Origin of the sequence: Marinobacter sp. (genome assembly GCF_048259445.1) — a bacterium.
Taxonomy (GTDB): Bacteria; Pseudomonadota; Gammaproteobacteria; order Pseudomonadales; family Oleiphilaceae; genus Marinobacter.
Window position 1 is genome coordinate 1 of the sequence record NZ_JBLXHQ010000007.1, and the last position, 57,671, is coordinate 57,671.

The window sequence follows — 57,671 nt, forward strand, 5'->3', positions numbered from 1 at the left end:
AAAAACAGGTGGCACAGTTTACCAGAAATTCGCAAGAGCGCGGGATCCGACAGAAGGCGAAGCTTTTTGTCGTTTTCAGAGGTCGAATGCAACAATATGATTGGCCTGGCGCATTCTCTAAAGAGACTCTCGCTGCGCCACACGCATACCATCACTCAGGCCAGAGGCTGGAAACAGGATCACGCGATCACCAGACTCCAGCCCCTTAAGCACCTGAGCCTGAATGCCGTTGTTGTGTCCGATATCGACCCGGCGCAACTTTGCGATATCGTCCTCGACAAGAAAAACAGCCCAATCTTGCCCTTCGCGAAATAGCGCACTCGACGGCACAACCAGCGCGTCGTCTTGTTTCCAGACAATAATTCTTGCTTCCACGCGGAAGCCGTGGCCCAAGCCGGAATGAACCGGGCTGGCGTCATCAAAGCGGATAATCGTATTGACGCGCTGCTCCTCAACACCGAGTGCGGAGTACTTGGTGAAGCCCCAGGGATCTACTCGGGCCACAGTGGCGCTCAGAGCGCCGGGGCCACCCCACTTTTCGATGCGAACCTGATCACCCGGAGCCACTTGCACTGCGTCTGTGGACAGGAGTTCGACGAGCACTTCGAGATCACTATCAACATTGCCAACTTCCATGATGGCTGCCCCTACAGGAAGGGTCGTCTCGCTCTGCTGAATGATGCGCAACACTTGCCCGCTGATGGGCGCCCGGATAGGTATTTCACTAATAGGCACGTTATTGGGACCCGTGGTGCCTAGCCGTTGTTCATCATCAAACCCCATTAGTTGTGCCCGCGCATTTTCCAGCTCAGCCTGCCTTACCTCGATTACGGCTTTGGCTGTATCGAAGGCGGCTTGGGTGGCGCGTGTTTCATGAACCGCACGGTCCAACTCAGCCTGGCTGACAGTACCTTTCTCACGAAGCGTCCGAATTCGTTTCAGATTGGTATCAGCCAATTCCTGATCTGCAATAGCGCGGTTGAGTTCGGCGCGAGCAAGACGCAGCGCCGCGTTGGCGGCAGCCTCGGCAGACCGGGCTTGCTCACGGCTGCGTACATCCAGTACCGCCGGGTTGGTGGGCCGCATTTGCGCCACAATGGTTTCATTTTTTTCAACCGGATCTCCAGGGTCAACCTCCACGCGCAGGAGTCGACCGGCGACAGGGGTAGAGATTACATACGCGTCGCGCACACGCGTGCGCCCTTCTTCGTCGATCGTGACCATCATGGTATCCGTTGTGATACTCCCGATATCGACCTTCGTTGCCCGGGGCCAGAAAGCGAAAGACAGAGCCGCACCGAGGACGACGATCGTCACAACGGTTAAAAACAAGCGTGATCGTTTACGTGCCATGTGAATCTAGTCTCCGGTTTTCAGGGCAATGATCAGGTCTGCCCGGTCGATGTCCCGTTTCACCAACCAGCCAGACATGACGGTCGCCATGACGACGGCCAATACCGCCGTGCCATAGCTCTCGGGGGTAAAAACAGCTGGGATTTGATAAAGGTCCGTGCTGAAGCCCGCGGCAATGCCGAAGGACAGAAAGTAGCCAAGGATTGAACCAAGGGGCAGCGCGAGCAGCGTGACGGCTGCGAGCTCTCCCAGCAGGACGAAGGCCGTCTCGCCCTTGGTGAAGCCGATGACTCGCAGGCTGGCGAGATCACGCGCACGCTCTGCGTAGGCGATACGAGCGGCATTGTACACAACACCAAAGGTGATGATGGCTGCGATAGCGGCCATGATGTAGCGCATGGCGCCAGCACTGGTATCCATCAACTTCTGAAATGCAATACGTGCATCGGTTTTGAGGCTGACACCGGCCACGGTTGGCATGTCTTTAAGCTGACGATAGATTTGATCGCTTTGTGTTGCATCAATCCGCAGATAGGCACCCGACACACGATTCGGCTCACGAAGAACCCTGTTGAGAGCCTCAAGTTCCATAAAGGCGGGGGAACCCAGAAGCGTCTCCGCGATGCCGATTACCGGGATATCAAACACCGGCTGGCGCCCCTCTCGCACATCGACGGTGAGTGTTTCACCCGGTTTAATACCGAGAATGTCTGCAAGCGCACTGGCGAGGATGGCACCCTCCTGGCGCATGAAAATTGTGGTTACATCTTTATCTATCGCCCGATTGAGGCGGGGCTCCGCTACCAGCCCGTTGATTGCACCGCGATAGGTTTTACGCCCGTTGCGCAGCACGGCGGGCACAATGCGTATCGGCTCAACCTCGATGATGCCGGGCATACGCTTAAGCTCCAGAATGGCCTTGTCAGACATAACCTCTGTGAAGGTGACGGTTACGTCGCTGCGGTCCACGACGTTGAAGGTCAGATCGATGGTGCGGTCAAAGCCGGAAAGAATGGAGATCATAGCGACCGACAAAGCCATCCCGGACGCGATACCGATAACAGCCCCCGCCATGCGCGCTGGCTGTCGCGTCACTCGCCTCAATACCATGCGGCTGGGCTGATCAAGCAGCTTGTTAAGGAAGTGCCCGATCCGCCCGGAGCGGCTGTAATCCTGCGGGGCGGGTGGGCGCATGGCCGTGGCAGGCGTCAGCGCAAAGACGTTGCGCAGGACAACCAAACCGCCTGCCGATGCGGCTAGCACGCTGACCCCAAAGCCGATAACAAATGATTTTGGATCGAGTTGAAAGACTAAAAACGGAAACCTGAAATACTCAAGATAGACGTCGACCAGCACCCGCCCAGCTGCAATGCCGACCAAACATCCGGCCAGAGCGCCGCCAATGGCAATGGCCAGAATCAATTTGAAATAGTGCACACCCACCTCGGCGTTTGTGTAGCCGAATGCCTTCATCAACCCGATCTGCTCGCGCTCTGACTGAACCATGCGTGAGACCACCATATATAGCAGAAAGGCCGCCACCGCCAGAAAAATGGGCGGTACACCGGTGCTCATGACGCGCAGACCGTCAATTTCTTCACTTATAAAACGGTTCGACTCATGATCCTCTAGCCCATAGGCACCCAGCCCGCCATTGGCATCAAGGACGCGATCCACCGCATCAAGAACGGCCGCCTGTTCAGCATTGCGACCTATGGAAAGGAGCGCCTGATTGAAGGCACCTTCCATATCGTAGGCCGCAGAGAGCGCCATACGGCTCATCCAGATCACACCAAAGCGACTGTCGTCGGGGGCAAGCTCACCGGGCGGGGTGGTATAGAGAAACTCCGGCGACCGCGCGAGCCCTACGATCCGAAAGGTGCGTCGGGCACCGTGCATAGTGGCGGAGAGGGTATCGCCTGGCTCAAGACCGTGAGCTAGAGCGAATCCCTGAAGCAATAGAATTTCATTCGCACGATCGCTATCCAGTCGACGGCCGGCGCTCAAATAGACGTCATTGAGCCTCGGTTCTCCGAAATCAGGTAACGAAACGGCTCGAGCCTGCAAGGGCAAGTCCAACCCGGGCAGATCGATCAGCGCGCTGCCAACAACCCGTCCTTCAGCGGCAGACACGCCGGGAATAGCTGCCAGATCGGCGATCAGGCGGTCGGGTGCACGTGTCACCGGAGCAAAAATATCGGCCAGGCGATAGCGTTCGTAATAGGTGTTCCGTGTTTCATCCAGAGAAGTAACGAGGCCCGTCATCATGACCAGCATCAGCACGCCGACTCCGATAACCGCGCCAATAGCGACAGCCTGGCCCTTGATGCGCCACAGGTCGCGAAGCAGCTTGCGGTCAAGCGGACTCACCAGTGGATTTCCTCGGGTGTGAGTTTGGTCTTGTTGACGACTACCTCACGTATCGCCCCATCGGCGAAGTGGATTACCCGGTCGGCCATGGCGGCAGTGGCCGCCGCGTGGGTAACAATCAGCACCGTTGCGCCGAGCCGCTCGTTAACATCTTTGAGTACCTTAAGCACGGACCGGCCCGTTGCGCTGTCCAGGGCGCCGGTAGGCTCATCGCAGAACAATACCGTTGGCTGCTTCGCAATGGCACGTGCAATAGCGACCCGCTGCTGCTCACCGCCGGACATCTGTGCGGGGAAGTGGTCAGTTCGCGCATGCAGGCCAACGAGGGCGAGCGCGTCATCGGGGTTCATTGGATCGCGCGCGATCTCGGTAACCAGCTCGACGTTTTCATGGGCCGTCAGGCTTGGCATTAGGTTGTAGAACTGAAACACAAAGCCGACGTGATCCCGCCGATAGCGCGTGAGCTGCGCATCGGAAAAAGCCGTCAATTGCTGATCCTGAAAGAATACTTGCCCGTCAGTGGCTCGATCCAATCCACCGATAATATTGAGCAGCGTGGATTTGCCGCTTCCCGAGGGGCCGAGCAGCACCACGAGCTCGCCAGCGGGGATCTCCAGGTCAACACCACGAAGAGCATGAACGGCCGCAGGACCCTCACCATAGACCTTGGTCAAACCCTGAATGCGATAAGCGACAGCGCTCTCTTTATACGACATAGCTCCCATCTTACTTGTTTCTCCGCGGTGATGAACAAACCTTCTGCATCCAGTTATTGTTGAACGACACTTTTATTAACAAACGCCCCAAAAAAGGTATCATCCTAATCAAATGATAAAAAAGCACATCAGGAGACATCGTGACAGACTTTATTCAAACCGAAATCAACAACAGGATTCTGACCGTTCGCATTAACCGCCCGGAGCGCAAGAACGCGCTCACCCATGCCATGTACACCACGTTGGGAGATGCGATTGAACAGGCCGATTCAGATGCCGATATCCGCTGTGTAATGTTTACGGGCAGTGACGAGTGTTTTACCGCAGGCAACGACCTGAGTGATTTTGCCAGTGGTTTGAAAGGTGCCTTCACAGAAACTCCCGTAGGCCGCTTTCTGTTTCTTCTGGCTAACGCCGCCAAACCGGTAGTGGTAGCCGTGAACGGGCCAGCTGTGGGCATTGGCACCACCATGCTTTTGCACTGCGATATGGTGTTCGCCGGCACCAACGCCCGCTTCCAGATGCCGTTTGCCAGCCTCGGCCTTTGCCCTGAAGGCGGGTCCAGCCTGTTACTGCCTTCCTGGATTGGCCGGGTGCGTGCAGCAGAGCTCCTGATGCTGGGCGATGCCTTCAGTGCAGACGATGCCTACCGTCTTGGGCTGATTAACCGCGTGTGCGCCCCGCACGAAACCGAAACCACAGCTATCGGGGCCTGCCAGCGGCTTACCATGCAGCCACCAGCCGCCATCCGGGCCACAAAAAAGCTTCTGAGCCGCCCTACCCACGAAGAACTTACCGCGACCATGCTGACCGAAGGCGAACTGTTTGCTGACCGCCTTAAATCACCGGAAGCGGCCGAAGCCTTGGGCGCTTTCATGCAAAAGCGCAAGCCGGATTTCTCGCGCTTTAAATAATTCCTTGCCCGCCAGCACGCATGCGCTGGCGGGCAATTGATACATTTTGTAAAACCCCCTACATATCGTCAGCTTGGGCTCGACAAACATCTCCCGGCCATCTACTTTTCAATAAAGCCGAATTCCCCTTTGTGCGAGGAGGGATCAATTAGTAAGAATCACACTTTTGGCTGATCAACACTGGCAATAGTGGCGCTATAGTCATAAATACAGAAATTGGCTTGAAGCGCTGGCTACAATTTCAGACAACCGTTTAAGCAGAACAGGCCACTGACATCGGGTTTACCGCATCAGACCGGCCCCGTTAGTTGCCGAACATAACGATACAACAACAGGAAAAGGTTCCACCCATGTTCAAGAAAACTCTAATAAGTCTTGCCGTGGCGTCTTCCCTTGGGCTGACAGGCTGCCTTAGCAGCGGCGACGAAGGGGCGAATGCTAATCCGGATTATAAGATTAATGATACGACGATTGATCGATCAATCGTACGACCGATTTACAATCCGAACCCGATTGCGGCTGAGCCCAAGTTTCCGATTAACGCAGACCTGATTCTGTTGCTAGGCGCAACCCAGAGTGCCAACTATGATTTCACTGGTCTTTCCACTGGCAACTCACCAGCGGATGACGCGGTAAACGAGCTTTCCGGTTTCTCGGCCTCCGGGGCATTTACTCTGAAGTTCGATGGTTCACTCAACCCGTTATCCGTTCAGGCCGGGGCTACTGTTTTCTTGCTACCGCTTAACGTTAACGATCAGGTTGAGGGTGTTCCTGGAGCGCTCCCGAACACCAACCCGTCAAATATCGACGTGGATAATCCGTTTGACCTCGCATCAATCCCCAACTTCCGTGCGAACGTAGTCAGCATCGATGGTGGTAGCGACAACGCTATCCGAGTGGTTCCGTTAGAACCTCTCGCCGAAGGCCAAAAATACCTGGTGGTAGCTACCAACAGTATCGTTGGCGCTGACGGACAGCCCATTGAAAGATCTGTTGAAGACGTCAATCTGGCAGATGGTGTTTTGGGCAACCCGGCCCTCGCCAACGTAAAATCGATTCTCCAGGCTTCCGCTGCTCTGGCGAACGGCTTTCTCGCCCAGGCGGTTCCACAGGACACTCCCGAATCCGCACTGGCATATACCTTTACGACAAATTCCGATACGGACGTGCTGCGTGCCATGATGGCGCCTGCCGCATTTGGAACGGATCTTGGCCAGAAAATCGGTTTTACAGCGCAGCTGAAAGCTGTCAGAGACAACTACCCGGAACTGAACTTCTCTGAACTGACGACACAACTCGGTAAAATCGCCACCCTCGCAGCACAACTCGGCGCCGGCCAGCTTGACCCGGCAACTCTGACCGCTCAGGAGCTGGCATCCATCACTGCACTGTCGACGATAACACCCCTCACCGAGCCAGCTGACTTGCAAGCGGCTATCGGCGCAGAAATTGGTGACAAGCTTCACTTGCCTGTTCCCCGCCCTTCGTTTTTCTATGAGGCGGAGCAGGCAGCTGACCTTGCTACGATTCAAGGTCTTGCAGCTCTGGATCCAACCAATGCAATCGCCCAGGCTGCGCAACAGGTCGAAGTCTCCCAGGGCGCAATCACCCTGCCATATTTTCAGTCGCTTCCGGGTGAAACCGGCGCAGGTATCGTTACTGGCAGCTGGAGCGGTAGCACCAGTCTGGAAGCGGACCTGAATGAAAACCTGGCACCAGGCCAGACTATCTTCTCGTTCTTGCGGGACATAGACGGTTCCTTGAACGTGAATGGTTACTTCCCATTCCCGCAAAAGAACGCTGACACAACGGTGCCAGTGGTTGTTTTCAACCCATCAACCACTTCTCGCCCTGCAACATGTGTTGATAGCACTAAGCCGAATGGCGTGACCATCTTCCAGCACGGAATTACGGTGGACCGCAGTGTTTCAATGCTACCGGCCATTTTGCTGGCACAGAGCGCCTGTCAAACAATCGTTGCTATCGATCAGCCGCTTCATGGCTTGGCAGGAGCAAGCACTGGGACAGTTGCCGGCCTGGCAGAGCTTGATGAAGCAACCCTGACCGCAACCGTTCAGGCAACCATCCAAGGCCTCGAAGCACAGAACAATACTGCTTTGGCGCCTGTGATTGCCCAACTTAATGCGCTGATTTCTGCTGACTACATTGGTGAAAGACACTTTGGCTTCACTGCCAACGCGTCATTGCAGCCTGTCGCGGCGGATCTGGCATCGATATCATCCGGTAGCCTGTTTATCAACCCGCTGAACATGATGAACAGCCGTGACAACCTGCGCCAGGGTGTGGTTGATCTGCTGAACGTAGCGGCATCGATCCAGACCTTCGATATCAATAAGGATTTCATGCCGGGAGACCTTGCAGGGGTTCCTGTGAACTTTATTGGTCATTCGCTGGGCGGTATTTCAGGCACAGTATTCTCGGCTCTTGCAAACGATCCAACGCTTAACGGCACTCTGAACGGAATTTACGCTCAAGCCGGGGCTCCGCTTAGCAGCTTCAGCTTCCCTAAGCTGAGTAGCGTCGTCCTCCACAACACCAGCGGCCAGGTCACTCGTTTGATCGAGAACTCGCCAGCCTTCTCTGGCCGGGTTCTCGGCGGACTGGCTAACGCCGGCGTGACGCAGGGAACCTCTGATTTCGAGAGTTTCTTCTACGTGTTCCAGTCAGTCTCCGACGCGGGTGATCCGGTAAGCTTTGCCAAGGGACTTGGCGCGTCTACAAGCAACCTGCTGGTCACAGAAGTCGTTGGCGACAGCACGGTTCCCAACGAGGCGAACGTGAATCCTCTGAGCCCGGCATTCTCCGCTCCGCTAACCGGTACAGAGCCTCTGATGGCACTTTTGGACCTGGGCGCCGGTGGTACCAACCTTGCTGACGGAGTTGACCTGAATCTGCTTCAGGCGGGCGATACCTCTGGAGCGGGCACGCCAGTTGGTGTCTTCTTCGATGGTAGCAACCCATGCTCCACCGCCAATCACGGCACCTTTGTTGCACCTCAGGTACCGAATGCTGCTTGCCCGGGTGGGTTCGCAGTTACCACCGACGCCTTCACAGTAATGGTCACCCAAACCGGCCGTGCTTTGAGCGGCCTGTCTGTCCCGGCAACACCTAGCAACATTGACGCACTGGGAACCAGCCCAACGCTGGCCAATGCACTTGATCAGGACGAGCAGCTTCCTCGGTAAGGTCTAGCCCCCTAGCGACCAAGCCCCGGCGATGCCGGGGCTTTTTTTGGGGTACACAACCGTGGCGAGAAGCTAACATTAGAACCTGGCGCACCTCCCATAAGTCAGGACTCTTGTAACAAGGTAAAAATCCACATATCAGAGAGACGGTTTCAGAGGGTCTCTTGACGACCCTCGGATAGCTACTCAAGAAGAAAGGGAAAAGACGAGAACGGTAAATACTAATCTTACTCAAGGCCCACCAGGAGATGCCGGAGCTACCCCTTCTGGACATCCAGGCCATGGCTCAGACAAACAAAAAACGCCGCATCCGTTAGGGTGCGGCGTTTTCATTATGGCCCAACCTCTAGTCTGTAGAGATCACGGTTTCACCCTGGGGCAACAGATTCGCCTGAATATCCTCTTCAGTGAAAAACAGCTGGCGATAGTCTTTTCTGGAATATTGCTCGCTCTGATCGCTAAAGTACGTTGACATTGAGTCCGTCGACTGCGAATAACTCACAAGTCCGTATGCTTCCGGACCATTGTCGGTAAACTCCAAGCCGAAATGCCAGCTCGTGCCTCTGGCCATCAACCAGCCATCAATACCATCAGTACCGTCCGACAGCCCGGCCGTATTGTCGATCGTTGATGGTGCAATCCGCGGGAAGCGGGTGTCTTCCAGGAACGGATCGGTCACTACCCCGATTGCATTGAAGGCGCCATCAATGTTGCCATCGCCGCCATGCCATGGGATGGGCTGAGTAAGGAATGAAGGTGTACCACCTGAACCAGGGACCACACCGCCTGAGGCACGATAGTATTGGAGGTCACTCAAAGCATCGGTCGGTGCAATGGCCTGGGACTGAAGAGCTGCAACACCATCAGCAAGCGCGAGCAGCATTGTGTCGTTTGCCGTGCCCGCATTCTCCTGCGATGGCTCAGCAGGTGTACCCACGGGGTCAGCAGGGCTGAAAGGTTTGGTCAGGTCAGCATCCACATCGTCCAGGTAATTCGCCATGAAAACCCGAAATATATGAGCACCCACGCTATCCAGATTGTAGAGTCCATCCCAGTTGCTCAAGGACTGACACCAGGAAGACAGATCCACCCCATTGACCGCTGTGCTACCAATGTCGTCGCAACGCTGAAGAAGCTCCGGCAAGAACTGCTCTGCATACCAGGCCCGGTTGTTCCAGATCACTCCGATCAGCTCTTCCGCGCTGAATTTCCCGTCCTGCCCAGCAGGGAGCGGCGCACCGGGAAAGCCCGGGTCCATCAGATTCTGAAGCATCTTGATGCCTAACCGGGTTCGAGCATTGATCGGCGCTTTTTCATCCCCGAAAAGAGGCGAGAAGCCGGTCAGGAATTCATCCGGATTCGTCGACCAGTGACTGCTGTTCGAGTTCTGAACCCAGTCTGAACGCAATAGCTTGGGTTTCTGATCGTATGTAGTCAGCGAACCACAGGCCGTTTCAACCCAATCCTCCTGCGACAGACGGCCGTCGAGCAAGGTTACACCCTGATCAAAGAGGCCTGCGTATGCTGCACTGCCTGCCCGTCTGAAATTGACAAGTGCAATAGCCTTCTCGGAGAGATTTGGCACCGAGCTGCTGTCGATATAGAACGCGTTACCCTGGTCATCCGCATAGGTTGTGTTCGTCCAGAGAGTAGAGCCACAGTTCTGGAAGACACTCTGGAACTCCCCCAGGTTGCTGGCCCGACTCATCCCCAACCAGGTATCGAGAAGCCCCCCGGTGTTTGCATTGGCATCGCGATAAGTGTGAGCGACCATTGAGGACGTGTTCAGGGCTCCATTGCCACCCCATGCAGGTAATTGATTGCTGACAGCGTTGGCAGCGATCATCGGGCCGTACTCGGAGAAATAGAAGGTCCTCTCAAGAACCAGAGGTTCTGGCATACCGTCTATTTTGACTTCAATCTGGTATGTCTCGGTGGTGATTGGCTTTTCAACACCATCCTTTACATAGGTCAGGTTGTCCCCATCCTTCAACACCAATTCATACCAGGTGAAACGACGACTGGTCGTTACCGTGTGCGACCAGGCGAGATTCTCGTTGAAGTTAATCAGCGGAATGGCCGTTCCAAGCAGGCCGGCTCCGTGAACGTTCAGGTAACCCGGCACGGTCATCTGAACCTCATAGAGCCGCCGGTGTCCTGTATAGGGAAAGTGTGGGTTTGCCAGAAGAGCACCACGCCCCTGCTCAGTCAGGGTACTACCGATGCCCCAAGCATTACTGGCGAGCCCCATATCTGCAAAGTTGGTCTGTGAGTTCGCGCCAGCTTCTGCGGTCGCTACCACGCTCTTGAGGAGCTTGTTAACTTCCTCAACGTTGGTAATTGAGCTTACCGGAGCAGGAGCCGGGCTTTCACCTGGAGGAACTGCTAAGAATACGGCGCCCGTTGCGAACAGAGCACCGCTGGCGTATTGACCGACAATGCGATAATGAGCCAAGAGATCCACCGGTGCTATCGGTTTGACCCAATCCTGACCAGCGCATTCTACAGGGAGTTGAGAGGTATCGGTTTCATTGACATAGCGATTATACCCTTCTGTAAAGCCTTCAATAAGTGCACGGCTCTCCGCACTCAGAGTCGGAAACTCCGCCTCAGCGCCGGAATAGATTTTTTGGGCCTTGTAGCTGAAGTCGTTGATAATATTGAGACCAACGCTTACTCCAGGAGCAAACTGGACATCCGGCCCGGGCCCAAAGTACTTGGAACGCTCACTCCTTGCCTTAACAATCGCCTCAGCCAACAGACAAACATTATCCTGCGCCTGCGCATAACCATGCCCAAAGGCCGCCGACTTCAGGTTGTCCGCCTTGATATGGGGCACACCCCCTTCTGTTCTCCTTATAGTCGCCTCCAGCTTGCCATCAGCAGGGAACAGATTTGTGTCGAGTGGAGGTTCAGAGGAGCCAGACGATGAGCTACTGCCATCGAAACAGCCACTGAGTATGGTACTACCCAACAGCACCAGTGCTGCGCCACGCGCTGTGCGCGCGGCCCGTTTATTCCAGGTTTGCATAGTGTCACCCTTGTAATTGTTGCATACGGGATTCGCCGTCACCGGCGACACTATTAAAGCTAGCAGAAGGTGGAGAAAACTGAATTTATATTCAGGCTATTTCGCAACAAATCAGGCTTTTTAGCTACTTCCCTCCCATGGGCTGCCCAATCTTTGTTGTTGCTGCAGGTGTTTTCTCAAACTTGATCGGAAACCCAATCTGCCTTTGCAGCGTGCCATCACCTCGATCGACGCCAATCACCATATCCCGAGCTTTCAACTGCGGATGCTCAGCCGCTTCATCAATGGTCAGCACCGGTTCTACACAAGCATCCGCGTCAGCAAAAATAGCCTGCCATTGCGCCAGGGTTTTCTGCTGTATCTTTTCACTGAGTGCGGCTTTGAAGGATTTCTGGTGCTCCGGGTTCTGGCTCAGGGCAAAGCTCTTCATATCGGCCAACTCCAGAATGTCGCACAGCCTTGCGGAGAACTGAGGCTCCAGGCTGCCCACAGAGAGCCAGCGGCTGTCCTCGGTCTGGTAGTAATCGTAGAAGGATCCACCGTTCAGCAAACTGGTTTCAGGCTTCTGTTCCTGACCACCGGCCAGGCAGGCGGCACCGGCCATGCCGTTAAGCGCAAAGGCAGCGTCGGTCATGCTGATATCGACAAACTGCCCTTCTCCCGTTTGTTGACGGTGGATCACGGCTGCGAGTACGCCCATTACCGCATGGTGAGATCCGCCCGCTACGTCAGCAATCTGGATACCCATAGGTGGAGGGCCACTTTTTTCGCGGCCACAATGGCTGCTAACGCCCGAAAGGGAGAGATAGTTAATGTCATGCCCTGCCCGATCTTTATAGGGGCCGGTCTGCCCGTAGCCGGTAATAGCGCAATAGATAAGCCCGGGGTTGATCGCTTTGAGGGTGTCGTAACCAATACCCAGTCGATCCATCACACCGGGGCGGAACTGCTCAATCACAATGTCGTAATCCTTCACCAGCTCCAGAATCTTTTCCTTGCTGCCTTCTTTTTTAAGGTTAAGCGCAAGAGACTGCTTGCCCCGGTTCAGAAACCCATGGGCGGTGCTCACTCCCGCATCGTGGGGTGGCATTACGCGGGTAAGGTCTACCCGGTCTGGCGCCTCAACCCTAAGAACTTCCGCACCCATATCTGCCAGCAGCATGGTGGCGTATGGCCCGGGTAACAGGGTGCTGAAGTCCAGAATCTTCATTGAGGTCAAAGGACCCGCCATGGTGTTCTCCTTTTATGTAATGTGTTGTTCTGATTGTGTTCGGGATTTGCTCCATGCTGCACGGTTTTCCCATTGAGGCCAACTGCCTGTTGCACCATTACAATTAGCCGATTCTTACAGCCGCTTCGGTTGCATTGTGGGTCGGGGGTTTTATGATAGGTCTCGTTTATATGAAATGGCGAGTTAGATGTCTGATCTGACAGTTTCACGGCACTTTGTGCAGGCCGCCCTGGCTGGCGCTAACCATCTGGGATTTGATACCGGGGAGATGCTCCGGGAAGCGGGTATATCTCCCGATCTCCTGCGCATTGAGATGGCGAGAATCAGCAGCGACCAATTCAGCTTGTTGTTACAGATTGCCTGGAACCGCATGGATGATGAGTTCATGGGCATGGGGCCCCGGCGAGCCCGGGTGGGCACATTTGCCACTATGTGCGCTCTCGTTATTGACTGCCCTACGCTGGAAGCGGTTTATCGCCGGGCGTATCAGTTCTCCCGGCTGTTTGACCCCATGGTTGCCATGAAACTGGAAACCGGCAGCCAGAAGGTTCGGCTGGTTGCTCACATGGAAGGCGAGATCCACGACCCCCATTACTTTTTGCGAGAGAGCATACTGGTTATCTGGCACCGTTTGGGGAGTTGGCTTATCGGCCAGCCGGTGGAGCTGGAAAAAGCCGAATTCGACTACCCAAGGCCAACCCATGGCGATGAGTATCGCCACATATTTCATTGTCCTCTGGAATTCGAGTCCGATTGCACGGCCCTGACGTTCGATAAACGCTTTCTGACGGCACCGGTCATTCGCGACAGGCCGGAAATGCTTCAGTTTCTGAAAACATCACCCGCCGATCTTCTATCTCGCCCGGACGAGAGCAATACTTTCACCGGGCGAATCAGAGGCCTCATTGGACGGGATTTTTCAAAACCTCTGCCTGACTTCGAATGGATTGCGACTGAACTGCATACCAGCCCACAAACACTGCGAAGGCGACTAAAGCAGGAAAACACGTCGTTTCAGGAGATAAAAGATTTACTGCGCAGGGATATGGCGATTTACTACCTGAGCCGACAAGAACTCTCGATTAATGACATCGCAGCGAAAGTCGGATTCACGGAGCCCTCAACCTTTCACCGGGCTTTCAAGAAGTGGACAGGCGTTACCCCGGGCGCCTATCGGGAAGGCGAGCGGGGCAATCTGAAGATTGATCGTTAGGCGCTCTAGGGGGCCTGCAGTTCCCTGATCAGTCTACCCAGCGTTTGAGCTATCTCCTCCGCCTGGCTTCGGTTTGACGAAAGCTGAAACAGGCGAGATCCGTCTCTTGGGTCATATACCCAGCAGGTCGCCACTGCTTGCTCACAGCCCCACTCGACTTGCGGATTCACACCAAAAACCGGAATCTGCCCGGTTTTTCGCGTAACACCACCTGAGCTGTTTCGCCGGATTTCCTGAATGGAGATAGCGTTACCACTGCTGCTCAGACGGTATTCAATATCCGCCGGCCTATCGAGACGCACTACCGCCTGATCCTGTCGCCACCCGGCCACACCCAGCAGGCTATTAAGGTGCAGAACAAGCGCTTCGCGATCGGAATCTGCCAGATACAGTTTACGCAAAGACGCGGTTCGTTTGTCGCCGGCAGGCTCAATCACGGCAACTCGGGCCTCATCGCCAACCTGTGTTACCAGCGCCTTCTCTTTTCTTGCACGCTCAATTCCGGTGATAAGCTTCAGAGCACTCTGGTAATGACTGCCTTCAACGCCAGCGCTGGTTACGTAGGTCTCAAGCGCCGCCTGAGCTTCATTGAAATGAGAAGACTGCAGCATCACTCTGCCACGATAATAGTGATAATCGGCCGGTTTTTCCGCGTCCAGAAGCTGCAGACGGTTCAGATATTCACTGGCCTCGCCCCAGCTTTCGGCGGCTACCGATTCTTCGATCGCCAGCATCAAACGGCGGGTTTCATGCTCTGGTGCCAGTGCAGCAGCCTGCCCTGCCAAAAGCGCGGAGCTGATGACCACAACTCTGGCCAGCTGCCTGCCTTTTATTCTCAAGGCCGATAAACGGCTATTCCCGAACTCTACTGCCATGGTACTTACTCCTGCTCGTTATCTGCACCAATTGCCTGTTCTTCCGCATCCACCTCTGCCTGATCCGTAATGGCTTTTGGCAGCTCCTTCTTAACCCGCACTCCAAGCTCAACAAACCGGTTAGCCTGGGAAATCAGATTGCCCCGCCCCCTGGTCAGCGTGCTCATGGCTGAATCATACGTAACCTGAGCAGTGTGGAGTTGTCCGCCAAGACGCTCCATGGCTCCCACAAACACCCTGAGTTTGTCATAAACCGCGCCCGCGCGCTCAGCTATCAAACGGGCGTTCTGGCTCTGGCGCTCGTATCGCCATATATTTTCAATCGTGCGTAGCGTCGCCAGCAATGTTGTTGGTGTTACTACAATAATCTTTCGTTCAAAGGCTTCTGCGAAAAGGTTCTCGTCCTGCTGAAAAGCTGCCACAAATGCCGGTTCTATGGGCATGAACAGAAAGACAAAGTCAGGCGAATGCAAACCTTCGAGCTGGCTGTAGTCTTTCTCACTGAGCGTTCGGATATGGGAGCGAACCGCCTCCACATGGCTTTTCAAAGCCTCTTGCCGGGCTTTGTCATCTTCCTCAATCACCCACTTCTGATAGGCCAAAAGGGATACTTTGGAATCGATAACCAGATTTCGGTTATCCGGAAGGTGCACCACCACGTCGGGCCTCAGGAGCTGGTTTTCGCCATCTCTGTAACTGCCCTGGGTTTCGTACTCAATACCTTTACGCAGCCCGGATTTCTCCAGAACCCGCTCGAGGATCAGTTCGCCCCAGTTCCCCTGAATCTTCTTGTCGCCTTTGAGGGCCCGGGTAAGGTTAGCGGCTTCTTCGGTAATTTGCCGGTTGAGATCCTGAAGAGATTTAATCTCGCTGCGAAGTGCCTGCCGGTCCCGGGTTTCTGAGGTATATACATCTTCCACCCGCTTGCGAAAATCCTGCAACTGATCACGAAAGGGGTTGAGCAAGCTATCCAGGCTCGTGCGTGTCTGTTGGGTGAAACGTTCACTTTTTTGCTCAAAAATCCGGTTGGCAAGGTTTTCAAATTCCTGCTTCAGAGCATCCCGGTTATGCTCCAACAAGGTGAGCTTCTCAGAAGCGGATCGCCGTTCTTCTTTCAGCATAACCTGCTGCTCTCTCAGCGCTGCACGGGCTTCCCCCAGCTCTGTGGCGAGCACATCAATCTTCACCTGCTGGCTTTGGCGCTCTTCTATCAGCTCTTCAATCCGCCGGCTGTGTGCTGCCACATCGGCTTGCAGGCCCGCAGCCCGGTTGTCCGCCCTGGCCTTTGCCAGAACCACGGCAACAATGATCAACGTTGCCAACAGCAGAGTCACAAATGCCGCCACCGATCCCGGCTGGGAGTTTATAAATTCGCTGATGGCCTCAGGCACAAACAAGACTCCTTTGAGTTTTTCGTATCTATCCGGATTAACGTGAACTTACGCACGCATTACATTCTATCGGAACACTCCGGGCTTTTCTTTGATGCTATTAGGGCATCGCGCAAGTGCAGCCTGTGTCGCGACCATTTGGCAATTTGTTAATGCGCCTGAATCCACCTCTGGACGCACGACGTAATATCCATTACAAGGATAGAAGTGGCCTGCGGTTGATAGCATTACGCTTTATTAACCGCATTCAGGCTTAATCAGAGCCAAAACCAGAGCTGAAACGGACAAACGATCATGCTCAAAGAACTCTGGCGAAAGCTGGGCGAGGATTTTCTGCGGACTGGTTGCTCCGGCAATGAGTACAGAGAGCGCACGCCCGATTTATACGGCTCTCGCGGGTTTCGCATTCTCCCCCACATAACCCACACGGGTGAGTACCACCTTGACCGGCTGACGTCCCTGCTCAAAAGCCGATATGGTAAGAGCCCTGCAGGCGCAGAAGCCGGCAGTGACGATGCCGTGCGTGATCTGATCACCTTTGCTGCGCGAGTGCAGGATCAAGACATACAGCGGGAGCTGCTCCTGTTCTACCTGAACTGCTCTCCGGTTATCCAGGAATACCTGCGCTCCGACGAGGTACTCGGGAGCAGTCATTTTCTATCCCCTTAACCAACTGTAAAGCAAATACACAGATCGATTGTTGTATACTTCTGCTCCGGATATTCTCCGCTATACACTTTCAAACCGTCACGCTTACTTTATTCCGGGTGTGACCGGTAACCGGCTCAGGGGTTTTTCATGTGTTCTAAACGATTGCGAGCTGGTCTGTCGACGCTCTCCGTTCTGGTTGTTGCAGGCACTGTTCTGCTGACGGGATGCTCTGCAGACAGGTACTTTATGGTTCCCAAATCCGACCTGAGTGATATGAACGCCTCGGTTCAAAGCCAGCGCGCCACTCTGGTGACCATGGAGAAAAACGCAACCGTTCGTCATGACAAGCTTTTAGAGCATAGCGAAGCCGCCACACAGAAGGTTCTGGAGGCAATCTCAACTCAGGTTGCGAAACCTTCCTGCCCTCCCGTCCAGGCGCAGAAAGCCTGCCCCGCCGCTGATAATACAAAAGGCCGGGCCGACCGACTCAAAGGAAAAGTAGTGGTTGGCGAGGTTGAGAACTTTTATCTGGCAGGCCCGGGGCTGATTTACAAAGCACGCATTGACAGCGGAGCCGAGACCTCTTCAATCGACGCGCGCAACATTACCCGCTTCGAGCGCGACGGCAGTAACTGGGTTCGCTTTGATGTTCCTGTACCCGGCACCAAAGACTTCGTAACCCTGGAAAAAGAAATCTCCCGCCGCGTAAAAGTAATTCAGGCAAGTGCCGACGAAGCTGAGCGACGCGTCGTCGTTGAGCTTCAATTCTCGATAGGCGATCACCAACAAGTTGCAGAATTCACGCTCGCAGATCGAAGCAATCTTACGTATCAAGCGCTTATCGGCCGCAACGTGCTCCGTGATGTGATGCTGATTGACGTAGGCAAGGAGTATGCGACAGAGCTACCGGAATCAATCCGTACCGACAACGGGAAACAATAGTGACTAGCCCCCGCCGCTTACCGTTTTACATCGCCGTCTTCCTGCTGATTTCTGCAGGTATTTCACTCGCCGTATGGCGGCACATAGAACTTGGAATCCCCTGGCTCACAGGAGAGCAGCGCCCGGTCTGGATGATAGAAGCCAGGGTTGATTTCGATGGGGCAAACGATTCCGTTGTGGCAAGCCTGAACGTTCCGGAGCAGCCTCCCGGGTTCCGGATTCTCACAGAACAGGCTGCCTCACCTGGTTATGGTTTCTCGATTATTGATAAATCCGGCAGCCGGCGCGCAGAATGGACAAAGCGGGATGTATCAGGTCCGCAAACCCTGTATTTCAAAGCGCAGTTCATACCCGACCCGGGTGCGGAACCTACGCCACCTTCCCAACGGCCAAGAACCCAAAGGCTTTTCTGGGAAGAGCCTCAGGCCACAGCCGTCAGAGAGGTTCTGGCTCAGGCAGAGGCACGTTCAAGTACACCTGAAAGCATGACGCGGGAACTGATTCGGCTTATGCAGCCCGATACTCGCGTTCAGAATACAACTCTGCTCGTCGCAGAGGAGAACTACCTTCAGTTGTTGGTCGACATGCTCAATCACTCCGGCATCCCGGCCCGAACAGCGGATGGCCTGAAGCTCGAGGATGCCCGCAGACGGCAGCAATTAATACCGTTCCTGCAGATCTACAACGGCGAGCGCTGGCTCACGCTTAACCCGAAAACGGCCGCTCAGGGCGTTCCGGAAGATATTCTGCTCTGGCGCCAGGGTTCCGAGTCGCTTCTGGATGTGGTCGGAGGGGACAACTCCGAAATCAGCTTTTCCATGCTCAGGCAAACCGTGCCAGCCCTGCAGTTGGCCGCCATGCAATCCGATGGAAATGGCCTGGGCTTTCTGAGCTTCTATGAACTGCCGATTGAAGAGCAAAGTATGTTCCGCATGCTCCTTCTGCTGCCACTCGGGGCGCTGGTGGTTGCGTTCATGCGCATTGTGGTAGGCATCCGCACGTCCGGCACCTTCATGCCGGTACTGATTGCCGTTGCATTCGTTCAAACTACATTGATACCCGGCCTTGTTGCTTTCCTTTCAGTAGTATCCATTGGCCTGGCGATGCGCGGATACCTTTCAAGCCTGAACCTTCTGCTGGTATCCCGCATCTCTGCGCTGATCATTCTGGTCATTTTTATTACCGCAGGCCTGAGTATTTTTGGTTATCAGATGGGCTTCAATACAGGCATGACAGTAACCTTCTTCCCGATGGTCATCATCGCCTGGACGATTGAGCGTATGTCCATCCTCTGGGAGGAAGAAGGCGGCCAGGAAGTCCTGGTGCAGGGGTCCGGCAGCCTGTTTGTCGCCATTTGCGCCTATTTGCTTATGAGCGCCCCCTTGGCGGGCCACCTGACGTTCAATTTCCCGGAGCTGCACTTTGCAATTCTGGGGCTGATTCTTCTGATGGGTCAGTACACAGGCTATAAACTCAGCGAGCTCAGACGTTTCACGCCAATGAAGGTCTACGACTGATATGGACTGGATCTCTCCGCGCGCACTGAACCGGCTGGGCATGTTGAATATGAACCGGCGCAATGTAGACTACATCGCCCGCTATAATGAGCGCTCGTCCTATCCGTTGGTCGACAATAAGCTCAAAACGAAACTGGTCGTTGCCGAGTATGGTGTGAAAACGCCAAAGCTTCTGCAGGTGGTGAAGCAACAACATGAAATTTCCCATTTCAGGGAAATGGCCGAAGGGCTTGCGGGATTTGCCATCAAGCCTGCAAAGGGTTCTGGCGGCAAAGGCATTACCGTAGTCACCGGCCGGGATGACGATTACTTTGTAAAAGCTTCAGGGGCCCGTATTGGCGCACCTGTGCTGGAGCGGCACCTGACCAATATTCTTGCAGGGCTTTATTCTCTGGCGGGAACACCAGACGTCGCCATCGTAGAAGACCTGGTAGAGTCCGCACCATCATTAGCTCGCTATTCGCATCAAGGTGTTCCTGATATTCGGATAGTCGTGTTTCAGGGCTACCCGGTTATGGCTATGCTGCGGCTTGCAACCACTGCATCGGATGGTAAAGCGAACCTGCATCAGGGTGCTGTGGGTGTAGGCCTTGATATTGGCACGGGTAAAAGTCTCAACGCGGTGCAGTTCAACCGGCCAATCAAGCTTCACCCGGATACTGGCCTGGCCCTGGAAAACATCGATATTGATGACTGGGAAGAAATGCTTGAAATGGCATCTCGCTGCTACGAGGCAACTGGCCTGGGTTATATGGGCGTAGATCTTGTTGTAGATGCCCATCAGGGCCCGCTGCTACTCGAGCTCAACGCACGGCCGGGGCTTGCCATCCAGATGGCCAACGGACGTGGACTCTTACCGAGGTTAAGAGCTGTGGAAAGTCTGAAGCGCCCTCACTTTACCCCCAGAGAACGAGCAAACTACGCGATGGAAACCTTCGCTAGCCTCTGAGCTAAAACCACTGGATGCAGACTAAGTATTCTGATGTCTTAAATGATAAGCATAAAAAACCGGGGCATCGGCCCCGGTTTTTTATGCTTCATTGCTTACGTCATTTCGCCTCTGGCGATCAGCAACTTACGCTCATGAGTCAGCCCTTTTAACAGACCCCAGGTCATGATCAGCAGAATCGCCGTGAACGGCAAGCCCGCACTGACTGCCGTGGCCTGGATAGCACCCAGGGCATCAGCACCACCGCCAAAGATCAACGCGGCGGCAATCGCGCCTTCCATAACCACCCAGAACACCCGTTGTGCTGTAGGCGCGTCCGTTTTACCACCGGCGGTTATGCTGTCGATAACCAGAGAGCCGGAATCCGAAGAGGTTATAAAGAACACGAGCACCAATACAATGCCGATGAATGACAGAATGCCGGTAAAGGGCAGGTTTGCGAACATCTGGAACGTGGCCAGAGAAACCTCAGTGATACCGTTTTCGGCAAGCGCACCAATGCCCTGGTCAATCTGCTCAAGCGCCGCACCACCAAATGAACTCATCCAGATGGATGTAATCACAGTCGGAATAATCAGTACCGCCGTTACGAACTCGCGAACAGTCCGGCCTTTGGACACCCGTGCGATAAACATACCTACGAACGGCGACCAGGAAATCCACCAGGCCCAGTAGAATACGGTCCAACCACGCATCCAGGCTTCGTCATCCCGACCAAACGGATTGCTGAAAGAAACAACGTTGGCTACATAGCTGGATGTCGTCACCCACAGCGTTTCCAGAATACTCATGGTCGGACCGGCAAAAATTATGAAAAACAACAAGATGCCTGCCAATGACATGTTGAGATTACTCAGTATCTTCACCCCGCCGTCAAGGCCCCGGAGCACAGACATAAGCGCAACGGCCGTAACACCAACAATGATAGCCATCTGTACGTTAATACCAGAACCGGTATCGAACAGGTAATTCAAGCCAGAAGCCGCTTGTTGCGCGCCAAAACCAAGAGAGGTTGCGAGACCAAAAATTGTGGCAACAACCGCCAGAATATCAATAACGTGACCAGGCCAGCCCCACACTTTGTCCTTCAGCAAAGGGAAAAAGGCAGAACGAATGGTCAGCGGCATGCCTTTATTGAACGAAAAGAATGCCAGTGACAGAGCGACAATAGAGTAAACCGCCCAGGGGTGCAGGCCCCAATGATACATGGTGGCGCCCATGGCAAGATCACGGGCTTCAGGTGAATTGGGGGCTACGGCAAACGGAGTCTCGAACCAACCCGTGTAATAGGCCACCGGCTCGGCAACGGCCCAGAACATCAGGCCTATACCCATGCCGGCCGCAAAAAGCATCGCAAACCAGGAAATGGTTGTGAACTCAGGTTTGGCATCCATTCCACCCAGGCGAATCTTGCCCACTGGCATGAAAATCAATGCAATACACACGATAACAAAGATGTTGGCGCTTAGAAGAAAGAACCAGTCAAAAGTCGCAATGATATCCAGCTTGGTGCCGTCCAGCAGCTCCTTTGCGGCTTCCGGGAACATCAGCGTTCCCATAACAAAAATAACCACCAGTATCGCGGTGATTGGAAATACCGGAGCATGCAGATCCAGCCCGAACGGATTGATATTGTCCTGGCCGGCTACGTAATCCGTTTGATATTCGTCTTTAACTACGTCGCCCACGTTTTGGCGCCTCCTGGTTCTGAATTGAGTACCAGATACGTTTAAAAATCTGGATTCGAACAGTACAGGCGCGCCATATTAATATTTTGAACTCAAAACATCAAAACAGTCACTTTCGGGCATGCCCTCATTCAGCATAGACCAGAGCCGGCAAGCCATCAGCGAAAAGCCTCGTGAATCGAATACACGTCGAGCGCCGTATGGCTATACTAGGCTGCAATAAAATGAAGCAACCCATCCAAAGAATCCACGGAGCCAGGCGACATATTCATGGAAAAAACAACCACTTTCCCGATGCGCTACTCAGCTTATGCCATCAGCATTGCAGGCTTTCTTGTATCGCTGGCCCTGACCCCCTATTTCGAGGCGAGCTATCTGTTCGCGGCCATATTCGGCGCGCTGGTCGTTCTTGGCACCTACGACGTGCTGCAAAAAAAGCACACGGTTAGCAGAAACTATCCAATCATGGTGCACTTCCGTTACCTGTTTGAATCCGTGGGGCCTGAGATCCGACAGTATTTCATTCAGTCTGATACAGAAGAGCGACCCTTCTCCAGGGAACAACGCACCATCATTTACCAGCGTGCGAAAAACATTCTGGACAAACGTCCCTTTGGCTCCCAGCTGGGAATGTATGAAGAAGGGTTCGAGTGGATAAACCACTCCCTCAAGCCAACAACAATCCCGGACAGCAACTTTCGTGTTCAGATCGGCTCGCGCTGCGAAAAGCCCTACAGCGCAAGCGTTTTCAACATTTCTGCCATGAGCTTTGGCTCACTTTCCGCCAACGCCATCCTTAGCCTGAACACTGGCGCAAAAACAGGTAACTTCTATCACGATACGGGCGAAGGCTCTATCTCCCGCTACCACAAAAAACCCGGTGGCGACCTTGTGTGGGAAATCGGCTCAGGCTACTTTGGCTGCAGAAATAAAGACGGGACATTCAGCCCGGAGCAGTTTGCGAAAAACGCCACGCTTGACCAGGTAAAAATGATAGAGGTCAAACTATCTCAGGGGGCAAAACCCGGCCATGGTGGCATTCTCCCCGGCGCAAAAGTAACACCGGAAATTGCCGAAGCCCGTGGCGTATCCGTAGGCGAAGACTGCGTATCTCCCGCCCAGCATTCCGCCTTTTCAACGCCGATTGAAATGCTTGAGTTTATGGACCAGCTTCGCGAGCTGTCTGGAGGCAAACCGGTGGGCTTTAAGCTGGCTATCGGCCACCCCTGGGAGTGGTTTGCCATAGTGAAAGCAATGCTTGAAACCGGCCGCAAACCTGACTTTATCGTTGTTGACGGCGGCGAAGGCGGCACAGGTGCAGCGCCACTGGAGTTCATCAACCGTATCGGCACACCGATGACAGAAGCGTTGTTACTGGTCCACAACACGCTGGTGGGCACCAATCTCAGGGAAGACATCGCCATCGGTGCGGCCGGGAAAATAACCTCAGCCTTCAACATTGCGCGCACGCTGGCTCTGGGGGCCGACTGGTGCAATTCAGCGCGAGGATACATGTTCTCGCTGGGCTGCATTCAGGCACTGAATTGTCACACTGGCCGCTGCCCCAGCGGAATTGCGACTCAGGATCCCAGAAGAAGCAGTAAACTGGACGTAGAAGATAAAAGCCAAAGGGTATACAACTTCCACAAAAATACCCTGGATGCTCTGCAAAACCTTCTGGAAGCCTCCGGCCTGCGCCACCCCTCGGAACTCGGCCCTGAACACATCGTGCGCCGCGTTTCGAAGACCGAGGTGCACGCCTACCTGGATCTGTTCCCCTTTCTGGCACCCGGCTCCCTGCTTGAGGGCAAAACCGGCCTCGCGGTCTTCGATAAATACTGGGCGGAATCCAAGCCGGACAGCTTTGATCCACCAGAGTTCGTCCAGCAGTTGAGAGAAACCAAACTTCGTTAGGAATATGAGAGCGAAACCTGCAAAGCCTGTTTATTTTTGATTTCGGCTGGTGTAGACTTCGCTCCCGCTAAGCCACTGAGATTCCTCTTTAAGTCTCTATGGCACCCACCATCAGAGCAACGCTTTGAAATGGTAGTAATTAGCGAATCGGGGCGTAGCGCAGCTTGGTAGCGCACTTGCATGGGGTGCAAGGGGTCGTAGGTTCAAATCCTACCGTCCCGACCATATTCAACGATTCAGGGCACATCTTCGGGTGTGCCCTTTTTCTTTTCTGGCCCGAATCTTCCCGTTAAACATCTCTTTTTTAGTCCGCAACCTGGAACACCAGATTAACTGTCACCGGGACGGCGACGGCAATAGACGACAGCCCAGCAATTTCGCGCAGAGCATCAACACCTTCAGCCATGCCAAAGGTCTTTGCTTCAACCAGTAACGGTTGTTCTGTGCTAACGGCAACGCCGCCATTCGCCAGTTTGATGATTTTCATTGCAGTGTCGAAACCCTGCTCCTGACCATGCAGAGACAGCGTCAAGCGGATATCTTTGCTTCCAACCGAACCTTCCGACATTTGCAGGACAGACGCGACATCAATCTGGGCCGTTACTGTTGCCGTTGGCATTTTTTCAGTTTCAAACAGCATCTCACGCATGCGCTCGTCGCGGATCGCAATATTGGTATCAACACTGTCCAGATGAACATCCAAACTCACCTTTCCATCGTCACCAACCGTTCCTTTCAGCTCCGCAAAGCTATGTACCTCGGCCGTTGTGCCATTCTTGATTGATACGAAGTGCAATGAGGATCTCTCCGAGTCGAGCGTCCAGCCAGCATGGGCACTCAGAGACATCAGGCCAAGCCCTGCCACCAAAAAACTGAGTAAAATACATTTTTTTATCATGACGTCATCTCCGGTTTGCATTGCTAATCTGAACATCGGCGAAAGCCGCACGAAGATTTAATTGAGAAACAAACTTAACCGTGATGTTTAATACAGTAGCCCAGTTTCCCTGTACCTGCATTACAGCTCATCAATGAGCCGCCCCAAACAACGCGAGGGTTGCATATGATTTTCGGAATCGCCTGGTTCGCCATGATGTGGTTTGGACTGATAATGGTCTCGCTGGTGGCTTTGGTGGTGTTTTTCCTGCGCCGGAAACACGGGGCAGAACACAAAGAAGAAGCGACCAGCCTCCAACAACAAACCGAAGCCCGCCAGCACGTGCTGGAGAAGATTAAAGGCATGCATACTGCAACTGACGGCGTTCGTGGCCGGGCTCGAATCAGGGCCCTGCGGCACTATATGGATACCATGAATGACGACCTGACATTCGTGTCGAAAATCCGCCCCTCGGATAGCGGTGCCCCAAAGGGGGAGTGGGTAATTGCACCAGAATCGCACCCCAACCGCCGGATTCTCTACATTCACGGTGGCTCCTGGATCGCCGGCAGCCCCAAAAGCCACCGCGCAATCACTGACCGTTTATCGAGATTGGCGAAGGCCTGTGTATTCGCCATTGATTACCGGCTAATGCCAGAAAACCGCTATCTGGACGGCATTATTGACTGTCAGGAGGCCTACCGCTGGATACTCGAGAACGGCCCGGACGGTATGGACGCCGCTGATTTTGTGGTGGTCGCCGGAGACTCCGCCGGCGGCAGTCACACTCTGGGGCTTATTGCCTGGGTAAGAGACCAGGGGCTGAAACCACCCAATGCCGCTATTGCCCTGTCGCCTTCTACCGAGCTCATGCTCACATCACTGGGTAAACGCTCCAACCTGAAAACAGATGCCATGCTGGGGCCAACCATTGAGAAACTGGCGCGAATACCTTTGCCACTGTTGTGGTGGGGAACGGTTATGGGCTTTCGGGTATTGCCCACGAGTCCAATAGCGTCCCCCTTGCGAGGAAACTTGCACAATCTCCCGCCCACGCTGATTCACGTCAGCGAGTCAGAGCTGTTACTGGAAAACGCTCAAAGATATGCAACAAAGGCAAAGGCAGCCGGCTCACCAGTAGAAATAGAGACCTGGCCCGACATGGTTCACGTGTGGCACCTGTTCACGCCACTGTTACCGGAGGCGGAAGAAGCGTTTGATCGCATAGGGAAATTTCTGGAACGGGTGGAAACCGGTTCTCAGGCTCTTTAACTCAACAGTCGCTCTTTGGCTTCATTTACCCGGGCGGCCAGATAATTGCTCCCGCCACGATCCGGGTGTATTTTCTGCATCACCCTCCGATGGGCCTGGATGATCTCATCCCGGCTGGCACCGGCTTCCAGCCCAAGAATATCCAAGGCTTCGCTTTCGCTCAGGGAACCACCGCCACCCGAATTTTCACGCTCACCTCCACTCTCACTGTGGCCGTCAGCCGGATCGTCAGCACGCCAGGAATCACCAAAACGACGGTCCAGATAGGTTTCCAGCAGCCGCGCAGAATCCTCATCGTGGTCCCGGCAATACTGCAATAAACCAATAAATTCAGTTTCACCGAGATCTGCCAGAGCTCGCCCGGCCATAGGCCCCTTCAACACTTCCCCACTCATGTTTCCGGAGTCGTGATCCAGAGTCATATCGAGGATGTCACTGGAGACATGAGATTGGTTCCCGGGATTGGCCTTTGCTCCATCCCCCCCCAAGCCTGGCATCCGTCCCATCAGCAGCGACGGCAACACGCGACGTAACAGGGGGAACAGGAAAACCAGCAAGGCAAACAAGATATTCAAGCGACCGGTAACGGCCAGAAGAAGCAGTATCAGAACGCTGGCAATCAACGCCAACTTGAGAATGGCGGGTTTTCGTTGGCTGGGCGGCTGATTACGCAGCCAGACCCACGCAACAACCGCTACTACGATAACCAGAAGCGTAAGTGGCACTCGGATACTCCGGGCCAATTGGCCCACCGGTTGATTGAATCAAGCGCTATCTGATCTGTTGAGTCAAACGCTTTACCTCCGGGGAACTGCGGCTGGAATAGTCCTGCAAGGCCTTGGCTCCCCCGGAAGCATAGACCGCAACAGCGGCCATAAGATCCTTAAGTACTTGCGGGCTGTTACGATCGAAGGGGGCATAGGCGCCTCCCGACAGTTTGCTCACCTGCTGAAACACCGCCCTGGCATGGGCATCGACACCTTCGTGAAACATAAACACCGGAGTTCGCAGCATGCCCAGCTCTCCGGCAATATGGCAAAGCTCATCCACAGGTTCTTCACAAGAATCCCCGATAAACACAACGGCCTTAACGGCTTTTGCACGGGTCTCTTCCCTTGCATGCGCCAACACTCTGCTAATCTGGGTATGTCCGCCCAGGCAGGAAACACCGTTCATCAGGTTAAGCAGCTGGCCGGTCTCGTTAACAAATCCGGTGGCTTTGAATTCCCTGAAACCACGGTAGTAGCAGAGCTGAATTGCCAGGCCGCCCAAATCTTTGGTCGCCAGGAAAAGCTCGCTCTGCAAGTGACAAGCCTGATCCCAGGTAGCACCGCGACTAGCCGTAGCATCCAGGGCGAAAATCAGCCGGCCCTGCCCACCACCTTGCGGGGGCAGCTTGCGAACCTGCTGGATAAACTGGTCGATAGACTGCTTATCGGATTTGGTACGGAGTTCTTTGTCAGACATACGCTTTTGTAAACCGTCTCGCCCTGCCAATGAATTAACTCAAGCTTAGGGTAAAGGCCACTCAATTCACAGGCCCGGCGGCGCGTTACCGCCAGGCCTTGTGGACATTACAGTTTGGCCAGTGCCTCAGTGATGGGCGTGTCTCCCGACACCACCTCAAAAACCTGGTTTGTGGTCGTGCTCGCATCCAGCGTCGCCAGCAAAACACGGGCAACATCCTGCCGTGAGATTTTACCGACACTTTCATGCTTCGCACTGACTGCAACCTTGCCCGTACCCTCATCATTCGTCAGCTGTCCCAGACGAACAATGGTGTAATTCAGGCCACTGTTTTTCAGATGCTCATCGGCGTTGTGCTTGGCTGCCAGGTAATGGCGGAGTTTTTCAGGCCCGTTTTCGGGCTGTCCGGCGCCCATACTGCTCACGATAATAAAGCGCTTTATCCCCATGGCACTCGCGCTGTCAATGAGGCGGATGGCACCATCCTGATCCACATCTATGGTTTTATCCGGCCCGGTATGGGGGCCTGAGCCAGCGGCGAAAATGACTGCGTCGCAGCCTCTCATAGCCTCACTACAGTCTTTTTCCAGATCACCGAGCACGGTTTCGGTGGCGCCCAGTTGCTGCAATTCCGGCCCTTGATCCGGATGCCGGATCATAGCCCGAGCCTCGTGATCGCTGTCTGCGATTTCCCGCAGCAGGTGTTGCCCTATCTGTCCGTTGGCTCCCGCAATGAAAACATGCATGCGATTCTCCTGATTGGCTGTTTCTGATAACTGCAAACTATAGATCAGTGCGACACTCGCTCAATTCAACCCGCGGTCTCACTCAAACCCGCTTATTCCTAATATGTCGAAATTAATGATTTTATATTCTTTCCAGTTTTATATTGGCTTTGATAGATTACTCGCCAACACAACATCTGTTTCAGGGGAATGTCATGCCAAGTATATTTAAAGGCCTGGTTACCGGTCTTGCGCTCAGCGCGTCACTCTTCGCACAACCGGCGATATCGGCCGATCGCGAACTGCTCAACACATCTTATGACATCGCCCGGGAACTGTTCGCTGCTTACAACGTACACTTTAATAAATACTGGGAAGAGAAAACCGGTGAAACGGTTGCGGTCAGCCAGTCTCACGCCGGCTCTTCAAAGCAGGCACAGGCCATCATCCAGGGCTTGAAGGCCGATGTAGCGACGTTTAACCAGGTCACCGACCTCGATATTCTGCACGCCCGTGGCAACCTGATCCCTGAGAACTGGGCCGAGCGCCTGCCGAACAACAGTTCCCCATATTACTCCACGATGGCCTTTCTGGTCCGAAAAGGTAATCCGAAAAACATCGAAAACTGGGACGATCTGGTTAAAGAAGATGTCGCACTGGTTATGCCCAACCCGAAAACCTCAGGCAACGGCCGCTACTCCTACCTGGCCGCGCTGGGCTATGCCCAGGACAGCTTTGGCGATGATCAGCAGAAAATCGACAACTTCATGCGGGATTTTCTGGCCCATGTGAAGGTATTCGACAGCGGTGGGCGCGGTGCAACCACCACGTTTATCGAGCGTGAAATCGGTGATGTACTGCTGACGTTTGAATCGGAAGTTTTGAACCTGGCCGACCGTTATGACAACGGCGAGTATGAAGTGGTAACACCCAAAGTAAGCTTTTTGGCTGAATTCCCGGTTACCTGGATTGACGAGTACGTGAAACAGAACAAAACCGAAGATCTGGCAAAAGCCTATCTGGAGCATCTTTACAGCGAAGACGCTCAGCGCCTGCTGGCCGGATTCAACTACAGGGTCCACAACGAGACGGTAAAACAGGAAACTGCAGATCGCTTTCCAGAGGTCAAGCTCCTGCCCATCGATGCCATTGCCGGTAGCTGGGAGAACGCCACCAAAGAACACTTTGCCAGTGGCGGTAAACTCGACCAATTGCAGCGTCGGAAGTAATTCATGTCCACTGGAAACCAGGCCAGCGCTGTAATTCCTCAGCGCTGGCCGCGAAGCGGAAGCCGCAGCAAGCGGGTACTACCGGGGTTCGGTTTGAGCCTCGGTATTTCGCTTCTTTTTATCAGCCTGATTTTGATGTTGCCATTGACCGGGCTGGTGATGGAAGTATCGGCCATGAGCTTTGACCAGTTCTGGTTTGTGATCACCGACCCGAGGGTGGTCGCCTCCTACAAGGTTACCGCCCTTGCGGCATTGGCTGCGTCTGTGTTCAACGGCGCCTTTGGTTTGCTTCTGGCATGGGTGCTGGTGCGTTATGAGTTTCCCGGTAAGAGACTGATTGATGCAGTTGTTGATTTGCCCTTCGCACTGCCCACAGCAGTTGCAGGCATCACTCTGGCGACATTGTTTGCAGCTAACGGCTGGTACGGTCAGTGGCTGAGTAAACTGGGGGTTGAAATCGCCTTTACCCCCGTGGGCATCGTCGTGGCCATGGCATTCACCAGCCTGCCCTTCGTGGTGCGCACGGTTCAGCCGGTGCTGGAAGAGCTCGCCCCCGAAGACGAAGAAGCGGCTGTCAGTCTGGGCGCCAGTGACGGCCACGTGTTCCGCCGGGTGATTTTTCCGGCTTTGTGGCCGGCACTGCTGACCGGTGTGGCTCTGTCTTTTACCCGCAGCCTTGGCGAGTTCGGTGCAGTTATTTTTATCGCCGGCAACATGCCTTACGTCAGCGAAGTAACCAGCCTTATGATTTTTGTTCGCCTGCAGGAATACGATTACGCCGCCGCCAGCGCCATTGCCTCGGTGATTCTGGTGGTGTCACTGGTGATGCTTTTCGCAATTACCCTGTGGCAGGCCCGCTATCTCAAACGCATAGAAGGACGCTAGCTGCATGCGCACCTCCCATTCAGCCCAGCACCGTCGTGTCGGCGATAGCCCGGTTATAAAATGGCTGCTGATAGGCGCCGCCATAGCCATCACTGCGGCCTTGTTGATAATGCCGTTGCTGGTCATTTTTGTCGAAGCCCTGGGTGCTGGCTGGAGCACTCTGGCCGACAACCTGCTGAACCAATACACTTTGCATGCGATTGGGCTAACTCTGTTTGTCGCCGCTCTCACGGTGCCGCTTAACCTGGTCTTTGGTACTGCTCTGGCCTGGCTGGTCACGCGTTTCCGTTTTCCTGGTCGCAAGTTGCTGATCACGCTGATCGATATTCCGTTTGCGGTGTCCCCTGTTGTCGCTGGTTTACTGTATCTGCTTCTATACGGCCGCAATGGCTGGGTAGGTAGCTGGCTTGCAGACTACGACGTACAGCTGATGTTTTCATGGCCCGGCATTGTCATGGTCACAGTCTTTGTAACCTGCCCGTTCGTCGCCCGCGAACTGATCCCCCTCATGCAACAGCAAGGCAGTGAGGAAGAAGAAGCCGGTGTGGTGCTGGGCGCTTCGGGCTGGAGGATATTCCGTACGATCACTTTACCTAACATCAAGTGGGCACTGATTTATGGCGTTGTGCTCACCAACGCCCGTGCCGTGGGTGAATTCGGCGCGGTGTCGGTAGTGTCCGGGAATATCCGTGGGCAAACCAACACGCTTCCCCTGCACGTAGAACTGCTGTACCAGGATTATAATATTGCTGGCGCTTTTGCCAGCGCTTCACTGCTGGCTTGCATTGCAGTGTTTACGTTGGCAGCCAAAGGGTTTGTGGAATGGCGGCAGGCCCGGGTTCTGAACCGCCTTCAAACACAGGAGACCATATAATGAGTATCACCGTTGATAGCATCAACAAGCGCTTCGGAACCTATCAGGCGCTGAATAACGTCTCCCTCGATATTCCTGAAGGCAAGCTGACAGCACTGCTAGGGCCTTCGGGCTCAGGTAAAACCACTCTTTTGCGTATTATTGCCGGGCTGGAATCTGCCGATAGTGGGCGGATCAGTTTTTCAGGTAACGATGTGACCGGTCTGCACGTGCGTGACCGTAATATCGGTTTTGTGTTCCAGCATTACGCCCTGTTCCGCCACATGACGGTTGCACAGAACATCGCGTTTGGCCTGGATTCGCTGCCTCGTAAACAGCGCCCGCCCAAGGCGGAGATTCAGAAGCGCGTCAGTGAGTTGCTGGAAATGATCCAGTTGCCACACCTCGCACAGCGTTTTCCTGCGCAACTGTCCGGTGGTCAAAAACAGCGCGTGGCCCTTGCCCGCTCCATTGCAACACAGCCAAAAATCCTTCTGCTGGACGAACCTTTCGGTGCGCTGGACGCCAAGGTACGTAAAGACCTGCGGCGCTGGCTGCGTAATCTGCACGATGAATTCCATTTCACCAGTATTTTCGTGACCCATGATCAGGAAGAAGCACTGGAACTGTCCGACCAGGTGGTGGTCATGAGCCAGGGCAATGTGGAACAGGTGAACGAGCCTACCGAGCTCTATGCACGCCCCGATAGCCGCTTCGTATTCGATTTCCTCGGGCAGGTGAACGTGCTGGCCGGTGAGGTTAAACACAGCCGTTTGAGCCAGGGCAACGCCTGGGTGACGGTTCCCGGTATTCAGCAGCAGGGCAATGCGCAGCTTTATCTGCGCCCACACGAAGTACGTTTGGCCACAACACCTGCCGCCCATGCAAATCTGCCGTTACGCATCGAAGCCGTCAGCCTGATCGGCTCAGAAGTGCGTATTGAGCTTCGCCCGGAAGGCTGGCACAGCGAAGGCTCGGATAACATCTGGGAGGTCGGCATCAGCCACGCGGAGTTCAACCAGCAACGCCCCACTCGTGGAGATCTGCGTTACGCAGTGCCAGAAGTCGGACATCTGTTTACTGGCAAGGATACGCAGCCAGAAACCGTAAACTGGGCCGAGGCAGAATCAGCGCCACGGGTTCGCCTGATCAACTAAAGGCCAGCGCCTCAGGCTGAAGAAACCGCTCAATCTGTTACCATGGCTCAAACTCCCAACAAAGAGCTGAGATACGATGGATGCAACCAAGTTTTACATCAACGGGAAATGGGTCACCCCTGAAAGCACCCGGAACCTGGACGTTATAAACCCTTCGGACGAAAAAGGGTTTTCCACAATTACTCTGGGCTCACAGGCTGATACGGACAACGCTGTCAGCGCTGCAAAAAAAGCCTTTCCTGCCTGGTCGGCGTCTTCCAAAGAACAACGTGTTGAGCTGCTGGAACGTCTGTTCGAAACCTACAAGGCGCGAGCAGAAGAGATGGCGCAAGCCATCAGCCAGGAAATGGGTGCGCCCATTGATCTTGCGCGAAGTGCACAGGTGGGCGCCGGTGCGGTACACCTTAAAAACACTATACGCGCGTTGAAGTCTTTCAATTTTGAACACCCCCTCGGTGACCACGCACCGGACAACATCATCATTCACGAAGCTGTGGGTGTATGCGCGCTGATCACTCCCTGGAACTGGCCGATGAACCAGGTAATGCTCAAGGTTGCTCCGGCGCTTGCCGCAGGCTGCACTGTGGTGCTCAAGCCCTCTGAGATCTCTCCCCTGTCGGCCATGCTTCTCGCTGAGATGATTGATGGCGCAGGCTTCCCGGAAGGCGTTTTCAACCTGGTTAATGGCGATGGCGCAGGCGTTGGTTCGCAATTATCCGAGCACCCGGACGTTGATCTGGTCAGCTTTACCGGCTCCACTCGCGCAGGCAAAGCCATCACCATTGCTGCCGCAGACACGATGAAGCGAATCGGCCTCGAGCTGGGCGGCAAAGGCGCCAATATCATTTTTGCTGACGCCGATGAAAAAGCCGTGACCCGCGGTGTACGCCACTGCTTCGCTAACTCCGGCCAATCATGTAACGCGCCTACAAGAATGCTGGTGGAGAAGTCTGTTTACAAACAGGCTGTTGAAACTGCAGCGATGATTGCGGGTAAAACTGACGTAGGCCTCGCGGGAAATGAAGGTCGGCACATCGGGCCAGTGGTCTCGGAGCAGCAGTTCCAGAAGGTTCAGGCACTGATCAAAAAAGGTATCGAGGAAGGTGCTACCTTGGTGGCCGGCGGTGAGGGCCGCCCAGAAGGTTTTGAAGAAGGCTATTTTGTTAAGCCAACGGTGTTTGCGGATGTAACACCCGGCATGACCATCTGGAGCGAAGAAATCTTCGGACCGGTTCTGGCCATCACGCCTTTTGAAACAGAAGAAGAAGCGATAGAGCTGGCTAACGATACGCTCTACGGCCTTACCAACTACATCCAGACGTCTGACAAGGAAAAAGCCCGCAGAGTGGCAAGGCAGGTCAGATCCGGCATGGTGGAAATCAACGGAAAATCCGGAGCGGCAGGCTTTCCATTTGGCGGCATGAAACAGTCCGGCAACGGCAGCCGCGAAGGTGGCGTCTGGGGTCTGGAAGAGTTCCTGGAGGTTAAATCCGTCACTGACTGGTAACCGACTCCCTGCTCTGCTCATGGTAACCGGGGCCGAAGGCGCTAATCGTCGGCCTAAGCCCCGGTATCGCAGGCGTTACACTCTGCATCTCCCTGTCAGTAAACGTCCTCCAGATAGCGTCCTTCGGCTCTCAGCCCATCGACATCCATACACAGCGGCTTGAGGATTGAGTCAAACACCTGCTTTACACCTGCGGCCATCTCTCGGCCTCCGCAAACCAGAACCTGCGCGCCTTTTTCAATTAACTGACGCAACGCGGTTTCATCCGCGATGATGGCATCCTGAACATAAGATTTTTCGGCTGATCTGGAAAACGCAGTATTCAACCCGGTAAGCCTATGATCCGTCAAATAACGCCCAAGTTCCGGTTGGTAGAGAAAATCCGATTGGGGATTGCGCCCGCCCCAGTACAGGTACATAGGGTTGCGTTCCGTATTTTTCCGGATGAAACCGGCAAGCGGTCCGATCCCTGCACCCGCGCCCACGAGGATAATGGGCCTGGCGCCTCCCGCCGGACGAAAACCCGGATTCTTCTGAATATACCCGGTAACCCGATCTCCTGGTTTGAGGCTGTGCAGGTACCCTGAACAAAGCCCATGGGTCTGTTTGCGAACACAAATTTCCAGTTGCCCGTCGGAGGCGGAAGATGCCAGTGAATACAATCGCGCAGCCTCTCCTCCGGGGGGCGAAACTCCAAACAAGTCGCCTGCCTCGAAACTCGGCAGGGTCGACCGGTTTCTTAAAAATAATACCTGCCAAAAGTTCCTGCGGCTCTCTACCGGCTTGAAACGCAATATGCTCGTAGGTGCCTGCACCGCAACGCCGTAATCAACGCGTTCAACCAGCTCAAACTGTGAAGTAACCGTGGGCGCGGGGTTATGGGTCAGGACCAACGGAATGCCCATGCGCTCGCTGACAGCCTCTCCCCATTCCCGAAACTGTAGCGCGGAACCGCGATCAATTCGGGTAGCGGGATGCATTCGCTGCAGGCCCTTGTTACTGAGGGCGGCATCCACGTCCAGTGCATACTGGCAGAATTTCGGGAACTGCTGATCACCAAATCCCAGAACCGCGAACTCCAACCCCTCACCGGCCTGAAAATGTTCCAGTCGAGTCATAAACTGACTCGCAGACGACGGGGCGGCACCGTCACCATAGGTTGATGTCAGAATGAAAAGCGCATGTGCTTGTGGATAGTGCTTCGCCATGTCATTCATTGGCGCGCAGTGAACCTTCATGCCAGCCTTGTTGAGCTCGCTCTGGAGATCCCTCACAAAACCCCACGTGCTATTGCCTTCAGAACCCACCAGAATAACTGCCTCAGCAGCTTCGATGCTGGCACTTTCACCCAGGCGCAGAGATGCTGAACGTCGCCGCCACCAGATCTGAAAACCGGAAACCGACAGCACCGGCACTGTCAGGGCGGCCACGCCAAGAAGCAGGCCTAACCACCACAGGCCCTCCCCTGTATGCAGGCGAATCATCCAATGCTGAAACTGGCTGCCCGCCGAACGCGGTTGGAACTGCAGCAGCTCTCCGGTAGATTGATCAATGAAGCCGGAACCCTGAGTGGTGCTCAGGGAGTAGACGTCACCGGGATCATCCGGATAGGGGAACACCAGCTCACGTAGCTCATTCGCATCAAAGCCCTTCAGCGCATTCAAAGCGCTTACCGGTACCGGCGTGCCGCCTGACACCTGCGCAGGAAACGATGGCTCTGCGCTGGCAGCCTCCGGCAAAACACCAAAACGTATGGCAGACATGTAGCTGCCGGTCAGTGCCGACAGCAGCAAACCAATAACGGCAAAGCGCGCCAGCTCAGTATGAATCCGTGGGCTGCCGGACCCTGCAACCGGTCGTAAAATCGCCTTCCAGCCGCCCATACGTCGAGCCAGCATATAGAGTCCGGAGACGCAGATCAGTGCCATTAGCGCCGCCAAAACGCCGGCAACCATTCTGCCCGCATCATCCAAAAGAAGCGACCGATGCAGATTCTTTACCCAGCGCAAAACGGCAGAAGGTTGATAAGGCCTAATACTTTTACCCGTCAGTGGATTTACCAGATCAGCGCCGGGCTGGCCGTCATGATTATAGTAAACGATGACTTCGCCGGAGAGACTACGCTCAATCTGTTCAGTGCCCGGATAGTTCACGACTACGCGTCCAGCCAGGTCGGCGATGCTGATTTCACCGGCAGCCGGGATAATCGCCGCCGACCGCTCGATGGCAGGCACTGCCGACAAAACAACTCCCGAGATCGCCAGCACCATCAATAATAAAGCGGCGACCAATCCGGGAATACCATGAAGCTTACGCAACATAAATATCGCTCCCGTCCACTACTTGAGTTCATAAACGAAAGAGTGGACATAGCCATGGCCAGAAACCGTCTTCCCAGAACCTTCCGTGGTCAGCGGTGCGACCACATCCGAACGGTTGTCACGCATATCTTCAACGGCAGTATCTACACGAACCTGGTAACCGGAATCGATCAAGGCGTCCTCAAGTTCCAGGGTTATTTTCAGGGTGCGTCCACTGCTTACACTGGCACCTGTAAGCCCATCGTATTCGGCCTGGTTAAGCCCACTGCCACGCGCCCAGTCGCGCAGATGTTTGTAGTATTTGCTCTTCTCACCAGCAATCCAGAGAGTCCCATGGTAGTTCCCATCAGTATCGGTGAGGTAGAGCGCCAGGTAAGCCCCGTCACCGCCATAATCGCTCAGCTGGGTGGTAAAGGTGACTTCCCGGGCCTGCACGCAGGCCGGCAAAACCATTGCATTCGCAAGGCCCAGAGCAAACAGAATCTTTTTCATGATGTGATCTCCATTAATTACTCAACCGTCACGCGGGGACGGCCTTTGACGATGCTTTTGCGCGAAACCCGCTCTTCGTTGACCTGTTCGCTGTAGCTCTGTGATGTCTCTCGACGGTCATCATCATGATCGTCGTCATCCTCCCGCTCCATTTCCATCAACTCAAAGGTTGCCGGCGAGTACTCAGCTTCCACACGGTTCCCATCCGGATCCCTTCCTTTAACTTCGTAGCAACCGTCGTCCACCTTGATGCGGAATACCGTCCACCCTTTGGCTTCCAACTGTTTCCGAAGGTTCTCCCGGGGCTGCCACCCGGAAACCGGATCGTCGCAATCATCGTCAGCCAGGGCGCTGTTACTCATAAGCAGCAGCGACAATGTGATAACAATGGGCTTGATATTCATCGCACGTCTCCCGTTGAATCCGTTAAGTGAATATTAAGGTTCTTACCTGACACTGGCCTGAACAATGGGCCAATCAAACGCTTAAGAGAGATAAAACTGGCAACGCTGCCGCCCGCAAGGAGTGTGGCCATCACAAAACCAATTGGTTGCTGCCACCATTGCAGCGGGGCCATCCATACGGCATGAAACACCAGCAGAAGATACAGAACCGGCATGGTCCGATGCAGATTACGCCACAGCTTGAAGGGGAAAAACTTTCGTAAAAGGCTGATGAGCAACATTGCAAGCAGTAGATAAATTGTGAATTCACCGACCTCCTCGGCGGCATCACGCATCAATTCAATAAAGCCGGAATAATTCCGCTGACCCAGAGCTTCGGCCTGGCCAAAAATCCACTCGAAAACATCGTCACCCATTTCAATCAACCAGTGGATGGCAGCAAATATCCCGGTGAGAATGCCGGCCCATTTATGGGAGCGATACATCTCACTGCGCCCGCCCAGTGCACGAACCATCCAGGCAGGACGCAATGCCAGGATGACGGCAAGCGACATCAACGAAATGGCTAAAAGGCCGGTAAGATAAAGACTTTGTTCGTAAACCAACCAGGCCAGGGAACCACCGGAGTCTCTTGCCAGAGCCCAGGCCCACAACCCGGTGACGATAACGATAAAAGGGAAAAGCAACTTGATCATGGCATCCTCACTGATCGGCATTCAGAATCAATGGAGCCAAGAATAACGGGGTTTCCTGACAGCAAACTGAAGAGCGTCAGAACAGCCTGAGCGAGCATGGCTGTTTCAGGCTGCTGTCAGGTAGCGGCTGTAGTATCTTCTGATCATAATCAGGCGAAGGGTAAAGCATGCGGGTACTTTTGGTTGAAGATACAACCGGGCTAGGAGAGGCTGTGCGGGACCAGATCAGCGAAGATGGCCATGCTGTGGACTGGGTACAAAGCCTGGGTTTTGCAGAAAACAGCGTGAAAGCTACTGCCTATAACCTGATTTTGCTCGATCTGATGCTACCGGATGGCCACGGTTTTGATTTTTTGAAGAAACTGCGGGCGACCGGCGATTCGACCCCGGTGATTATTCTGACCGCCAGGGACCAGGTTTCAGACCGGATTGCGGGGCTGAATGCCGGCGCTGATGACTATCTGATAAAACCATTTGATTTATCAGAGCTGTCTGCCCGGATAGCAGCCGTGGCGCGTCGCTATCGTGGTAACCCGAACCCTCTGGTACGTATCGGCGACCTTGAAGTGGACCTCGGTGATCATAGAATCAACCGCAACGGTCTGCCGGTGGAGCTTACGGCACGGGAATGGGCGCTGTTTGAGGGATTCCTCCAGCGCCCGGGAATACTGCTATCGCGGGCACAGCTTGAAGATCGCCTTTACGAGTTCGGGGCAGAAATTGAAAGCAACACCATAGAAGTCTATATCAGCCGTTTACGCAAGAAACTGGGGCACAACGCCATAGTGACGGTCCGAGGTATGGGGTACAGACTGGAGGCTTATGACCACTAAAACCAGTTTGCACAAAACCCTGGGCATGTGGCTGACAATCGGAGTGACTCTGCTCTGGCTGTTGGGCGTATCGGCATCAGCTTTGGTAGCCCGGCACGAGATGAACGAAGTCTTCGATAGCGCACTCGCGGAAACAGCCCAACGCATCCTGCCATTGGCTGTTACCGACATCCTGAACCGGGAAACGGATGCTGGCCATCAACGGGCACCGGCCCTGAAGGATCATGATGAGTACCTTACTTATCTGGTTCGCAGTGCGTCTGGCGAGCTCCTGCTGCAATCCCATGATGTCGACCCGGATATTTTCGGCTCCCTGCCCAGCGAAGGCTTTTCAGAAACGTCGACACATCGATTTTACGGCGCATCAGCTGTAAGCGACACCATCTACATAGAAGTCGCCGAACCCCTGGCGCACCGGCGCGAAGCAGTTCTTGAGACAAGCCTGGCATTGCTCATACCACTATTGCTCCTGATCCCTGTCAGCCTGCTTGGCGTCTGGTGGGTAATAAAGCTGTCACTGCGAAGGGTTGTGCTGCTGCAGCAATCGATTGAGGCCCGTGGCGGCGGCGACCTTTCCCCGGTGGGGGTTGAGCGTTTGCCAAAAGAGTTTGAACCCATCGCGATCGCCGTCAACCGTTTACTTGAGCGCCTGCGCCGCGCACTTGAAGCGGAGCGCAGCTTTACAACAAACAGCGCACATGAGTTAAGAACACCACTGGCTACCGCGCTGGCCAAGCTCCAGCGTTTAAAGGCGGAAGTGGAAAGTAGCAGCGCCGGGCTACAGGCCCGCGAGATCGAAGAATCTCTTCGCACCCTCTCCAGACTCTCGGAGAAACTACTGGAGCTGGCGAAAGCTGAGGGTGGCAGTGCCTTATCAGAAAACCACAGCGATCTTGTGCCCATAGCAAAAATGATCGTCAACGATTTTGAGCGTATAGCGCCCGGCCGCCTGGGGCTGCACCTGCCTGAAGACAGCGTAGAATCGTTACTGGACCCCGACGCCTTTGCCATCCTGCTAAGGAACCTGATAGAGAACGCGCTCAGGCACGGCGCCGCCGATCAGCCAATAGACATCAGCCTTACAGGTGAAGGCACCCTTCGCGTCATCAACAGGGGAGAGATTGTGCCACCAGAAAAACTTGTCTTGTTGCGGAACCGCTTTATGCGCTCCAATTCAACAATTCCGGGCTCCGGTATTGGGCTCGCGATTGCAGAAGCCATTGCAAGCGGTGCAGGTATTACTCTGAACCTCCGGTCGCCGGCCGCAAGTCAGACCGACGGTTTCGAAGCAGAGCTCAATGTTGCGGTTATCCGCGCTGGAAATTAAAGGCTTGCCAGATCAATTCTGCCGCGTGACAACTTCACCCTGCCCTTGCGCTCAAGCTCTTTCAGCAACCGGCTGACAACCTCTCTGGCAGTTCCCAGTTCAACGGCCAGTTCTTGATGAGTGATGTGAATAGGACTGCGCCGGGCGTCCAACCATTCTTCAAGGCGTTCATCCATGCGGCGAAAAGCCACCTCTTCCACGAGCAACATGAGGTCATCGAGTCTGCGCCCATAAGACTCCATAATCCCCAGGCGAAAAGTAGCAGACTGGTCCATGAGCCGGTCAAACAGTCCCCTGGGTACCATAGCAGCTTCGGATTCCTCCTCTACAAAAGCCTCTGCACGATAGCCATAGCCTGTCATCAGGCAGCCAATCGACAAAGTGCAAATGTCATCGGCACCCATACGATACAACACGATACTGTTACCGGAAACACCGGTCATCTGCACTTTCACCGCACCACTGAGCATCAATGGCAGGCCCTGGCAATGCTCGCCGGCCCGGAACAGAATTTTGCCTGCCGGGAAACGCATAACCTGTATACTTTCAAGAGCTTCCTTGTGAAGCTCACGCGGCAGGGTTTCCAGAATGCTGTGGTGTAACATATATCTTCCTTGGGCTTTTAAAACTGGTAGCACCAGTGTGACTTTATCACTGAACTGGTTTGCAGTGAGCGCTAAAGTAATAACCCTAGCCTCATACCAACACAGGAGAATGGATCATGAGCGTTAATATGGGTTCTGCAGACCGGATCATTCGTGCCATTGTAGGCATTGTACTTCTGGCGCTGGTGTTTGTCGGCCCTCAAACACCTTGGGGCTGGATTGGCATTGTGCCGCTGGCTACTGCGCTGATGGGCAACTGCCCTGCGTATTCACTGCTGGGTATAAAAACCTGTAAAAAGCAGTAAAGCTCAGCCAGACACAAAAAAGCCGAAGTGACGGGGAATCGCTTCGGCTTTATTTGTTTGGGAGGCTGGTTATTTTACTGGTGCGTTGAGCGCGTCCAGAACCTCTTCAAGTTCAGATATCATTTGACGGATAAGCTGCTTGTAATGAGTGGTGTCATCCTTCACTTCATGGCTACTAAGCTTCTGTTTGGCACCACCGATGGTGTATCCCTGCTCATACAGCAAGCTTCGTATCTGCCGGATGGTAATGACATCCGCACGCTGATAATACCGGCGGTTACCCCTGCGTTTAACAGGCGATAACTGTGGGAACTCTTGCTCCCAATAGCGCAGGACATGGGCCTTTACCGCACACAGATCTGCCACTTCACCGATCGTAAAGTACCGCTTCCCGGGAATAGCAGGGAGTTCGTTGTTATGACTGGGTTCCAACATACGCTTCTACTTTCTGTTTCAGTTTCTGTCCCGGGCGAAACGTAACAACACGTCGTGCGCTTATCGGAATCTCTTCACCGGTTTTCGGGTTCCGCCCCGGGCGCTGTTTTTTATCGCGCAGGTCAAAATTACCGAAACCCGACAGTTTTACCTGTTCGTTGTGGCTGAGCGCGCCCCTGATTTCATCGAAAAAAGCTTCCACCATTTCCTTGGCTTCACGTTTGTTCAGGCCCAATTCCTCATACAAGCGCTCTGCCATTTCCGCTTTCGTCAAAGCCGCCATCTCTCAACTCCTCAGTGTTGCACCCAACTCTTCCTTCAGTGCGTCGATGACACCGTTGAAGAGCGAATGCACCTCATCTTCATTCAGCGTGCGTTCAGGATGCTGCCAGAACAGACTCAGAGCCAGGCTCCGGTTGCCCTCGCCAAGACTCTCTCCTTCATAAACATCAAACGCACGCAACGCCGTCAGGCGCTCGCCGGCATGTTTTCGGGCTACACGCTCAACGTCGGCAAACGCGACTTCACCACCGATAATAATAGCCAAATCCCGGCGAACTTCCGGGAATTTCGAAATTTCTTTGAAATTAGGCACATATCCGGTAATGATCGAATTCAAGGATAGCTCAAACATCAGAATCGTGCCATTAAGTTCAAGATTTTTCTGAACTTGCGGGTGCAACGTACCCAGCCATCCAACATGTTCACCGTCCCGCAGAAGTTCAGCTGTCTGGCCCGGGTGCAAAGCCGGGTGCCGGCTACCCACAAATCCGATTTCAATACCCAGCAAACTGAACAGACCTTCCAATTCACCTTTTACATCAAAAAAGTCCGCAGTTCTGCGACCATTCACCCAGTTTTCAGGGTACTGTGAACCAACAACTACGCCCGCCAGCATAGGGCGCTGATCAATTCGCTGATCGTCCTTTAGAAAACGTAACCCTGTCTCGAACAGGCGGATCCGCGACTGCTGTCGGTTCTGATTGTGGGCAACCGTTTTCAGCAAACCACTCCAGAGGCTTGTCCGCATCACTGACAAGTCCGATGAAATCGGATTTGCCAGCGCAATACCTTCACGCTCGGGATCTATTTGCTCCTGCACCTTGGGGTCCACAAAACTGTAAGTGATCGCCTCCTGATAACCATGGGAAACAAAGTAATCACGTATCGCCGAAACCGGGCGAACCGCTTCCTCGCTCACTCTCAGGCCGAGTGAACCCGTCGGCTCAGTAACCGGCAGGTTGTTGTAGCCGTAGATTCGCCCCACCTCTTCGATTAAATCTTCCTCGATTGAGATATCGGGGCGGAAGCTGGGGACATTGATGCGCCAACCGTTCTTCAACAACTTGCCGACAGTCAAGCCAAGCCGGATCAGGATTTCTTCAACCGTGGTGCGGTCGATGTCGAGACCCAGAACGTCGGCCAGGCGCTGTGAGCGGAGATCAATGGTGCGGGCTTTCGGCAAATGCTCAGCACTGGCCACTTCAACGATTTCGCCAGGCTCGCCGCCTACGATGTCCATGAGCAGGCGGGTTGCACGCTCCATGGCGTCACGGGCAAGCTCATAGTCAACACCACGCTCGAAGCGGTGTGATGCATCTGTGTGCAGGCCGTAATAACGGGCTTTGCCCGCGAGGGTGATCGGCTCAAAGTAAGCCGCTTCAAGCACAAGATCACGGGTTTTTGCACTTACACCCGAGTGCTCACCGCCCATGACGCCAGCGATAGCGATGGGTTTTTCCTGATCTGCAATAACCAGTGTCTGTTCCGTCAGCTCAACTTCCTGACCATCCAGCAAAACCAGTTTCTCCGCAGGAAGCGCCATGCGGACAACAATGCCTGCACTGATTTCATCACGATCAAAAGCATGCATGGGCTGACCCTGCTCCAACATCACATAGTTGGTCACATCTACAGCCGCATCAATTGAGCGAACGCCTGAACGACGCAGTTTTTCCTGCATCCACAGGGGCGTCTCCGCCTTCAGATTCACGTTGCGAAGAATACGGCCCAGATAACGCGGACAACCCTCTGGTGCATCAACGCGTATATCTGGCACTTCAGAGTGCACGGCTTCAACCGGCTCAATCTGTGGCGATCGGGGAACCAGGCTGTTCAGCACGCCGACTTCGCGAGCAATGCCTTTGATAGAAAGACAATCGCTACGGTTGGGTGTCAGGTCCACATCGATGGCTACGTCATTCAACTTGAGATAATCACTTAACGCCACGCCAACCGGAGCATCGGCAGGCAATTCCAAGATGCCGTCGTGGTCTTCGGACAACCCCAGCTCGGCTCCCGAGCACAACATACCTTCCGACGGCTGGCCACGAAGTTTTGCTTTCTTGATCTTGAAATCGCCGGGCAGCACCGCACCAATCACAGCAAAAGGCACCTTTATGCCTTGGCGAACATTCGGGGCACCACACACAACCTGAACGGTCTGGCTCCCATCACTAACCTGGCATACGCGAAGCTTGTCAGCATCTGGGTGAGGCTCCGCAGACAGGACCTCGCCAACCACAACCCCCTGAAACTTTCCGGCCACAGACTCGAAGCCATCGACTTCCAACCCTGCCATCGTTATTTGATCCATCAACTCCTGGGAGCTGATTTCCGGGTTAACCCATTCGCGCAGCCACTGCTCACTGAATTTCATGGTAATTGCCTTGTCCTGATGCGGTTTCGGATGTTGATTTGGATACCGTAAAGCGCCGTGTTAACGGAATTGACGTAAAAAGCGCAAGTCGTTCTCGAAGAACATACGCAAGTCGTTTACGCCATAACGGAGCATTGCCAGACGCTCTACACCCATACCGAATGCAAAGCCGCGATACTCTTCGGCATCAATACCGCAGTAACCGAACACCTTCGGGTGCACCATGCCGCAACCCATAATCTCCAGCCACTTGATGCTGCCATCGGCTTCCCGGCCCCACTCGATATCCACCTCTGCAGAAGGCTCGGTGAACGGGAAGTAGGACGGGCGAAAACGGACCTGAAGGTCGCGCTCGAAAAACACCCGCAGAAACTCTTCAACCGTGCTTTTCAGATCGGCAAAACTGACATTTTTCTCGACCAGCAACCCCTCGATCTGATGAAACATGGGGGTATGGGTCATATCCGAATCACAGCGATACACCCGGCCAGGGCAAATCATGCGAAATGGGGGCTTTCCGGCCTCCATGGTACGAATCTGCACCGGAGAGGTGTGAGTGCGAAGCAAAGTACCGGGATTGAAATAAAAGGTATCGTGCATTGCCCGCGCAGGATGGTGGCCGGGAATGTTGAGAGCTTCGAAGTTATGGTAGTCGTCTTCGATTTCCGGCCCCTGCTCCACCGTGTAACCGGCACGGGAAAAGAAGTCCTCTATGCGCTGGAGCGTGCGAGTTACCGGATGCAGACCACCAAGGTCCTGGCCACGCCCCGGCAGGCTCACATCTATGGATTCACCTGCAAGCTTCTGTTCAATGGCAACGCGTTCAAGATCGCTGCGGCGAGCGTTAATCGCTTGTTCGACTTGTCCTTTTGCCTCATTGATCTTCTGGCCAGCGGCGGGGCGCTCTTCTGCAGAAAGTTTACCCAACGTTTTGGCCTGCTGCGTAATAGCGCCTTTCTTGCCGAGATATTCAACACGAATGTGATCAAGCGCCTGCAAACTGTCGGCTTTCTCTACTGCCGCCAAGCCGTCCTGAACCAGTTGCTCCAGGTTTTCCATTGACCCTGCTCCAAACCAGAAATGAGGATTTCAAAAACGAAATCTTGAAACAAAAATAGGGGAAGAGCGTGCCCTTCCCCTATTAAACGGTGCCTGTAGCGCAAATAGTCCAACGCCTGGAACCGGTTCGATTCGTAATCGATGAAAGAGCTAAGCGATCAAAGAGACGCTTTTGCTTTCTCAACAACAGCGGCAAACGCCTGCTGCTCGTTCATGGCCAGATCAGCCAGAACCTTACGATCGATTTCAACGTTTGCCTTTTTCAGGCCAGCGATCAAGCGGCTGTAAGACAGGCCATTAGCCCGGGCGCCAGCGTTGATACGAGCAATCCACAAAGCGCGGAAGGCGCGCTTGCGGTTACGACGGTCGCGATACGCATACTGACCGGCTTTGATAACCGCTTGCTTGGCAACGCGGAATACACGGCTACGAGCTCCGTAGTAACCCTTGGCCTGCTTTAAAATCTTCTTGTGACGACGACGTGCAACCACGCCACGTTTAACACGAGCCATACTTTAATCCTTCTACCTTAAAACCGTTGTGAGTGTATTGCTGCCTTACTTACGGAGCATACGCTTTACGGAAGCCACATCAGATTTGGCAACCAGTGAAGTACCACGCAGCTGACGCTTACGCTTGGGTGTCTTCTTGGTCAGGATGTGACTGGTGAAGGCTGACTTGTGCTTGAAGCCGGTAGCAGTTTTCTTGAACCGCTTGGCCGCTCCACTTTTGGTTTTCATCTTAGGCATTTTTAAAACTCCGCATTCTGTTTTTTTAAATACATCAATGTGAACCTGAACGACAAATCCCCCGCCTTGGGCAGGGGATGAATCATTGAATCAGATTCACTTCTTTTTGCGGGGAGCTACGATCATGGTCATTTGCCGGCCTTCCATTTTCGGCCGCATTTCAACCTGAGCCAGCGCCTCAATATCTGCTTCGATGCGTTCCATGAGTTTCATACCAATTTCCTGGTGTGCCATCTCACGGCCACGGAAGCGGATAGTGATTTTGCCGCGATCCCCGCCTTCAAGGAAACGTACCAGGTTGCGTAGTTTTACCTGGTAATCCCCTTCTTCAGTTCCTGGTCGGAACTTAAGCTCTTTGACTTGCGTCTGTTTCTGTTTCTTCTTGGCAGCAGCCTTCGCCTTTTTCTCGTCGAAGACCTTCTTGCCATAATCCATTATTTTACAGACGATCGGATCGGAATCTGTAACCTGTACCAGATCCAGGGTCGCCTCCTCTGCCATCTTGAGGGCGTCTGCGATCGGAACTACACCTACCTGATTGCCTTCGGCATCGATCAGGCGGACTTCAGTTGCATCAATATTCTCATTGATCGGCGCCTTTGGAGTACGCCCACCCCGATTCGTTCGCTGTTTAATAGTCAAATCTCCGTCTTGATTCTGCCCTTGCACTCAACATCTTCTTTCAGAAGTTGTTCGAACGCTTCGAGCGATAGAGTTCCCAAATCTTCACCTTTGCGGGTTCTCACCGCAACGGAGTTGTTCTCGACTTCTTTGTCGCCGACAACGGCAAGAAAAGGAACTTTGTTAATTGTATGCTCGCGGATTTTAAAGCCGATCTTCTCGTTTCTCAAGTCAGCATTAACCCTAAAGCCCAAAGAATCCAACTTTTTCGCAAGATCCTGGCAATAATCGCGCTGATTATCGGTGATATTGAGAATAGCGACCTGAGTCGGGGCCAGCCAGGTCGGGAATGCGCCCTCATACTCCTCAATCAGAATACCGATGAACCGTTCGAATGAACCAAGCACGGCACGATGCAGCATTACCGGAGTTTTGCGCTCGGAGTTATCCGCAACATATTGCGCACCGAGGCGTCCAGGCATAGAAAAATCGACCTGGATAGTGCCACACTGCCATACCCGCCCGATACAGTCCTTGAGAGAAAACTCGATTTTCGGGCCGTAAAAAGCGCCTTCGCCCGGTAACAGTTCCCAATCGACACCTTCACGATTCAGGGCTTGCTCCAGTGCGGCTTCGGATTTGTCCCAGACTTCGTCTGAACCCACGCGTTTTTCCGGGCGGGTAGACAGCTTGTACAAAATCTCGGTAAAGCCAAAGTCCTTGTAGACTTCGTGCAGCAAATCGATGAACTTCGACACTTCGTTTTGAATGTCGCCTTCTTCACAAAAGATGTGAGCGTCGTCTTGGGTAAAGCCGCGCACACGCATCAGCCCGTGCAATGCGCCCGAGGCTTCGTTTCGGTGACAGGAGCCGAACTCCGCCAGGCGCAGGGGCAAATCTTTATAGCTTTTCAGGCCCTGATTAAATACCTGAATGTGGCACGGGCAGTTCATGGGCTTGATGGCAAAGTCGTGTTTTTCCGACTCGGTGGTAAACATCCCCTCTTTGAACTTGTCCCAGTGCCCGGATTTTTCCCACAGCGTGCGGGACACGATCTGAGGTGTCTTTATTTCCTGGTACCCGTGACGGTGCAGGATATCGCGCATGTACTGTTCCATTTGCTGATAAATGGTCCAGCCTGCCGGATGCCAGAACACCATGCCCGGCGCTTCTTCCTGCATGTGGAACAGGTTCAGCTTTTTACCGACTTTGCGGTGATCACGCTTTTCAGCTTCTTCGATGCGGTGCAGATAGGCTTTCAAGTCTTTTTTGTTAGCCCAGGCTGTGCCGTACACCCGCTGCAACTGTTCGTTATCAGTATCGCCGCGCCAGAAGGCGCCAGACACTTTGGTTAACTTGAAGGCTTTCATTTTGCCGGTGCTGGGCACATGAGGGCCACGGCAAAGGTCTATAAAATCGCCCTGGCGGTAAAAAGACAGATCTTCTTCGCCGGGAATGTCTTCAATAATGCGAACTTTGTACTCTTCGCCCATTTCGCTGAACAACGCAACCGCTTCGCTGCGAGACATCACCGAGCGCGACACCGACAAGTCCTGTTTGGCAAGCTCAGCCATGCGCTTCTCAATACGCGCCAGATCTTCGTTGGTGAAAGGGCGATCGTATTTGAAATCGTAGTAAAAGCCGTCGTCTATAACCGGACCGATAGTCACCTGAGCTTCCGGGAACAACTCTTTTACCGCCATCGCCAGCAGGTGTGCGGTGGAGTGGCGGATAACCTCAAGACCGTCGGCGTCTCGCTCAGTGATAATGGCGAGCTCAGCGTCATGTTCTATCAGATAGCTGGTGTCGACCAGGCTGCCATCGACTTTACCGGCCAGAGCGGCCTTGGCCAGACCGGCGCCAATGTCAGCCGCTACATCGTGCACGCTGACGGGTTGGGCAAAACTACGGTGGCTGCCATCAGGCAGAGTTACTACGGGCATGAAAAGCTCCAGAAAGTGCTCAGCGGTGGTCTATACCAAAGACCACTTGGGTGAATGGCAGCCACGATACAAACCGCAGTGCCAAGAATGCAGCGAAGTTTAACAGAAAAAAACCCGGCAGGTTAATGCCGGGTTATGCTTAAGGGCGTGCATGCCGCGACCGCGGAACTAGCGTGACGGCACAAAAGCCGGTCGCTCTCCTTCACCGGCCCTGCGCCGCAACTGTGTAAATGCCAGCAGACCAAGCAAGAGCAACGCCGGAATGAACATCAGTTCTTTTGGCGGGCGTGGATTTGTCACCTGAACGGTTTCGATGACCCAGCCAAAGCTCAGCCCGGCTTTTTCCGCATCGCTGCCAAAGTTAACGAACTCGACGTTCATAACGTCATCCGACGGGGAGACTTCCAGCCCGGCTGCCGCCAACCGCTGTTCAGGCGTGTCTCCTGCGGGCAGCGGTAACTGAAGATACTTCGATGTGTCATCGCCGGACAGCGACATACCCGAGGCCTGCAGCACAATCGGCTGGCCTGCTGCCACGTCGTCTACGTGTTGCAGCAGTTCCGCACCGGGGCGATCATTGGTCGGCGGATAGATTTCATCCCACCAGAATCCCGGACGAAACAGGGTGAACGTAATAAGCAGCAGACCGATTGTTTCCCACCAGCGGGTTTTGGTAAACCAGAACCCCTGGGTAGCGGCGGAGAAAACCAGCATAGCTGTGACTGCGCTGAATATTGTTACCAGCAGGTCGAACCAGCCGGTCAGCCCGATCAGCAACAACTGGGTGTTGAAGATGAACATGAACGGCAGAATGGCGGTTCGTATGTCGTAAGTGAAACCCTGTATACCCGTTCGTATCGGGTCTGCCCCCGATATTGCAGCCGCAGCATAGGCGGCAAGACCCACCGGAGGCGTATCGTCAGCAAGAATACCGAAGTAGAACACGAACAAGTGCACCGCAATCAGTGGCACCAACAGGCCGTTTTCCGCACCCAGGGTAACGATGACCGGAGCCATGAGGGTAGACACTACAATGTAGTTGGCAGTGGTTGGCAAGCCCATACCCAGTATCAGACTGATAATGGCCGTAAAGCCCAGCATGAGTAACAGGTTACCGCCGGAGATGAACTCTACAAACTGCGTCATCACCAGACCGATACCTGTCAATGTAACCGTACCTACCACGATGCCAGCGGTAGCTGTAGCCACACCGATACCAACCATATTGCGCGCACCGGTAACCAGCGAGTGCGTCAGGTCTGAGCCGCCCAGTTTCAGGCCGTCCAGGTATTGCCCCCTGTTCTGGAAGTAGGCTTTCAGCGGGCGCTGGGTGATGATAATGAACACCATGAACACGGTAGCCCAGAAGGCCGACAATTGCGGCGAGAAACGCTCTACCGTCAGGCACCACACCAGAACTACTACCGGCAACAGGAAATACAAGCCGGTTTTTACCGTATCTCCAACCGGTGGCAACTTGTCCATGAGTGAATCCGGGTCGTCTTCTTCAAGATCCGGGAAGCGTGAGCCATAACCCACAAGCGCGATGTAAATCGCCACCAGTATTGGCGTGAGCACCCACATAGCAGCGGACCCGAACACATCTTTCATCCAGCCAACGCCGTAATATACTCCCAGGGTAAGCACACTCAGCCCTAGCAGAATCATGACCCATACGAGCATGCGCTGGGCCAGTGTCGGCTTGTTCTGGCGCTCAACGCCCAGCATGTTCATTTTGCAGGCTTCCAGGTGCACGATATAGATAAGCGCCACGTAGGAAATCATAGCTGGCAGAATGGCGTGCTTGATGACTTCCAGGTAGGAAATACCTACATATTCGACCATCAGAAAGGCAGCAGCACCCATGATAGGCGGTGTTAACTGGCCGTTGGTCGAGGCCGCCACTTCCACGGCACCTGCTTTCGTAGCCGGAAAGCCCACTTTCTTCATCAGCGGGATGGTGAAGGTGCCGGTAGTTACAACGTTAGCTATAGATGAGCCGGAAATAATACCGCTGAGCCCACTGGCGACTACGGCCGCTTTAGCCGGGCCGCCGCGCATGTGACCGAGCATGGCATAAGCGACTTTTATGAAGTAATTACCTGCGCCAGCGCGCTCCAGCAGCGCGCCGAATAATACAAACAGGAAAACGAAACTGGTCGACACGCCCAGTGCCACACCAAATACACCTTCAGTGCCCAACCATTGGTGCGAAGCCAGCTTACTCAGGCTGGCGCCCTTGTGGGCAATGACATCGGGCATGAAAGGCCCACCCAGAGCGTAAATAATAAACACTGTGGCAACAACCGCCAGAGGGAGGCCCAGTGAACGACGAGTCGCTTCCAACAAAAACACCAGACCGGTGAGCGCAACAACAAGATCCTGAGTTTCAGGGGCGCCAGGACGGGTAGCAAGCTGATCGTAAAATACATAGAGATAAGAGGCTGTAAATGCCGCCCCCAAAGCAAGAATCCAATCGTAAAAGGGCACATGACCGGTATGCCGGCCCTTGAACATAGGAAAAGCAGCAAACGCCAGGAATGAGGCAAACGCCAAGTGGATAGAGCGGGCTTCTGTGGAGTTGAATACCCCTATTTCCAGAATAAACGGCAGTGGTGAAGCTATCCACAGCTGAAAAAGAGACCACAGTAAAGGCACCGTGAACAGAATAATGGCGGCGGTTCCAGTGGCCGCCCTTCCCCCGGTTTCGGTTTGAAGGAATTGTTCCACGTTCTGTTTGTCGACGGCACCTCCAGCTTTCGGCTCGCTATCGGTCATAGCAATATCCTGTTGAGAAGGAATCGAGAATATGAAATGGCCGCCGGGCACCTCGGTGGTGCGCCGGCGACTGAGATAAGGCTTACTTGATCAGGCCAGCCTCTTTGTAGTACTTGGCGGCTCCCGGGTGCAGAGGCGCACTCAGGGCATCAGCTACCATCTCTTCCTTCTTCAGGTTAGCGAAAGCGGGATGCAGGCGCTTGAAGCTGTCAAAGTTCTCGAACACAGCACGAACTACCTGGTACACAACATCGTCTGGTACGTCAGTAGACGATACGAACGTCGCGGCGACACCAAAGGTTGCAACGTCGTTGTCACTTCCGCGGTACATGCCACCCGGAATGATGGCTTTACGGTAGTACGGGTTTTCGTCGATCAGAGTTTTGGTGGCGCTGTTCTCAACGTTAACAACAACACTGTCGCAAGACGTGGTGGCTTCTTTGATCGCACCGGAGGGGTGACCAACTGTATAGAAGAAAGCGTCGATGTTGCCGTCGCAAAGGGCCTGGGACTGCTCAGCCGCTTTCAGTTCCGCTGCCAGGGAGAACTTGTCCATGGTCCAGCCCATTTCGTCCATCAGCACTTCCGCAGTCGCACGCTGGCCTGAGCCCGGGTTGCCGACTGAAACGCGCTTACCTTCCAGATCTTCAAAGGTCTTGATACCGGAACCTTTGCTGGCAATCACGGTGAACGGCTCTGGGTGCATGGAGAAAACCGCACGCAGTTTCGTGTTGGCGCCGTCGTCTTTGAACTGGCTGGTGCCATTGTAGGCGTGATACTGCCAGTCAGACTGGGCAACCGCGAGATCAAGCTCGCCCTGTCGAATGGCATTCAGGTTGTATACGGAACCGCCCGTACTTTCTACGGAGCAACGAATTCCGTGCTCTTTCCGGTCCATATTGACCAGACGGCAAATAGCACCGCCAGCCGGGTAATAAACGCCGGTCACGCCGCCGGTTCCGATAGTTACAAAACGTTGTTCCTGCGCAGAAACAGCTGTGGAAGCTGCACCCAGGCTGACAGCCGCAGCAATTGCAAATGCAGAGGCTTTAAGTTTCAGTGTCATGTGAATCGTTCCTTATTTTCGTCGTTGTCATCAACTGCCCGCCTGAGCACGCGGGCAAGTATCACGCTCATCACAGAACATAGACCACTTCACACGATAAATAAAGTATGGATTAGGTCGCTAACCAATTGAGCAAGCAACAAAAAAGCCCGCGATGCGGGCTTTTTTGCAACTGGCCGCAGTTTCTATTTTGCAGCGCGAGCCTTTGCAATCATCTGATCCGGCCTCAACAGGAACCTCGCAAGTGCCGGTAGTAGCCAGATTGCTCCAACCATATTCCAGAGGAACATGAAGAACAGCAGGAAGCCCATATCAGCCTGGAACTTGATGGGCGAGAAAATCCAGGTTACTACGCCAAGCCCGAGCGTTACGCCGGTAAACATAACAGCCTTACCCGTTGAGCGCAGAGTCTCGAAATAGGCATCCTGAAGGGTTTTTCCTTCCAGCAGATACTTTTCAAGCTTGCTGTAGATATAGATACCGTAGTCCACACCAATACCTACACCAAGCGCAATAACCGGAAGTGTTGCGACTTTGATACCGATACCCGACACCGCCATGATGGCTTCGCAGAGAATCGACGTCAGCCCCAGCGGAACGACGATACACAGCACAGCCCGAATGGAGCGGAATGTCGCAAAGCACAGGAGGCTCACCACGCCATAAACCAGGATAAGCATCATATCCTTGGCATTGGCGATAACCTCATTGGTCGCCGCTTCAACACCGGCGTTACCCGCCGCCAACAGGAAGGTGTGCTCTTCATTACTGTTTGCCTGAGCGAACACCTCAACCCTCTCAACCACAGTTTCCAGCGTTTCTGCCTTGTGATCCTCAAGGAAAACCAGAACGGGCGTCAAGCTGCAGGTGGTGTTAATGAGGCCTGTGGGCGCCTCACGAATGGACGCGTTGATGATGGTCTGGTTGCGGGAAATCTCATACCATTTCCAGTTCCCTTCATTCAGCGCTTTGGTCACGATCTTGGAGACGTCCGCAAGCGACGCAGAGGACTGAACGCCCGGCGTGTTCTGCAACTCCCACTGCAGTGAGTCCATAGCCCGCAGCACATTGTACTGGGTACATTGCTCTTCTGGCGTTTTCACCATCACAACCAGCACATCCGCACTGGTAGAATAGTTATTGATAATGTAAGCGTTATCCAGATTGTAGCGCGAGTCGGCCCGGAGCTCTGGCGCGCCCTGGTCAAGATCCCCAACTTTCAGGCCCTGCTTGTAGTACAGGCCAAGTCCCAATCCGATCACCGCAATCAACAAAGAAATCGGTGCAACTCCTGGATGTGCGAAGTAAGACATCAGGTGCCATTTCCGATCCTGCTTTTCGCCCTGGTTCTGCACGTGGCGAATACCACCTTTGGAAATACCGAGGTAGGACATGATCAGAACATGAAGCACCAGGTTGGTGATGATAACAAAAGCAACACCCAGACCAGCCGCTATGGCCAGATCACGGATGACATCAATTTCGATAAAGAACAGCGTAAGGAAACCGAAAGCATCGGAAATCAATGCCAGCATGCCGGGAATATAAAGCGCGCGGAACGCCAGACGAGCTGAGGTTTCAGCATCAAAACCTCTGGCCGCCTCGACCGCCATGGCGTTTACAATCTGCACACCGTGGCTGATACCGATCGCAAAGACCAGGAACGGCACCAGCACCGAGTATGGGTCGAGGCCGTAGCCCAGAAGCCTCAATGCACCCAGCTGCAGGAATACCGCAACTATGGAGGTGAAAACTGGCACCAGCGTGCCGGTAATGCTCCGGGAATACCAGAACAGCAACAGGGTAGTCAGCAGGATGGTAATGCCCGCAAACCAGGCAATTGAACCAATACCCTCAATCAGGTCACCGACCTTTTTGGCAAAACCTACAATATGAATATCAATATTGGGGTTCTGCTCTTCATACTTGTTACGGATCTTTTCCTCGAGCTGGCGGGAAAACGTTGCATAGTCCAGCGGCTCACCGGTTTCCGGATTTTTTTCATACAGAGGGGCATACACGATCGTGGACTTGAAGTTGTCAGAGACCAGCCGGCCTACTTCGTTGGAACGAAGAATATTCTGGCGCAGCTGTTCCAGGCTTGCGGGCGATCCGTCATAGCCATCCGGGATAACTGTGCCGCCCTGGAAGCCCTGCTCCGTTACTTCTACCCAGCGGACGTTTGATGTCCAAAGGGTTTTCAAGCCGGAACGATCAACACCATCAAGATAGAAAACCTCATCAGTAATCTGCTTCAGCGTCTCCATGTACTCGGCGGAGAAAATATCGCCGGTTTTGGTTTCCACAGCAATACGCACGAAATTGCCGAGGTTTTCGAGGTCATTCCGATGATCCAGCATGTTGATAATATAAGGATGCTCGAGCGGGATCATTCGCTCAAAACTGGCATCAGGCTGGATTTTTACAGCGTTATAGCCCAGAAACACCGTTAAAAGCAGGAAGCCGACAAGGATAACAGCCCGATTGTTGAAAATCAGACGCTCCAGAAACGGCTCTGCCTTGGGCGTTGTCAGGTAGTGTTCACCCTTGTCGTGGTGTGGGTTGGACATTCAAAAGCCCCTCTCTTATTTTTTCGGTTGTTGCCACATCAGGGCGTTATTGAAGGTTTTTTCCGCGCGAGTCTGTAATTGCTACGCCGCCTTCACCTACGATAAGAAGATTGGTTCCCGAAACCGGAACCACACCCATTACGCCAGCCCGGTCACCACGGAAATACTCACGGAATGAATCTGCGCCATTGCCGCTCATCAGCACTGTTCCGCCGTTACCAACCAGCGTTATCCGGCCGTCATCCGCAACAGCACCATCGTTGAGTGTCGCACCCGCACTGTTCGGAACCATGCGCCAGCTCTTTCCCAGGTCAGTAGAAAACAGCATATTTCCGCGCAAACCAAAGGCCAGAATCTCATTTACCTGGCCCGTACCGATAACACCGAAGAGAGAGCCAGGGTAAGGACTTTCACGCCGCTCCCATGTATCCCCGCCGTCCACAGAAACATGGATTTGCCCGGCCTCACCAACAATAACAAGCGCACCGCCGGCTACACGGGTAATGCTGTTAAGGTGAAAGTTCTGAGCATTTTCAATTTTTGGCGCCCAGTCATTCCAGGTTTCGCCGCCGTCTTGCGTGCGCAGGATCATACCGTAGGCTCCCACCACGAATCCGTGCTGGTCATTCTCAAACCAAACGCCCAGTAGCGGGTTTACAGGCCCGATATCCAGATCTGCCTGCATGTTTTCCATGGTGAAAAACAAATCATCCAGAGCCCACTCCAAATCGCTTTTTTCTTCTTCCGGTGCCTCCTCTATGCGCTCTTCCATCGCCGCAACCTGATCTTCCTTGCTGGCAATGGCCAGTTCAGATGCACCAATACCGGTTAACTGCAGACTCCAGTTCTCTCCGGCATCCTCGGTATGAAGCACCACTCCGCTGTGGCCAACCGCCCAGCCGTGAGTTCTGGATCCGAAATCCACAGCAGTCAGCGTAACTGCGACGGGGACGCTGCCCTGCGCCCAGGTTTGCCCGCTATCATCGGAGTAAATGATGTGCCCTCTTTCTCCGACAGCAACAATGCGGTCACCTGCACGCACTGCGTCATTCAGGAGATTCGTGGGAGCCAGGTCAGTTTGCCGGGCCGGCGTTTCGATGAGGTCCGCAAGCGCAAACGCCGCTGGTGTGAACCAAACCATGGAAAGCCCTAGGCAGGCTGCCCCCAGAGTCTTGCACGTCAATCTTTTAGCCATTCAGATTGCCTATTATGTTGTTTTAACTTTGTTTCTCTGACCGCTACTTAAAATTGCTTCCCTTAGCGGACACTCCTGCGACGCAGAGAGGCTGGAGAAAAATAGCGCTTATTCGGAACGTCTTCAGTAAAGACCCGGGTATTGGGCTCTTCCGTATCCAGGCCGAGCACGTGATAACGGCGGGCCTGTAAATCATGATAGACGTCCAGAACCGTCCACACACCCGGAAGTTCATAATAATTTTTTGCAAGCCCCATGGTCACACGCCACAACTCACCCCGACCATCATACTGGTCAAGCAGAACCGTGTTCCAGCTATCCGCATCCACATAGAACCGACGTTTTTTGTAAATGTGCCGTGCGCCGTCTTTCAGATTCGCTTCAACCACATGCACCCGATGAAGTTCCCAACGTGTAAGATCCGGGTTCAGGTGCGAAATGCCGAGTATTTCGGAGTAAGCTAAGCCTTTTTCGCCGATACGATAGTTGTTGTAGGGAATGTAAACTTCCTTCAAACCTTCATAAGACCAGTTATACCGGTCCAGTGCACCATTGAAAATATCTGTATCGTCTGCGGTCCGGAGATTGTCTGCTGCCGCAATCGGTGAATCGTAACCCAGATTTGGAGCACGTCGCACGCGGCGCTGCCCAGCGTTATAACCCCAGCCATTTCTCGGATTGATAATCTGGTTCAGAGTTTCATGGATAAGAATCGCGCCACCCGCGAGGCGGGGCGGCGACTGAGTGAAAGAGAGGTAATAGAAAATGATATTATCCAGTTCATCTTCACCGCCCTCAGGGTTGTAGAAATTAAAGAAGACCTCCTGCTGAGAGGTAACCAATGAATAGTCACCGTCGCTCTGAACAGCGACTTCACTTGAACGGCGAGTGCCCGAGACGCCGCGCCAGCGAGTCAGGTGGTTCCAGATTACCTGCCAGGCTTTCTGTTCATTGTTCCCATGAAGAATAGGGAAAGGATAGCCGCCAAAAGCGCCCTGCAAACCTTCACCCCTGCCAACGACCTCTGCCTCTACTGCGTTATCCCGGGTATTTTCAGCAACCCAGCCCGGTATCGCGTGAGTTCGGCGAGATTGGTAAACAGGCACACGGAAACTGGTGGGATAGGTTTCGAGCATGGCAATAACACCATCGGTGAGGTGTTCAGCATACTGATCTTTGTTGGAAGCATTAATGGTAAACAGCACCTCATCCGTCGGAAACGGATCGATATGATGCTGCCCTGCTCCCTGGAAACCAGCAGGCGCTTCTGTGAGGCCTCCGGTCCAGGCCGGGATAGTACCTGCATCGTTTCCGGCCTTGACCGAACCAAACGGTGTCAGATCCTGGCCGAGACGTGAAGCTTCAGCGGCGGAAACTGCTGCCCAAGAAGAAGCGGACGCTATCGAGAGGGCGAGCAAGCCCCCGAGTATCGCACTCTTTTTATAATTCATTGTATAGCCCTGGATTCGACTGGAAGCCTCTGGAAAGGCTTTTTATTGTTGCCTGACGGAAAGTAGGATTTCCGACAGGTTAACGGATCCGTCAATGTTGTCTATCGACCGAAAGTGCGATTTTGTATCCGGCCGTAATCAAGGGCTTATAATTACAGCCGGATCTCTTTTGCCTACTCTCAGACTTCGAGACTCTTATGCACCACCTCGTAAAGATCAGCGGACAACCC

General features: G+C 54.0%; 48 protein-coding genes and 1 tRNA gene (1 of these 49 running past the window's edge). 18 read left to right on the forward strand and 31 right to left on the reverse strand.

Going from position 1 to position 57,671, the window contains the following annotated elements; all coding sequences use genetic code 11:
* Positions 1-117 precede the first annotated feature (117 nt).
* Genes ACN0RL_RS06820 through ACN0RL_RS06830 form a run of 3 tightly spaced genes read right to left on the reverse strand, consistent with a single transcriptional unit; the run spans position 118 to position 4,439 of the window.
* Positions 118-1,353, reverse strand: a complete 1,236-nt coding sequence (locus tag ACN0RL_RS06820) for an efflux RND transporter periplasmic adaptor subunit (RefSeq protein WP_417515035.1) — start codon at positions 1,351-1,353, stop codon at positions 118-120.
* Between the two features lie 6 nt (positions 1,354-1,359).
* Positions 1,360-3,723 carry an ABC transporter permease gene (locus ACN0RL_RS06825; protein ID WP_417515037.1) on the reverse strand — a complete coding sequence of 788 codons (2,364 nt, stop codon included), beginning with the start codon at positions 3,721-3,723 and terminating at the stop codon, positions 1,360-1,362.
* Positions 3,720-4,439 carry an ABC transporter ATP-binding protein gene (locus tag ACN0RL_RS06830; RefSeq protein WP_417515039.1) on the reverse strand — a complete coding sequence of 240 codons (720 nt, stop codon included), beginning with the start codon at positions 4,437-4,439 and terminating at the stop codon, positions 3,720-3,722. Before ACN0RL_RS06830 ends, ACN0RL_RS06825 begins: the two co-directional genes overlap by 4 nt.
* 140 nt (positions 4,440-4,579) lie before the next feature.
* Here ACN0RL_RS06830 and ACN0RL_RS06835 point away from each other — a divergent pair, with 140 nt between their 5' ends.
* Together ACN0RL_RS06835 and ACN0RL_RS06840 are read left to right on the forward strand one after the other, a co-directional pair.
* Positions 4,580-5,353, forward strand: coding sequence for an enoyl-CoA hydratase (locus ACN0RL_RS06835; RefSeq protein WP_417515041.1), 774 nt, complete (start codon positions 4,580-4,582; stop codon positions 5,351-5,353).
* 350 nt (positions 5,354-5,703) lie between these two features.
* Positions 5,704-8,559, forward strand: coding sequence for an MECDP-synthase (locus tag ACN0RL_RS06840; protein WP_417515043.1), 2,856 nt, complete (start codon positions 5,704-5,706; stop codon positions 8,557-8,559).
* A 346-nt stretch (positions 8,560-8,905) separates the two neighbouring features.
* On the opposite strand, the gene ACN0RL_RS06845 is transcribed toward ACN0RL_RS06840, so the two are convergent.
* Both ACN0RL_RS06845 and ACN0RL_RS06850 read right to left on the reverse strand, forming a co-directional pair.
* Positions 8,906-11,590, reverse strand: coding sequence for a penicillin acylase family protein (locus ACN0RL_RS06845; RefSeq protein WP_417515045.1), 2,685 nt, complete (start codon positions 11,588-11,590; stop codon positions 8,906-8,908).
* Positions 11,591-11,714: 124 nt separating this feature from the next.
* On the reverse strand, positions 11,715-12,821 hold the full coding sequence (locus tag ACN0RL_RS06850) for a CaiB/BaiF CoA transferase family protein (protein ID WP_417515047.1): 1,107 nt from the start codon (positions 12,819-12,821) through the stop codon (positions 11,715-11,717).
* 187 nt (positions 12,822-13,008) lie between these two features.
* On the opposite strand from ACN0RL_RS06850, the gene ACN0RL_RS06855 reads away from it, so the two are divergent.
* Positions 13,009-14,034, forward strand: a complete 1,026-nt coding sequence (locus ACN0RL_RS06855; protein ID WP_417515049.1) for an AraC family transcriptional regulator — start codon at positions 13,009-13,011, stop codon at positions 14,032-14,034.
* A gap of 5 nt (positions 14,035-14,039) precedes the next feature.
* Here the strand turns inward: ACN0RL_RS06855 and ACN0RL_RS06860 are convergent, their stop codons facing one another.
* Both ACN0RL_RS06860 and ACN0RL_RS06865 read right to left on the reverse strand, forming a co-directional pair.
* Positions 14,040-14,909: a hypothetical protein gene (locus ACN0RL_RS06860; protein WP_417515051.1), complete on the reverse strand. Its 870-nt coding sequence runs from the start codon at positions 14,907-14,909 to the stop codon at positions 14,040-14,042.
* A gap of 5 nt (positions 14,910-14,914) precedes the next feature.
* Positions 14,915-16,300: a DNA recombination protein RmuC gene (locus tag ACN0RL_RS06865; RefSeq protein ID WP_417515053.1), complete on the reverse strand. Its 1,386-nt coding sequence runs from the start codon at positions 16,298-16,300 to the stop codon at positions 14,915-14,917.
* A 294-nt stretch (positions 16,301-16,594) separates the two neighbouring features.
* On the opposite strand from ACN0RL_RS06865, the gene ACN0RL_RS06870 reads away from it, so the two are divergent.
* The 4 genes from ACN0RL_RS06870 (at position 16,595) to ACN0RL_RS06885 (ending at position 20,359) form a co-directional block, all read left to right on the forward strand.
* On the forward strand, positions 16,595-16,969 hold the full coding sequence (locus ACN0RL_RS06870; RefSeq protein WP_417515055.1) for a hypothetical protein: 375 nt from the start codon (positions 16,595-16,597) through the stop codon (positions 16,967-16,969).
* Positions 16,970-17,098: 129 nt separating this feature from the next.
* Positions 17,099-17,893, forward strand: a complete 795-nt coding sequence (locus tag ACN0RL_RS06875) for an ATP-dependent zinc protease (RefSeq protein WP_417515057.1) — start codon at positions 17,099-17,101, stop codon at positions 17,891-17,893.
* Positions 17,893-19,410: an inactive transglutaminase family protein gene (locus tag ACN0RL_RS06880; protein ID WP_417515059.1), complete on the forward strand. Its 1,518-nt coding sequence runs from the start codon at positions 17,893-17,895 to the stop codon at positions 19,408-19,410. The genes ACN0RL_RS06875 and ACN0RL_RS06880 overlap by 1 nt, the downstream gene beginning before the upstream one ends.
* Position 19,411: 1 nt before the next feature.
* Positions 19,412-20,359, forward strand: coding sequence for an alpha-L-glutamate ligase-like protein (locus tag ACN0RL_RS06885; RefSeq protein WP_417515061.1), 948 nt, complete (start codon positions 19,412-19,414; stop codon positions 20,357-20,359).
* A 95-nt stretch (positions 20,360-20,454) separates the two neighbouring features.
* Here ACN0RL_RS06885 and ACN0RL_RS06890 read toward each other — a convergent pair whose 3' ends face one another.
* Positions 20,455-22,047 (reverse strand): BCCT family transporter, encoded by a 1,593-nt coding sequence (locus ACN0RL_RS06890; protein WP_417515063.1) that lies wholly within the window; start codon positions 22,045-22,047, stop codon positions 20,455-20,457.
* A gap of 270 nt (positions 22,048-22,317) precedes the next feature.
* Here ACN0RL_RS06890 and ACN0RL_RS06895 point away from each other — a divergent pair, with 270 nt between their 5' ends.
* Complete coding sequence (locus tag ACN0RL_RS06895; protein ID WP_417515065.1) at positions 22,318-23,961, forward strand: FMN-binding glutamate synthase family protein; 1,644 nt, start codon at positions 22,318-22,320, stop codon at positions 23,959-23,961.
* Positions 23,962-24,109: 148 nt separating this feature from the next.
* Positions 24,110-24,186, forward strand: a tRNA-Pro gene (locus tag ACN0RL_RS06900).
* Between the two features lie 79 nt (positions 24,187-24,265).
* On the opposite strand, the gene ACN0RL_RS06905 is transcribed toward ACN0RL_RS06900, so the two are convergent.
* Complete coding sequence (locus ACN0RL_RS06905) at positions 24,266-24,859, reverse strand: YceI family protein (protein WP_417515067.1); 594 nt, start codon at positions 24,857-24,859, stop codon at positions 24,266-24,268.
* A 165-nt stretch (positions 24,860-25,024) separates the two neighbouring features.
* Between ACN0RL_RS06905 and ACN0RL_RS06910 the strand changes: the two genes are divergently transcribed.
* Entirely contained in the window at positions 25,025-26,110 is a 1,086-nt protein-coding gene (locus tag ACN0RL_RS06910; protein ID WP_417515069.1) for an alpha/beta hydrolase, read from the forward strand.
* On the opposite strand, the gene ACN0RL_RS06915 is transcribed toward ACN0RL_RS06910, so the two are convergent.
* The 3 genes from ACN0RL_RS06915 to ACN0RL_RS06925 form a co-directional block, all read right to left on the reverse strand.
* Positions 26,107-26,835, reverse strand: coding sequence for a molecular chaperone DnaJ (locus tag ACN0RL_RS06915; RefSeq protein ID WP_417515071.1), 729 nt, complete (start codon positions 26,833-26,835; stop codon positions 26,107-26,109). The two genes, ACN0RL_RS06910 and ACN0RL_RS06915, sit on opposite strands and share 4 nt — an antisense overlap.
* A gap of 46 nt (positions 26,836-26,881) precedes the next feature.
* The gene (locus tag ACN0RL_RS06920; protein WP_417515073.1) at positions 26,882-27,577 is read right to left on the reverse strand and encodes a VWA domain-containing protein; all 696 of its coding nucleotides are present in this window, start codon (positions 27,575-27,577) and stop codon (positions 26,882-26,884) included.
* 107 nt (positions 27,578-27,684) lie between these two features.
* On the reverse strand, positions 27,685-28,323 hold the full coding sequence (locus ACN0RL_RS06925) for an SDR family oxidoreductase (protein WP_417515075.1): 639 nt from the start codon (positions 28,321-28,323) through the stop codon (positions 27,685-27,687).
* A gap of 194 nt (positions 28,324-28,517) precedes the next feature.
* On the opposite strand from ACN0RL_RS06925, the gene cysP reads away from it, so the two are divergent.
* From cysP to ACN0RL_RS06950, 5 genes are all read left to right on the forward strand, one after another.
* Positions 28,518-29,531, forward strand: coding sequence for a thiosulfate ABC transporter substrate-binding protein CysP (gene cysP / locus ACN0RL_RS06930; RefSeq protein ID WP_417515077.1), 1,014 nt, complete (start codon positions 28,518-28,520; stop codon positions 29,529-29,531).
* Between the two features lie 3 nt (positions 29,532-29,534).
* Positions 29,535-30,416 carry a sulfate/thiosulfate ABC transporter permease CysT gene (gene cysT / locus ACN0RL_RS06935; RefSeq protein ID WP_417515079.1) on the forward strand — a complete coding sequence of 294 codons (882 nt, stop codon included), beginning with the start codon at positions 29,535-29,537 and terminating at the stop codon, positions 30,414-30,416.
* A gap of 4 nt (positions 30,417-30,420) precedes the next feature.
* The gene (gene cysW, locus ACN0RL_RS06940; RefSeq protein WP_417515081.1) at positions 30,421-31,290 is read left to right on the forward strand and encodes a sulfate ABC transporter permease subunit CysW; all 870 of its coding nucleotides are present in this window, start codon (positions 30,421-30,423) and stop codon (positions 31,288-31,290) included.
* A complete protein-coding gene (locus ACN0RL_RS06945; protein ID WP_417515083.1) occupies positions 31,290-32,426 on the forward strand; it encodes a sulfate/molybdate ABC transporter ATP-binding protein in 1,137 nt (378 codons plus the stop codon). Before cysW ends, ACN0RL_RS06945 begins: the two co-directional genes overlap by 1 nt.
* A gap of 76 nt (positions 32,427-32,502) precedes the next feature.
* Positions 32,503-33,933, forward strand: coding sequence for an aldehyde dehydrogenase family protein (locus ACN0RL_RS06950; RefSeq protein ID WP_417515085.1), 1,431 nt, complete (start codon positions 32,503-32,505; stop codon positions 33,931-33,933).
* 95 nt (positions 33,934-34,028) lie between these two features.
* On the opposite strand, the gene ACN0RL_RS06955 is transcribed toward ACN0RL_RS06950, so the two are convergent.
* Genes ACN0RL_RS06955 through ACN0RL_RS06970 form a run of 4 tightly spaced genes read right to left on the reverse strand, consistent with a single transcriptional unit; the run spans position 34,029 to position 37,845 of the window.
* Complete coding sequence (locus tag ACN0RL_RS06955; protein WP_417515087.1) at positions 34,029-36,254, reverse strand: PepSY domain-containing protein; 2,226 nt, start codon at positions 36,252-36,254, stop codon at positions 34,029-34,031.
* Between the two features lie 18 nt (positions 36,255-36,272).
* Entirely contained in the window at positions 36,273-36,746 is a 474-nt protein-coding gene (locus ACN0RL_RS06960) for a DUF2271 domain-containing protein (RefSeq protein ID WP_417515089.1), read from the reverse strand.
* Positions 36,747-36,763: 17 nt separating this feature from the next.
* Positions 36,764-37,150, reverse strand: a complete 387-nt coding sequence (locus ACN0RL_RS06965) for a PepSY domain-containing protein (RefSeq protein WP_417515091.1) — start codon at positions 37,148-37,150, stop codon at positions 36,764-36,766.
* Entirely contained in the window at positions 37,147-37,845 is a 699-nt protein-coding gene (locus ACN0RL_RS06970; protein WP_417515093.1) for a ferric reductase-like transmembrane domain-containing protein, read from the reverse strand. The genes ACN0RL_RS06965 and ACN0RL_RS06970 overlap by 4 nt, the downstream gene beginning before the upstream one ends.
* A 167-nt stretch (positions 37,846-38,012) precedes the next feature.
* Here ACN0RL_RS06970 and ACN0RL_RS06975 point away from each other — a divergent pair, with 167 nt between their 5' ends.
* Together ACN0RL_RS06975 and ACN0RL_RS06980 are read left to right on the forward strand one after the other, a co-directional pair.
* On the forward strand, positions 38,013-38,678 hold the full coding sequence (locus tag ACN0RL_RS06975) for a response regulator (RefSeq protein WP_417515095.1): 666 nt from the start codon (positions 38,013-38,015) through the stop codon (positions 38,676-38,678).
* Positions 38,668-40,005: an ATP-binding protein gene (locus tag ACN0RL_RS06980; protein ID WP_417515097.1), complete on the forward strand. Its 1,338-nt coding sequence runs from the start codon at positions 38,668-38,670 to the stop codon at positions 40,003-40,005. The genes ACN0RL_RS06975 and ACN0RL_RS06980 overlap by 11 nt, the downstream gene beginning before the upstream one ends.
* On the opposite strand, the gene ACN0RL_RS06985 is transcribed toward ACN0RL_RS06980, so the two are convergent.
* Positions 40,002-40,610 carry a Crp/Fnr family transcriptional regulator gene (locus ACN0RL_RS06985; RefSeq protein WP_417515099.1) on the reverse strand — a complete coding sequence of 203 codons (609 nt, stop codon included), beginning with the start codon at positions 40,608-40,610 and terminating at the stop codon, positions 40,002-40,004. The two genes, ACN0RL_RS06980 and ACN0RL_RS06985, sit on opposite strands and share 4 nt — an antisense overlap.
* A gap of 116 nt (positions 40,611-40,726) precedes the next feature.
* Between ACN0RL_RS06985 and ACN0RL_RS06990 the strand changes: the two genes are divergently transcribed.
* On the forward strand, positions 40,727-40,915 hold the full coding sequence (locus ACN0RL_RS06990) for a DUF2892 domain-containing protein (protein ID WP_100689467.1): 189 nt from the start codon (positions 40,727-40,729) through the stop codon (positions 40,913-40,915).
* Between the two features lie 69 nt (positions 40,916-40,984).
* On the opposite strand, the gene ACN0RL_RS06995 is transcribed toward ACN0RL_RS06990, so the two are convergent.
* The 14 genes from ACN0RL_RS06995 to pepN all read right to left on the reverse strand — a co-directional run.
* Positions 40,985-41,350 carry a MerR family transcriptional regulator gene (locus ACN0RL_RS06995; RefSeq protein WP_303593715.1) on the reverse strand — a complete coding sequence of 122 codons (366 nt, stop codon included), beginning with the start codon at positions 41,348-41,350 and terminating at the stop codon, positions 40,985-40,987.
* Positions 41,331-41,633, reverse strand: coding sequence for an integration host factor subunit alpha (ihfA, locus tag ACN0RL_RS07000; RefSeq protein WP_071264800.1), 303 nt, complete (start codon positions 41,631-41,633; stop codon positions 41,331-41,333). Before ihfA ends, ACN0RL_RS06995 begins: the two co-directional genes overlap by 20 nt.
* 3 nt (positions 41,634-41,636) lie before the next feature.
* Positions 41,637-44,009, reverse strand: coding sequence for a phenylalanine--tRNA ligase subunit beta (pheT, locus tag ACN0RL_RS07005; protein WP_417515102.1), 2,373 nt, complete (start codon positions 44,007-44,009; stop codon positions 41,637-41,639).
* A gap of 60 nt (positions 44,010-44,069) precedes the next feature.
* A complete protein-coding gene (gene pheS / locus ACN0RL_RS07010) occupies positions 44,070-45,068 on the reverse strand; it encodes a phenylalanine--tRNA ligase subunit alpha (protein ID WP_417515104.1) in 999 nt (332 codons plus the stop codon).
* A gap of 158 nt (positions 45,069-45,226) precedes the next feature.
* The gene (gene rplT, locus ACN0RL_RS07015) at positions 45,227-45,580 is read right to left on the reverse strand and encodes a 50S ribosomal protein L20 (protein WP_022989373.1); all 354 of its coding nucleotides are present in this window, start codon (positions 45,578-45,580) and stop codon (positions 45,227-45,229) included.
* A 45-nt stretch (positions 45,581-45,625) separates the two neighbouring features.
* The gene (gene rpmI, locus ACN0RL_RS07020; RefSeq protein ID WP_417515106.1) at positions 45,626-45,817 is read right to left on the reverse strand and encodes a 50S ribosomal protein L35; all 192 of its coding nucleotides are present in this window, start codon (positions 45,815-45,817) and stop codon (positions 45,626-45,628) included.
* A 96-nt stretch (positions 45,818-45,913) separates the two neighbouring features.
* Complete coding sequence (infC, locus tag ACN0RL_RS07025) at positions 45,914-46,459, reverse strand: translation initiation factor IF-3 (protein WP_417515108.1); 546 nt, start codon at positions 46,457-46,459, stop codon at positions 45,914-45,916.
* Positions 46,456-48,381: a threonine--tRNA ligase gene (gene thrS, locus ACN0RL_RS07030; RefSeq protein WP_417515110.1), complete on the reverse strand. Its 1,926-nt coding sequence runs from the start codon at positions 48,379-48,381 to the stop codon at positions 46,456-46,458. The genes infC and thrS overlap by 4 nt, the downstream gene beginning before the upstream one ends.
* Positions 48,382-48,549: 168 nt before the next feature.
* Positions 48,550-51,159 (reverse strand): TRAP transporter permease, encoded by a 2,610-nt coding sequence (locus ACN0RL_RS07035; RefSeq protein WP_417515112.1) that lies wholly within the window; start codon positions 51,157-51,159, stop codon positions 48,550-48,552.
* A gap of 82 nt (positions 51,160-51,241) precedes the next feature.
* Positions 51,242-52,225, reverse strand: a complete 984-nt coding sequence (locus tag ACN0RL_RS07040; RefSeq protein ID WP_417515114.1) for a TAXI family TRAP transporter solute-binding subunit — start codon at positions 52,223-52,225, stop codon at positions 51,242-51,244.
* Between the two features lie 185 nt (positions 52,226-52,410).
* Positions 52,411-54,795: an efflux RND transporter permease subunit gene (locus ACN0RL_RS07045; RefSeq protein WP_417515116.1), complete on the reverse strand. Its 2,385-nt coding sequence runs from the start codon at positions 54,793-54,795 to the stop codon at positions 52,411-52,413.
* A gap of 46 nt (positions 54,796-54,841) precedes the next feature.
* The gene (locus ACN0RL_RS07050) at positions 54,842-55,990 is read right to left on the reverse strand and encodes a WD40/YVTN/BNR-like repeat-containing protein (protein ID WP_417515118.1); all 1,149 of its coding nucleotides are present in this window, start codon (positions 55,988-55,990) and stop codon (positions 54,842-54,844) included.
* Positions 55,991-56,052: 62 nt separating this feature from the next.
* Positions 56,053-57,441, reverse strand: a complete 1,389-nt coding sequence (locus ACN0RL_RS07055) for a DUF1329 domain-containing protein (RefSeq protein WP_417515120.1) — start codon at positions 57,439-57,441, stop codon at positions 56,053-56,055.
* 179 nt (positions 57,442-57,620) lie between these two features.
* A protein-coding gene (gene pepN, locus ACN0RL_RS07060; protein WP_417515122.1) for an aminopeptidase N crosses the window boundary here: on the reverse strand, positions 57,621-57,671 show its end. The gene runs 2,595 nt beyond the window's last position; only the last 51 of its 2,646 coding nucleotides appear in the window; its start codon lies beyond the right edge, outside the window — the gene reads right to left on this strand; its stop codon occupies positions 57,621-57,623.

Coding starts and splice junctions, on each gene's coding strand:
- ACN0RL_RS06820 (WP_417515035.1), bottom strand. CDS start 1,353: ATGGCACGTAAACGATCACGCTTGTTTTTAACCGTTGTGACGATCGTC.
- ACN0RL_RS06830 (WP_417515039.1), bottom strand. CDS start 4,439: ATGTCGTATAAAGAGAGCGCTGTCGCTTATCGCATTCAGGGTTTGACC.
- ACN0RL_RS06840 (WP_417515043.1), top strand. CDS start 5,704: ATGTTCAAGAAAACTCTAATAAGTCTTGCCGTGGCGTCTTCCCTTGGG.
- ACN0RL_RS06845 (WP_417515045.1), bottom strand. CDS start 11,590: ATGCAAACCTGGAATAAACGGGCCGCGCGCACAGCGCGTGGCGCAGCA.
- ACN0RL_RS06850 (WP_417515047.1), bottom strand. CDS start 12,821: ATGGCGGGTCCTTTGACCTCAATGAAGATTCTGGACTTCAGCACCCTG.
- ACN0RL_RS06855 (WP_417515049.1), top strand. CDS start 13,009: ATGTCTGATCTGACAGTTTCACGGCACTTTGTGCAGGCCGCCCTGGCT.
- ACN0RL_RS06860 (WP_417515051.1), bottom strand. CDS start 14,909: ATGGCAGTAGAGTTCGGGAATAGCCGTTTATCGGCCTTGAGAATAAAA.
- ACN0RL_RS06870 (WP_417515055.1), top strand. CDS start 16,595: ATGCTCAAAGAACTCTGGCGAAAGCTGGGCGAGGATTTTCTGCGGACT.
- ACN0RL_RS06875 (WP_417515057.1), top strand. CDS start 17,099: ATGTGTTCTAAACGATTGCGAGCTGGTCTGTCGACGCTCTCCGTTCTG.
- ACN0RL_RS06885 (WP_417515061.1), top strand. CDS start 19,412: ATGGACTGGATCTCTCCGCGCGCACTGAACCGGCTGGGCATGTTGAAT.
- ACN0RL_RS06895 (WP_417515065.1), top strand. CDS start 22,318: ATGGAAAAAACAACCACTTTCCCGATGCGCTACTCAGCTTATGCCATC.
- ACN0RL_RS06905 (WP_417515067.1), bottom strand. CDS start 24,859: ATGATAAAAAAATGTATTTTACTCAGTTTTTTGGTGGCAGGGCTTGGC.
- ACN0RL_RS06910 (WP_417515069.1), top strand. CDS start 25,025: ATGATTTTCGGAATCGCCTGGTTCGCCATGATGTGGTTTGGACTGATA.
- ACN0RL_RS06920 (WP_417515073.1), bottom strand. CDS start 27,577: ATGTCTGACAAAGAACTCCGTACCAAATCCGATAAGCAGTCTATCGAC.
- ACN0RL_RS06925 (WP_417515075.1), bottom strand. CDS start 28,323: ATGCATGTTTTCATTGCGGGAGCCAACGGACAGATAGGGCAACACCTG.
- cysP (WP_417515077.1), top strand. CDS start 28,518: ATGCCAAGTATATTTAAAGGCCTGGTTACCGGTCTTGCGCTCAGCGCG.
- cysT (WP_417515079.1), top strand. CDS start 29,535: ATGTCCACTGGAAACCAGGCCAGCGCTGTAATTCCTCAGCGCTGGCCG.
- cysW (WP_417515081.1), top strand. CDS start 30,421: ATGCGCACCTCCCATTCAGCCCAGCACCGTCGTGTCGGCGATAGCCCG.
- ACN0RL_RS06945 (WP_417515083.1), top strand. CDS start 31,290: ATGAGTATCACCGTTGATAGCATCAACAAGCGCTTCGGAACCTATCAG.
- ACN0RL_RS06950 (WP_417515085.1), top strand. CDS start 32,503: ATGGATGCAACCAAGTTTTACATCAACGGGAAATGGGTCACCCCTGAA.
- ACN0RL_RS06955 (WP_417515087.1), bottom strand. CDS start 36,254: ATGTTGCGTAAGCTTCATGGTATTCCCGGATTGGTCGCCGCTTTATTA.
- ACN0RL_RS06960 (WP_417515089.1), bottom strand. CDS start 36,746: ATGAAAAAGATTCTGTTTGCTCTGGGCCTTGCGAATGCAATGGTTTTG.
- ACN0RL_RS06965 (WP_417515091.1), bottom strand. CDS start 37,150: ATGAATATCAAGCCCATTGTTATCACATTGTCGCTGCTGCTTATGAGT.
- ACN0RL_RS06970 (WP_417515093.1), bottom strand. CDS start 37,845: ATGATCAAGTTGCTTTTCCCTTTTATCGTTATCGTCACCGGGTTGTGG.
- ACN0RL_RS06975 (WP_417515095.1), top strand. CDS start 38,013: ATGCGGGTACTTTTGGTTGAAGATACAACCGGGCTAGGAGAGGCTGTG.
- ACN0RL_RS06980 (WP_417515097.1), top strand. CDS start 38,668: ATGACCACTAAAACCAGTTTGCACAAAACCCTGGGCATGTGGCTGACA.
- ACN0RL_RS06985 (WP_417515099.1), bottom strand. CDS start 40,610: ATGTTACACCACAGCATTCTGGAAACCCTGCCGCGTGAGCTTCACAAG.
- ACN0RL_RS06990 (WP_100689467.1), top strand. CDS start 40,727: ATGAGCGTTAATATGGGTTCTGCAGACCGGATCATTCGTGCCATTGTA.
- ACN0RL_RS06995 (WP_303593715.1), bottom strand. CDS start 41,350: ATGTTGGAACCCAGTCATAACAACGAACTCCCTGCTATTCCCGGGAAG.
- ihfA (WP_071264800.1), bottom strand. CDS start 41,633: ATGGCGGCTTTGACGAAAGCGGAAATGGCAGAGCGCTTGTATGAGGAA.
- pheT (WP_417515102.1), bottom strand. CDS start 44,009: ATGAAATTCAGTGAGCAGTGGCTGCGCGAATGGGTTAACCCGGAAATC.
- pheS (WP_417515104.1), bottom strand. CDS start 45,068: ATGGAAAACCTGGAGCAACTGGTTCAGGACGGCTTGGCGGCAGTAGAG.
- rplT (WP_022989373.1), bottom strand. CDS start 45,580: ATGGCTCGTGTTAAACGTGGCGTGGTTGCACGTCGTCGTCACAAGAAG.
- rpmI (WP_417515106.1), bottom strand. CDS start 45,817: ATGCCTAAGATGAAAACCAAAAGTGGAGCGGCCAAGCGGTTCAAGAAA.
- thrS (WP_417515110.1), bottom strand. CDS start 48,381: ATGCCCGTAGTAACTCTGCCTGATGGCAGCCACCGTAGTTTTGCCCAA.
- ACN0RL_RS07035 (WP_417515112.1), bottom strand. CDS start 51,159: ATGACCGATAGCGAGCCGAAAGCTGGAGGTGCCGTCGACAAACAGAAC.
- ACN0RL_RS07040 (WP_417515114.1), bottom strand. CDS start 52,225: ATGACACTGAAACTTAAAGCCTCTGCATTTGCAATTGCTGCGGCTGTC.
- ACN0RL_RS07045 (WP_417515116.1), bottom strand. CDS start 54,795: ATGTCCAACCCACACCACGACAAGGGTGAACACTACCTGACAACGCCC.
- ACN0RL_RS07050 (WP_417515118.1), bottom strand. CDS start 55,990: ATGGCTAAAAGATTGACGTGCAAGACTCTGGGGGCAGCCTGCCTAGGG.
- ACN0RL_RS07055 (WP_417515120.1), bottom strand. CDS start 57,441: ATGAATTATAAAAAGAGTGCGATACTCGGGGGCTTGCTCGCCCTCTCG.